General features: G+C 37.2%; 50 protein-coding genes (1 of these 50 running past the window's edge). 33 read left to right on the top strand and 17 right to left on the bottom strand.

Translation table 11 applies throughout. The features are described 5' to 3' along the window. The 5 genes from V6255_RS05640 to V6255_RS05620 form a co-directional block, all read left to right on the top strand. Positions 1-685 carry the end of an ethanolamine ammonia-lyase subunit EutB gene (locus tag V6255_RS05640; protein WP_341627265.1) on the top strand. The gene continues 716 nt to the left of window position 1, outside the view, so 685 of the gene's 1,401 nt are visible here — the last part of the coding sequence; the start codon falls outside the window, past its left edge; it ends in the stop codon at positions 683-685. Beyond that, complete coding sequence (gene eutC, locus V6255_RS05635) at positions 682-1,515, top strand: ethanolamine ammonia-lyase subunit EutC (protein ID WP_341627264.1); 834 nt, start codon at positions 682-684, stop codon at positions 1,513-1,515. The genes V6255_RS05640 and eutC overlap by 4 nt, the downstream gene beginning before the upstream one ends. A gap of 65 nt (positions 1,516-1,580) precedes the next feature. Next, on the top strand, positions 1,581-2,972 hold the full coding sequence (eat, locus tag V6255_RS05630; RefSeq protein ID WP_341627263.1) for an ethanolamine permease: 1,392 nt from the start codon (positions 1,581-1,583) through the stop codon (positions 2,970-2,972). Between the two features lie 525 nt (positions 2,973-3,497). Continuing rightward, the gene (locus V6255_RS05625; protein WP_341627262.1) at positions 3,498-4,964 is read left to right on the top strand and encodes a methyl-accepting chemotaxis protein; all 1,467 of its coding nucleotides are present in this window, start codon (positions 3,498-3,500) and stop codon (positions 4,962-4,964) included. After that, complete coding sequence (locus V6255_RS05620; RefSeq protein ID WP_341627261.1) at positions 4,948-5,481, top strand: DUF6436 domain-containing protein; 534 nt, start codon at positions 4,948-4,950, stop codon at positions 5,479-5,481. Before V6255_RS05625 ends, V6255_RS05620 begins: the two co-directional genes overlap by 17 nt. A 122-nt stretch (positions 5,482-5,603) precedes the next feature. Here the strand turns inward: V6255_RS05620 and ushA are convergent, their stop codons facing one another. Then, positions 5,604-7,334, bottom strand: coding sequence for a bifunctional UDP-sugar hydrolase/5'-nucleotidase UshA (gene ushA, locus V6255_RS05615; protein WP_341627260.1), 1,731 nt, complete (start codon positions 7,332-7,334; stop codon positions 5,604-5,606). A gap of 310 nt (positions 7,335-7,644) precedes the next feature. On the opposite strand from ushA, the gene V6255_RS05610 reads away from it, so the two are divergent. The 3 genes from V6255_RS05610 (at position 7,645) to V6255_RS05600 (ending at position 11,332) form a co-directional block, all read left to right on the top strand. Then, entirely contained in the window at positions 7,645-8,976 is a 1,332-nt protein-coding gene (locus V6255_RS05610; RefSeq protein ID WP_341627259.1) for a D-serine ammonia-lyase, read from the top strand. Between the two features lie 149 nt (positions 8,977-9,125). Beyond that, positions 9,126-10,460 (top strand): aspartate aminotransferase family protein, encoded by a 1,335-nt coding sequence (locus V6255_RS05605; RefSeq protein WP_341627258.1) that lies wholly within the window; start codon positions 9,126-9,128, stop codon positions 10,458-10,460. Next, positions 10,460-11,332, top strand: coding sequence for a 3-keto-5-aminohexanoate cleavage protein (locus V6255_RS05600; RefSeq protein WP_341627257.1), 873 nt, complete (start codon positions 10,460-10,462; stop codon positions 11,330-11,332). Before V6255_RS05605 ends, V6255_RS05600 begins: the two co-directional genes overlap by 1 nt. Before the next feature lie 61 nt (positions 11,333-11,393). Here V6255_RS05600 and V6255_RS05595 read toward each other — a convergent pair whose 3' ends face one another. Beyond that, the gene (locus tag V6255_RS05595; protein ID WP_341627256.1) at positions 11,394-12,299 is read right to left on the bottom strand and encodes a LysR substrate-binding domain-containing protein; all 906 of its coding nucleotides are present in this window, start codon (positions 12,297-12,299) and stop codon (positions 11,394-11,396) included. A 414-nt stretch (positions 12,300-12,713) separates the two neighbouring features. Here V6255_RS05595 and V6255_RS05590 point away from each other — a divergent pair, with 414 nt between their 5' ends. The 4 genes from V6255_RS05590 (at position 12,714) to V6255_RS05575 (ending at position 20,400) form a co-directional block, all read left to right on the top strand. Continuing rightward, positions 12,714-13,679, top strand: coding sequence for a TAXI family TRAP transporter solute-binding subunit (locus V6255_RS05590; protein WP_341627255.1), 966 nt, complete (start codon positions 12,714-12,716; stop codon positions 13,677-13,679). A gap of 235 nt (positions 13,680-13,914) precedes the next feature. Beyond that, entirely contained in the window at positions 13,915-16,758 is a 2,844-nt protein-coding gene (locus tag V6255_RS05585; protein WP_341627254.1) for a TRAP transporter permease, read from the top strand. Between the two features lie 644 nt (positions 16,759-17,402). Continuing rightward, complete coding sequence (locus V6255_RS05580) at positions 17,403-18,998, top strand: BCCT family transporter (protein ID WP_341627253.1); 1,596 nt, start codon at positions 17,403-17,405, stop codon at positions 18,996-18,998. An 808-nt stretch (positions 18,999-19,806) separates the two neighbouring features. Next, on the top strand, positions 19,807-20,400 hold the full coding sequence (locus V6255_RS05575) for a DUF6988 family protein (protein ID WP_341627252.1): 594 nt from the start codon (positions 19,807-19,809) through the stop codon (positions 20,398-20,400). A 328-nt stretch (positions 20,401-20,728) separates the two neighbouring features. On the opposite strand, the gene V6255_RS05570 is transcribed toward V6255_RS05575, so the two are convergent. Continuing rightward, positions 20,729-21,658, bottom strand: a complete 930-nt coding sequence (locus tag V6255_RS05570; protein ID WP_341627251.1) for a LysR family transcriptional regulator — start codon at positions 21,656-21,658, stop codon at positions 20,729-20,731. A 211-nt stretch (positions 21,659-21,869) separates the two neighbouring features. Between V6255_RS05570 and V6255_RS05565 the strand changes: the two genes are divergently transcribed. Both V6255_RS05565 and V6255_RS05560 read left to right on the top strand, forming a co-directional pair. Next, a complete protein-coding gene (locus V6255_RS05565; protein WP_341627250.1) occupies positions 21,870-22,496 on the top strand; it encodes a LysE family translocator in 627 nt (208 codons plus the stop codon). A 231-nt stretch (positions 22,497-22,727) separates the two neighbouring features. Beyond that, on the top strand, positions 22,728-23,360 hold the full coding sequence (locus tag V6255_RS05560; protein WP_341627249.1) for a LysE family translocator: 633 nt from the start codon (positions 22,728-22,730) through the stop codon (positions 23,358-23,360). A gap of 160 nt (positions 23,361-23,520) precedes the next feature. Here the strand turns inward: V6255_RS05560 and V6255_RS05555 are convergent, their stop codons facing one another. Then, complete coding sequence (locus tag V6255_RS05555; protein ID WP_341627248.1) at positions 23,521-24,849, bottom strand: ATP-binding protein; 1,329 nt, start codon at positions 24,847-24,849, stop codon at positions 23,521-23,523. 424 nt (positions 24,850-25,273) lie between these two features. Between V6255_RS05555 and dusA the strand changes: the two genes are divergently transcribed. Both dusA and V6255_RS05545 read left to right on the top strand, forming a co-directional pair. Then, positions 25,274-26,248 (top strand): tRNA dihydrouridine(20/20a) synthase DusA, encoded by a 975-nt coding sequence (dusA, locus tag V6255_RS05550; RefSeq protein ID WP_341627247.1) that lies wholly within the window; start codon positions 25,274-25,276, stop codon positions 26,246-26,248. 9 nt (positions 26,249-26,257) lie between these two features. Next, complete coding sequence (locus V6255_RS05545; protein ID WP_341627246.1) at positions 26,258-26,860, top strand: DUF4136 domain-containing protein; 603 nt, start codon at positions 26,258-26,260, stop codon at positions 26,858-26,860. Between the two features lie 84 nt (positions 26,861-26,944). On the opposite strand, the gene panM is transcribed toward V6255_RS05545, so the two are convergent. The 4 genes from panM to gpmM form a co-directional block, all read right to left on the bottom strand. Further along, a complete protein-coding gene (gene panM / locus V6255_RS05540) occupies positions 26,945-27,370 on the bottom strand; it encodes an aspartate 1-decarboxylase autocleavage activator PanM (protein WP_341627245.1) in 426 nt (141 codons plus the stop codon). Between the two features lie 18 nt (positions 27,371-27,388). Continuing rightward, a complete protein-coding gene (locus V6255_RS05535) occupies positions 27,389-28,177 on the bottom strand; it encodes a divergent polysaccharide deacetylase family protein (protein ID WP_341627244.1) in 789 nt (262 codons plus the stop codon). 51 nt (positions 28,178-28,228) lie between these two features. Then, entirely contained in the window at positions 28,229-29,479 is a 1,251-nt protein-coding gene (locus tag V6255_RS05530; RefSeq protein WP_341627243.1) for a murein hydrolase activator EnvC family protein, read from the bottom strand. A 282-nt stretch (positions 29,480-29,761) separates the two neighbouring features. Beyond that, on the bottom strand, positions 29,762-31,291 hold the full coding sequence (gpmM, locus tag V6255_RS05525; protein WP_341627242.1) for a 2,3-bisphosphoglycerate-independent phosphoglycerate mutase: 1,530 nt from the start codon (positions 31,289-31,291) through the stop codon (positions 29,762-29,764). Between the two features lie 212 nt (positions 31,292-31,503). On the opposite strand from gpmM, the gene V6255_RS05520 reads away from it, so the two are divergent. From V6255_RS05520 to gpsA, 4 genes are read left to right on the top strand one after another with little or no spacing between them, the layout of a single operon-like run. Further along, positions 31,504-31,932 carry a rhodanese-like domain-containing protein gene (locus tag V6255_RS05520; RefSeq protein ID WP_341627241.1) on the top strand — a complete coding sequence of 143 codons (429 nt, stop codon included), beginning with the start codon at positions 31,504-31,506 and terminating at the stop codon, positions 31,930-31,932. 7 nt (positions 31,933-31,939) lie between these two features. After that, a complete protein-coding gene (gene grxC, locus V6255_RS05515) occupies positions 31,940-32,188 on the top strand; it encodes a glutaredoxin 3 (protein WP_025563744.1) in 249 nt (82 codons plus the stop codon). 40 nt (positions 32,189-32,228) lie between these two features. Beyond that, positions 32,229-32,690: a protein-export chaperone SecB gene (gene secB / locus V6255_RS05510; protein WP_025563746.1), complete on the top strand. Its 462-nt coding sequence runs from the start codon at positions 32,229-32,231 to the stop codon at positions 32,688-32,690. 28 nt (positions 32,691-32,718) lie between these two features. Continuing rightward, positions 32,719-33,723, top strand: coding sequence for an NAD(P)H-dependent glycerol-3-phosphate dehydrogenase (gene gpsA, locus V6255_RS05505; protein WP_341627240.1), 1,005 nt, complete (start codon positions 32,719-32,721; stop codon positions 33,721-33,723). A gap of 102 nt (positions 33,724-33,825) precedes the next feature. Here the strand turns inward: gpsA and asd are convergent, their stop codons facing one another. Then, entirely contained in the window at positions 33,826-34,938 is a 1,113-nt protein-coding gene (asd, locus tag V6255_RS05500; RefSeq protein WP_025564995.1) for an aspartate-semialdehyde dehydrogenase, read from the bottom strand. Between the two features lie 245 nt (positions 34,939-35,183). After that, positions 35,184-36,014 (bottom strand): ammonia-dependent NAD(+) synthetase, encoded by an 831-nt coding sequence (nadE, locus tag V6255_RS05495; RefSeq protein ID WP_341627239.1) that lies wholly within the window; start codon positions 36,012-36,014, stop codon positions 35,184-35,186. A 437-nt stretch (positions 36,015-36,451) separates the two neighbouring features. Between nadE and V6255_RS05490 the strand changes: the two genes are divergently transcribed. The 4 genes from V6255_RS05490 to glmU all read left to right on the top strand — a co-directional run bounded on the left by V6255_RS05490 (position 36,452) and on the right by glmU (position 40,568). Beyond that, complete coding sequence (locus V6255_RS05490) at positions 36,452-37,249, top strand: transporter substrate-binding domain-containing protein (RefSeq protein ID WP_341627238.1); 798 nt, start codon at positions 36,452-36,454, stop codon at positions 37,247-37,249. 71 nt (positions 37,250-37,320) lie between these two features. After that, positions 37,321-38,268 (top strand): amino acid ABC transporter permease, encoded by a 948-nt coding sequence (locus tag V6255_RS05485; protein ID WP_341627237.1) that lies wholly within the window; start codon positions 37,321-37,323, stop codon positions 38,266-38,268. 25 nt (positions 38,269-38,293) lie between these two features. Further along, positions 38,294-39,022: an amino acid ABC transporter ATP-binding protein gene (locus tag V6255_RS05480; RefSeq protein ID WP_298942211.1), complete on the top strand. Its 729-nt coding sequence runs from the start codon at positions 38,294-38,296 to the stop codon at positions 39,020-39,022. A gap of 184 nt (positions 39,023-39,206) precedes the next feature. Then, positions 39,207-40,568 (top strand): bifunctional UDP-N-acetylglucosamine diphosphorylase/glucosamine-1-phosphate N-acetyltransferase GlmU, encoded by a 1,362-nt coding sequence (glmU, locus tag V6255_RS05475; protein WP_341627236.1) that lies wholly within the window; start codon positions 39,207-39,209, stop codon positions 40,566-40,568. A gap of 442 nt (positions 40,569-41,010) precedes the next feature. Here glmU and V6255_RS05470 read toward each other — a convergent pair whose 3' ends face one another. After that, on the bottom strand, positions 41,011-42,765 hold the full coding sequence (locus V6255_RS05470) for a DEAD/DEAH box helicase (protein WP_341627235.1): 1,755 nt from the start codon (positions 42,763-42,765) through the stop codon (positions 41,011-41,013). A 397-nt stretch (positions 42,766-43,162) separates the two neighbouring features. Between V6255_RS05470 and yjeH the strand changes: the two genes are divergently transcribed. Next, entirely contained in the window at positions 43,163-44,437 is a 1,275-nt protein-coding gene (gene yjeH, locus V6255_RS05465) for an L-methionine/branched-chain amino acid transporter (protein ID WP_341627234.1), read from the top strand. 4 nt (positions 44,438-44,441) lie between these two features. On the opposite strand, the gene nfuA is transcribed toward yjeH, so the two are convergent. Both nfuA and V6255_RS05455 read right to left on the bottom strand, forming a co-directional pair. Then, a complete protein-coding gene (gene nfuA / locus V6255_RS05460; protein ID WP_025565001.1) occupies positions 44,442-45,023 on the bottom strand; it encodes a Fe-S biogenesis protein NfuA in 582 nt (193 codons plus the stop codon). A gap of 172 nt (positions 45,024-45,195) precedes the next feature. Next, positions 45,196-45,867 (bottom strand): ComF family protein, encoded by a 672-nt coding sequence (locus tag V6255_RS05455; RefSeq protein ID WP_341627233.1) that lies wholly within the window; start codon positions 45,865-45,867, stop codon positions 45,196-45,198. Between the two features lie 115 nt (positions 45,868-45,982). Between V6255_RS05455 and bioH the strand changes: the two genes are divergently transcribed. The 3 genes from bioH to V6255_RS05440 all read left to right on the top strand — a co-directional run bounded on the left by bioH (position 45,983) and on the right by V6255_RS05440 (position 47,555). Then, entirely contained in the window at positions 45,983-46,780 is a 798-nt protein-coding gene (gene bioH / locus V6255_RS05450; protein WP_341627232.1) for a pimeloyl-ACP methyl ester esterase BioH, read from the top strand. A 74-nt stretch (positions 46,781-46,854) separates the two neighbouring features. After that, positions 46,855-47,130, top strand: coding sequence for a hypothetical protein (locus V6255_RS05445; protein WP_341627231.1), 276 nt, complete (start codon positions 46,855-46,857; stop codon positions 47,128-47,130). Positions 47,131-47,141: 11 nt separating this feature from the next. Next, a complete protein-coding gene (locus V6255_RS05440; protein WP_341627230.1) occupies positions 47,142-47,555 on the top strand; it encodes a hypothetical protein in 414 nt (137 codons plus the stop codon). Between the two features lie 174 nt (positions 47,556-47,729). On the opposite strand, the gene V6255_RS05435 is transcribed toward V6255_RS05440, so the two are convergent. After that, positions 47,730-48,218, bottom strand: coding sequence for an FKBP-type peptidyl-prolyl cis-trans isomerase (locus tag V6255_RS05435; RefSeq protein WP_025563584.1), 489 nt, complete (start codon positions 48,216-48,218; stop codon positions 47,730-47,732). Between the two features lie 12 nt (positions 48,219-48,230). Next, positions 48,231-48,455 carry a YheV family putative zinc ribbon protein gene (locus V6255_RS05430; RefSeq protein WP_341627229.1) on the bottom strand — a complete coding sequence of 75 codons (225 nt, stop codon included), beginning with the start codon at positions 48,453-48,455 and terminating at the stop codon, positions 48,231-48,233. Positions 48,456-48,590: 135 nt separating this feature from the next. On the opposite strand from V6255_RS05430, the gene V6255_RS05425 reads away from it, so the two are divergent. After that, positions 48,591-50,498: an ABC transporter ATP-binding protein gene (locus V6255_RS05425; protein ID WP_341627228.1), complete on the top strand. Its 1,908-nt coding sequence runs from the start codon at positions 48,591-48,593 to the stop codon at positions 50,496-50,498. Positions 50,499-50,661: 163 nt separating this feature from the next. Here V6255_RS05425 and norW read toward each other — a convergent pair whose 3' ends face one another. After that, positions 50,662-51,840: an NADH:flavorubredoxin reductase NorW gene (gene norW, locus V6255_RS05420; RefSeq protein WP_341627227.1), complete on the bottom strand. Its 1,179-nt coding sequence runs from the start codon at positions 51,838-51,840 to the stop codon at positions 50,662-50,664. Next, a complete protein-coding gene (gene norV / locus V6255_RS05415; RefSeq protein ID WP_341627226.1) occupies positions 51,840-53,306 on the bottom strand; it encodes an anaerobic nitric oxide reductase flavorubredoxin in 1,467 nt (488 codons plus the stop codon). Before norV ends, norW begins: the two co-directional genes overlap by 1 nt. 285 nt (positions 53,307-53,591) lie before the next feature. Between norV and norR the strand changes: the two genes are divergently transcribed. From norR to V6255_RS05395, 4 genes are all read left to right on the top strand, one after another. After that, positions 53,592-55,187: a nitric oxide reductase transcriptional regulator NorR gene (gene norR, locus V6255_RS05410; protein ID WP_341627225.1), complete on the top strand. Its 1,596-nt coding sequence runs from the start codon at positions 53,592-53,594 to the stop codon at positions 55,185-55,187. A 278-nt stretch (positions 55,188-55,465) separates the two neighbouring features. After that, positions 55,466-55,753 carry a pyrimidine/purine nucleoside phosphorylase gene (locus V6255_RS05405; protein ID WP_025563590.1) on the top strand — a complete coding sequence of 96 codons (288 nt, stop codon included), beginning with the start codon at positions 55,466-55,468 and terminating at the stop codon, positions 55,751-55,753. A gap of 508 nt (positions 55,754-56,261) precedes the next feature. Continuing rightward, positions 56,262-56,561, top strand: a complete 300-nt coding sequence (locus V6255_RS05400; protein WP_341627224.1) for a hypothetical protein — start codon at positions 56,262-56,264, stop codon at positions 56,559-56,561. Next, entirely contained in the window at positions 56,521-57,306 is a 786-nt protein-coding gene (locus tag V6255_RS05395) for a polysaccharide lyase family 7 protein (protein ID WP_341627223.1), read from the top strand. The genes V6255_RS05400 and V6255_RS05395 overlap by 41 nt, the downstream gene beginning before the upstream one ends. Positions 57,307-57,671 lie beyond the last annotated feature (365 nt).

Genomic DNA, 57,671 nt, shown 5'->3' with positions numbered 1-57,671 from the left:
TGCCCCCGTGGATCTTGTTTTTCAATCAATTGGTGGCACAGAAGCGACCAACCAAGGTTTTGGTGTAAATCTAAACATCTTAAATGAAGCTCATCAAGCCGCATTAGAATTAAAACGCGGAACGGTCGGCAATAACGTGATGTACTTTGAAACTGGCCAAGGTAGCGCACTTTCTGCTAACGGTCATCACGGTGTAGATCAACAAACATGTGAAACTCGTGCTTACGCGGTAGCTCGTAAATTTAAACCATTATTAGTTAATACAGTGGTTGGCTTTATTGGTCCTGAGTATCTCTTTGATGGCAAACAAATCATTCGTGCCGGTTTAGAAGACCATTTTTGTGGGAAGCTACTTGGTTTACCGATGGGCTGTGATATTTGTTATACCAACCATGCTTATGCCGATCAGAATGATATGGATAACTTACTGACACTGCTAGGTGTTGCGGAGTGTTCATTTATCATGGGAATTCCTGGTTCCGATGACATCATGCTTAATTACCAAACGACTTCATTTCATGATGCACTTTATGCTCGTCAGGTATTAGGACTTCGTCCTGCACCTGAATTTGATCAGTGGCTTAAAAAAATGCAAATCGCACCCGCTGATAACCTTACTCAATTAAGTAACACATTGCCTGATCGCTTTGCTCATCCATTAAACATGATCAAGGAGCTTTCATGAGTGATATTAAACCTAATGACTCAAAAATAGTACATAAAGACCCGTGGGAAAAGTTACGTCAGTTTACTGATGCTCGTATTGGATTAGGCCGTGTTGGCACGAGTCTTCCAACATCAGAACTACTACGTTTTCAGCTTTCTCATGCGCAAGCTATTGATGCAGTTCATGTACCACTCGATGTCGATAAATTATGTGAACAATTTGAACAGTCCGAAATATTAAAACCTTATTTACCAATACAAAAGCTTCATAGCAAAGCGCGCGACCGTATGGAATATCTACAACGTCCCGATTTAGGGCGCCAATTGGATGAACAATCTATTTCTTCTTTACAACCAGCAACAGGTGCCCGCTACGATTTAGTGTTTGTGCTTGCTGACGGTTTATCTTCTTACGCTATTAGCCACCATGCCAAAAATTTTATAGAACTATTTATTAGTCGTCTCAATGAAGAGCCCAACAAAAAATTAAATATCGCACCTATCTGTGTGGTTCAACAAGGCCGAGTTGCAGTGGGAGACGATGTTTGTGAAGCCTTGAATGCTAAACAAGTTGTACTCCTGATTGGTGAGCGACCAGGGTTAAGTTCGCCTGACAGTATGGGAATGTATCTAACATGGAATGCTAAACGCGGTATTGAAGATTCATTACGCAATTGCATTTCAAATATTCGCCCTGAAGGCTTGAAGTATCAAGCTGCGGTACATAAAGGACATTATTTATTAACTGAATCCCATCGTCTTGAGCTAACAGGGGTGAATTTAAAAGATCGTTCTGAAGATTCATTGATTGATACCGATGATACACAACAATTTTGCTTAACGGTTTAAGCCGTTATTGCTTCATATATAACAATTAATTTTAACTATCTAACCAAAATAAAAAAGGAAGTATTATGTCTAATAACGAAGAGTATCTTGCTCAAAGACAATTAAAGAAGGGAGCAGCAGGTTGGATCTTGCTTGCAGGCTTAGGGATCTCATATGTTATTTCTGGTGATTTCGCAGGATGGAACTTTGGTATTGCTCAAGCAGGTTGGGGTGGTTTTGTTATTGCTGCAGTACTGATGGGCATTATGTACTTAACATTGGTGTTATCACTTGCTGAAATGTCAGCTGCGATCCCTGCTGCTGGTGGTGGTTATAGTTTTGCGCGTCAAGCAATGGGGCCTGCGGGTGGTTATCTCACAGGTTTAGCGGTATTGATTGAATATACGCTTGCACCTGCTGCCATTGTTATTTTCATTGGTTCTTCTGTTAATGAACTACTAGGGCTTGATGGTCCGCTTGTTTATGCTGCTTTTTATCTTATCTTTGTCGGTATCCATATCTTTGGTGCGGGTGAAGCATTAAAAGTGATGATGGTGATCAGCGCGTTAGCGGTATTAGCAATCATAGCAACAGGTATTGTTTTATTACCTGAGTTCAATGTAGATAATCTATTTGATATCGTACCTTCAGCTGGTGGTACAGAGTTCTTGCCAATGGGGTATTACGGTGTTTGGGCTGCGTTACCTTTTGCAATGTGGTTATTTCTTGCTGTTGAAGGTGTACCGCTTGCTGCGGAAGAAGCAAAAGATCCAGCGAAAGATGTGCCTAAAGGTATTATTGCTGCGATGATCTTCTTATTATTCACTGCAATCCTTGTTGTTGTATTAGTGGCAGGTGCTGCTGGTGCACAAGTAACTGCAGGTAGTGCTGTACCGTTAGTTGATGCATTAAAAATGACAGGTAACCCAAATATTGCCACTATGGTTAATGTATTAGGTTTAGCTGGATTAGTAGCGTCATTTTTCTCTATTATCTATGGGTATAGCCGCTTAGTATTTGCATTATCTCGTGCAGGTTACTTGCCACAAAAATTATCTTTGACGAGCAAACGTAAAGTGCCAGTACGTGCATTGATCGTTCCTGGCGTATTAGGTTTCCTATTATCACTTACGGGTGAAGGAGATCTAATGTTATCAATGGCGGTTGTTGGTGCAACAGTGTCATACGCAATGATGTCTGGTAGCCATATATTATTACGTATTAAACAACCTAACCTTAACCGTCCATACAAAACTCCAGGCGGTGTGGTGACTTCTGGTATTTCATTCGTATTGTCTTTAATCGCACTAACGGGTGTTTATGCTTACGATGTAAGAGCTTTCTACTTTACATTGGTGCTATTTGTTATTGGCATGCTTTATTACGCTTTAATTGGTAGAAATAACCTAGTGGCTTCATCTGCTGAAGAAGAGTTTGCTATGTTATCTCGCGCTGAAGATGAGCTCGTTACTAATTAATATTTAACAGATAAATTATCATCTAGTAAAAACCTGCCTGAATAAGGTAGGTTTTAACTTTATACCGATTATATTAAATATGTTATCTACATTTTGAGCTGAAAAAACAGCTCAATTCAAGGCGTAATTGAGCCTTTCGAAGATTAACTTCGTTAATCGTCTATCGGAGAATTAACCAAAAGAGGTTAATTCTTTAATGACAGTCCCTTTTACGAAATTTACAACGAGGAAATGAGCTGTTTTCACAAGTAAAATAGATAAGCTGTTTATTGTGATTGGTATTATTAACAACGTTTTTTAACTCTCTGAATTTATTGCTAAATATCTACTCTTCGCTTTAATACCTACTTCTACTAATCAATACGTCATGTGTGAACTATGATCGAACTTTATATTTTTTAATCATTTTTAGGTAATATATGACGATTAAATGATCTATATTATGTTTTTTACCGTATTATCCGCTTCCTTTTTGAGCATATTAATTAAGTGTGCATTTTTGTATTGAATATTCAAAGGTGAATAATGAATAAAGTAAATAAAGCGTTTTCGAGTATCCTGGTATTATTATTTGTTGAGTCAATCGGACTCGCTTTTATTTATGGGACTTTTTCGGAAGCGATATTAATAGGTTTGCCTGCCATGTTAGTTCCGTTATGGCTGTTGCAAAGTGCACCTAATGCAACATTAACAAAACATGCTTCTGCATTAGCAGCGATGATCTTCGCTTGTTTACATATACACCAAATGAATGGATTGATAGAAGTCCATTTTGAAATATTTATATTAATGGCCATTCTAATTATTTTTAGCGACTGGAAAGTGTTTATTTCAGCGACTTTATTAATTGCAGTGCACCATCTCTCTTTTTACTTTTTACAAGTAAGTGGCTCTGGTGTTTATATATTTGATTTAGATCGATTATTTTTCTCGACCGTTATTATTCATGCTGTTTACGCTGTTGTAGAAGCTATTATTGCTGGATATATTGCAAAAATATTATACGACGATAGCCAAGTAGGAAAAGAATTAGCGCGAGTAACAAAAATATTAACTGAAAATGAAAACTTACTTGACTTAAAAGTACGAGCTAATGCTAATAACAATATTGTATTGAAAGGGTTCAATGAGCTTTTAACGGTACTTGATAATGTAGTTACGGGTGTTAAGAATCAAACGAATGATTTCATCGTTAATTCTAATAATCTCATTTCAGCTAAGACTGAGCTTGAAGTTTCAGCTAATCACAGACAAGCAGAAACTGAAAATATTGCCTCATCGGTGGAAGAAATGGCAGTGACTGTTGCTTCAATAGCAAGGGACACTAATGAGTTAAGTAATCAGATGAAAGATGCAACGTCCTCAACACAAAAAGCGAATGACTATATTGATGAAATAAATATTCAAAATGCCGAGCTTACAGGGATATTAAATAAAACCAGTGTTGAAATAACTGCTTTAGCTAATGCAAGTGATGTAATTACTAAGGTTTTATCTGAGATTACTAGTATTGCCGATCAAACTAATTTATTAGCACTTAATGCTGCCATTGAAGCTGCTAGAGCAGGTGAACAAGGGCGTGGATTTGCCGTAGTTGCAGATGAAGTTAGAGCGCTTGCAAACCGAACTAAAGATAGTACACAACGAGTTAATGAAACCTTAGTAGAACTTGCTAACCATTCACAATCATCTACTCAATCTATGGTTCAATGCATTGATGCTGTCGATGTTGTTATTTCTGTAGCAGGACAAGCTAATAAAGAAATCATTAATGCTTCTTCATTAGTTTCATTATCTAATGATATAGCTCATTCGGTTGCTGCGGCTGTTGAAGAACAATCTATAGCGACCAATGATATTGCACAAAGCACAGAGAAAGTGAGTTCACTAAGCAGAGATGATACTAAAAAAGTAGATATGTTAGCGCAAGAAGCCGATAACATATCTCATTCAGTTACATTATTAGAAGCAAGCATTGCAAGATTCAAATAGTAAAATCACGCATTTTCACTATATGGTTTTTATTGTATGGCTTGTTTTTACTGTCGTGACGGCTATTTATTTTATTAGTAGTCGTTTAGTCAGTTACGATCCAGAAGAAAAGCTAACAGGTCAAAATAGTGTTTTTGTGATGCAGGAGTTGAGAAAAATAGTGCAACTTAACAATGTCGATCTAAGTGATACGATCATTCATTTCACTAGTGACCATTGTTCTTGTACACAATATTCTGAAGCACATAAAAAAGATATTAATGAACAAGCGGGGTTAACGGGTTTTAAGATTATTAACGTTAACTTACCTGCAAAACTATCAACTATTATCCCTTCGACACCTTCCATAATGATTGTGAGTGATACACAAGATTTACTCTATTTGGGCCCTTATTCAATTGGTCTAGCTTGTACTGAGTCTAATGGTTACGTTGAAACAGTGATGAACAATTATGGCAAAGGTTATCGTTCGGATTTAATCTTAAGTGACGCATCGGGTTGTTATTGTAACTTGTGATGGTATTTGAAATGTTCTAGAAGCGAAGAAGTGAAAAAGCCTCAATTTTATTAAAATTGAGGCTTTTATTTATTATCGATTTAATTCAGTAATGACTTTACACGTTAAGCGCTTTAAATCACTTACTCTGCAACACAACCCTCAGAGCTTGTAGAGTTAGCGTAAACAATCTCACCAATCGGATCATAGTCAGTTGCTACAATGCTACCTTGTTCTACAAAGAATGCTTGTAAAGCATCTGCATCAACCGTACCGCCATCAATCACTTCTAGTTCAGGGTAACCGTCACCACCTGCAGCGTTAAAGCTTGGGATAGAGAAAGTGTATTCATCTGTTTCAGAGAAGTCTTTGTCACCAATACTAATGATATCTACTGAACCAGCAGTACAGTCGACTATCATGTTAACATCGGTGATTTGAGCATATGCACCTGCACCTTGTGTGAACGTTGCGACAGTACTTAAGTACTCTTTAACTTCTGTACCGGTCATGGTTGCTAATGTCACTGTATTACCAAAAGGTTGCACAGTTAATACGTCACGGTAAGTAATATCACCTTCTGCAATAGACGCACGTACACCACCTGAGTTCATCACACCAAAATCAGCATTGACGTTTTCACTTTGAGCAATCGCAATTAAACGACCCATGTTAGTTTGCTTGCTACGCACATCAGCACGCTCACCATTCAGGTCGCCAGTTAATGTTGCTAAGGTTTCATCTAAACTTGCTGAACCTTGATCTTGATAAAACTGTAATTCAGCTAATAATTCAGGATCTTTTGTAATTTCATCTTTAATAAATACTAGTTCAGTTATTGCTTCATCATTTTCATCAAGTTCAGGTTCACCATTTTCATCAACTACTATAACTTCTTCTTTTAAATTAACTGGAATCAATGCATAGCTATCTAATGTTAATTCTCCATTTTCGAATGTGAAGTCAGCACGACCTACGTATTTACCCCATTCATGTGCTTGCATGATGTAAGTGCCATTTTGTTGATCAGGTACACAATCATCACCAGGGGTAAAGTCAGCGTAAGCAGTATTATCACCAGGTTCCATACAGACAGGGTTTTGAGAATGACCACCGATAATCGCATCAAGTTGACCTTCAGTTAATGAACGCGCTAGTGCAACATCACCCGGTGCATTACTACCATTTGCAGCATCAGCATAGTGACCCATGTGTGTTACGGCCATTACGATATCAGCACCATCAGCTCTAAGTTCATTGATTAATGCCGGCGCTTCATCTTGAGGATCAGTAAAGGTTAGATCTCCAATAAATTCTGGGTTTGATAGTTTTGCTGTGTCATCTGTCGTGAAGCCAATTAATGCTAAGCTAACGCCATTGATATCAAAGGTTTTATAAGCATCAAAATAACGACTATTATCTGCATTATAAATATTCGCCGAAAGCATTGGGAAATTAGCTAAATCTCTTTGCATTTCTAATGTTTGAAGTGGATTATCAAATTCATGGTTACCGACAGCCATCGCATCGTATGCAATTCTATTCATACCAATAAAATCAGGTACAGCATCTTGTAAGTCAGATTCAGGTACACCTGTATTAACGTCGCCACCTGATAATACTAATGCAACACCGCCTTCCGCTTCTACTTCTGCGCGGATTGTGTCGATTAACGTTTTACGGGCTGCCATACCGTACTCACCGTCATCATTTTGCCAAAAACGACCGTGGTTATCATTAGTGTGTAATATCGTAAATGTTACTTTTTCTTGGACTTCTATGTCCGTACTGTCAGTGCTATCACTATTACATCCAGATAAAATGCCTGCTGCTAGTAAGGCACAAGTAATACCGTTTACTTTTTTGTTTAACATGATTTTCCCTTATATTTTCATATGCTTTTATTATTATTTATATTAATTTCGATAGTATTATCGATTACAGTAAATTTACGCATGCAAGATGACAGATTAATTAAAATCTAACATTACAAGTAAATTTAATAATATTAGTGGCATTCAAGCTGACCGAATAGTCAACTACTTGAAATAAACTACCTATAGTTATTTGAATATGCACCATTTATTTTAAATTTTTATTATTTTTTACCTTTTTATGAGTATTTTGATATGAACGTTGATCACTAAATACTTTCATTCGTCATCATTAACATCAGGAACGGACATGAATACATTTAATATAAAAATGCTGATTAGTAAGTACCCTTTGCTTATTGAGTTGATTGAACTGAAAGAAATAAGTTGGTTTAATCCAAACATTACCAGTTTAAAGGAGGGTTTGCCTTATGTTGGGCTGGATGCAGATGACATTAAAGAGGCAAGTGATCGGCTTAATCGGTTCGCTTCTTATTTATCTAGCGCATTTCCTGAAACAGCTGTGAACCATGGCATTATCGAATCTGATGTCGTTAGCATTCCTAAAATGAAAGTAAAATTAGAGCAAGAATATGGGGCCATTATTCAAGGTCAATTGATGTTGAAAAAAGACAGTCACTTGCCTATATCTGGTTCAATTAAAGCGCGTGGTGGCATTTATGAAGTACTGACTCATGCTGAAAAGTTAGCAATCAAAGCGGGATTATTAAAAGAGTCAGATGATTACAGTAAACTCTGTCAAAATGAGTTTAAAGAATTCTTCAGCCAATATCGCATTGCCGTAGGCTCGACGGGTAATTTAGGCATGTCTATTGGCATCATGAGTGCTCAATTAGGTTTTTCGGTGTCTGTCCATATGTCTGCTGATGCACGCCAATGGAAAAAAGATAAGCTTCGTGCTCATGGAGTGAATGTGGTGGAGTATCAACAAGATTACAGCATAGCGGTCGAACAAGGGCGTAAAGAAGCTGAAAGTGATGCTAATTGCTTCTTCATTGACGATGAAAATTCACAAACACTGTTCCTTGGTTACGCTGTCGCTGGCGAACGTTTAAAGCAACAGTTTGAGGATATGGAGGTTCTCGTTGATTCGCAGCATCCGTTATTTGTTTATTTACCTTGTGGTGTCGGTGGTGGACCTGGCGGAGTTGCTTTTGGTTTGAAAATGGCTTTTGGCGATAACGTGCATTGTATCTTTGCTGAACCGACACACTCACCTTGTATGTTATTAGGTGTACATACTGGATTACAAGATGCTATTTCAGTGCAAGATATTGGAATAGATAATATTACCGCTGCAGATGGGCTGGCGGTAGGGCGTGCTTCAGGGTTTGTTGGCAGAGCAATGCAGCGATTATTAGATGGTTATTACACTATTTCAGATCAGCGTATGTATCGTCACTTAGGTGATATGAACCAATTAGAAAATATTCAATTAGAGCCTTCAGCATTAGCTGGCGTGATTGGACCGATTATCGTCACACAAAATAAAGAATATAAACAGCGTCTTGGTTTTGATGACGTCAAAATGAGAAATGCCACCCATCTCGTCTGGGCTACTGGCGGTGGCATGGTGCCACAAAAAGAGATGGCATCGTATCTTGCAAAGTCTGCTTTATAGCTAAAGCCTTATCGCTTTTATGTTATGTTTAATATGAGTAAAGATATTCCTCTTGCTCATACCCCTCAATTTTAATTCCTTTGTAAAATGAATAAAAAAGGATGAATATCTCTTCTTATTTATTCGGCCATCACATAAGGTTTATTAAAATGACTCATCTATTCCATCGTCACTGCCATGCTGAACTTCCTACTGTCTCTTCAGGTGATGGCGTTTATTTATTTGATACTGAAGGTAAAAAATATTTGGATGGTTGTGGTGGGGCTGCGGTGTCTAATTTAGGTCACAGTCATGCAGCGGTTAAAAAAGCTATTATTGAGCAAGTTGAAGCTATTCCTTTCGCTCATACTGGATTTTTTACTAATCAGCCAAGTGAGGCCCTCGCAACGTTACTAACAGACTTAGCGCCTGATAATCTTGATCATGTTTATTTTGTGAGTGGTGGTTCTGAAGCGGTGGAATCTGCTTTGAAGATGGCCCGTCAGTATTTTGTTGAAATAGGTAAACCTAATAAAACACAATTCATTGCGAGACGTCAAAGCTATCACGGTAATACGTTAGGTGCGCTTGCAGTCGGTGGTAATGAATGGCGAAAAGAAAACTTTAGGCCTTTATTGGCAGAAGTTGAGCATATCTCTCCTTGTTATGCCTATCGCGACCAACGAGAAAGTGAAACTGAGCTAGCTTACTCCCATCGTGTTGCTGATGAACTAGAAAGTAAAATATTAGCAATGGGTGCTGAAAATGTGATGGCATTTGTTGCTGAACCAGTTGTTGGCGCAACGGCTGGCGCACTACCTGCTACGACTGGCTATTTTAAACGTATTCGTGAGATCTGTGATAAATATGATGTCTTGTTAATTCTTGATGAAGTGATGTGTGGCATTGGCCGTACAGGGACTTTTTACGCCTTTGAGCAAGATGATATTGTGCCTGACCTAGTAACGATTGCGAAAGGACTTGGCGCAGGTTACCAGCCAATTGGTGCCGTTGTGGTGAGCAATAAAATTTACGATGCAATGGCCAATGGCAGTGGTTTCTTTCAGCATGGGCATACTTTTATGGCGCATCCAGTTGCTTGTGCTTCTGCGTTAGCCACCATTAAAACGATTCTCTCAGAAAATCTATTAGAGAAAGTGGTTAGCCAAGGCGAGAAGCTACAACGTAAATTAAAAGAAGCTTTATTGCCTTTAGATTATGTCGGTGATGTAAGGGGGAGAGGGTTATTTATTGGTGTTGAATTAGTGGCTGATAAATTAACTAAAACACCTTTACCAGCGGCCACTGAAGCCAATAAAGTAGTTAAGCAGCTAGCCATGAAAAATGGATTAATGTGTTATCCAATGGCGGGCACCATTAATGGCCGAGAAGGGCATCATATATTACTTGCTCCGCCGTTTATTATTAACGATGAACAATTAGATGAGTTAGTGAGTAAATTAAAAATGTCTTTAATTGAAGCTGCAAATGGTTGGACAAAATAATGGCAGAACGACAAAAATCAGATGCAACACTAGATGTAGATCTGCATGAGAACAGTCAGAAATCTGCGATCATAGTCGCCCCCAATGGCGCAAGAAAAACACAATTAGATCACCCCTCTTTGCCTGTGACTATTGAAGAGATCGTTAATGATGTCATTGCTTGTAGAGATGCTGGTGCTGCAATGGTTCATCTACATGCAAGGGATAAAAATGGCTTACATTCTCTCGAAATTGATGACAATTTATCAACCTTTGAAGCGGTTAAAGCAGCCGTTGGTGACAGTATTATTGTTCAATTAACAACCGAAGCCGTAGGTCAATATCAACCGCCACATCAGATGCAATTAATTCGTGAAACAGTGCCTGAAGCCGCTTCTTTTGCACTTAAAGAATTGGTGCCTGACGATTCATATTTATCAGTCGCAGAAACGTTTTTTCATTGGGTAAATGACAGTGGCATTATTGCGCAATATATTCTTTATTCAGTGGAAGATGTTCAGCGTTACTTTTCATTGATTAAGCAAGGAATATTGCCTAATAAAAATCATCATATTTTATTAGTGCTAGGCCGTTATCATAAACAACTGAGATCCACGCCAGCTGATTTAGCGCCCTTTCTTAGTGAGCAATTGTTAACGGGAAATACACGTTGGGCGACCTGTGCTTTTGGCCCTGAAGAACAAAAGTGTTTGATCAGTGCGATGTTAATGGGAGGAGATGTTCGAGTAGGGTTTGAGAATAATCACTTTGATAGCCAAGGGCTGATGGCAAAAAGTAATGCTCAACAAGTCTTAGATATTAAAGCGGTAACAGGGTTATTGAATATCAACTTACATAATGCCAAAAGCTTCCGAGAGGCTTTGCTTAGTTAGTTAGTTAGTGTGAGCGCAGGTTTATAGCCTGCTCTCTTTTTTCTTATCATCAACAATGGGCTTATTGCGCACTGTCATCGCCTAAACTTTCTGTTACCCATTTCTTAAACTCATAAATTTTTCTTGAAGATAATCGATAACTAGGCACAAAAACATAATATGCATAATTTGTTTCCATCGACATGTTAAGAGGATTTACCAGCTCATTATTTTCTATTAATTTGTTAACCATGAAATCGGGCAATAGTGCTAAACCTAACCCACCCTTAGCGGCTTCTAGTGACATATAAAAATGTTCAAACCCTGTGCAACTGTAAATGCTGTTATAGACTAAACCTTGTTGTTTTTTAAACTGTTCCCAGAGTTGCGGACGAGTAATATGAAAAATAGAGGCATGATGCTGAATATCTTCAAGGGTTGTTATCGGACTTTTTTCAAGTAATTGAGGAGAGGCGACTAAAACGAGTTTTTCTTTTCTTAGCAATGTCGCGTTTTCATAATGTGTCGATGCAGCAAGACAACGGACTGCGATATCACTTTCTCCATTGGTTTTTTTTATAATGCCATCGCCGGTTTTTATTCTGACTCGAATGTTTTTATTTAACTCATAAAACTGTTCGATTTTAGGAATGAGCCATAAGCTTGCAAATGAAGGTGTCACATTTAGCGAAAGTACTTCTTCCACTTGATCTATCAATACTAAACTCTCAGTTGTGTATTGAATAATCTCAAGCGCTTCAATTATTTTGGGTAGATATTGTTTTCCTGCACTGGTTAACTCTATTCCATTTAAACGTCTGTTAAAAAGTGGTTGCCCTAATTGCTTCTCTAACGCTGAAATGTTTTTACTGACAGCGCCTTGGCTCACAAATAATTCCTGTGCAGCTTTAGAAAAACTCATATTATCTGCCACTGCAACAAAAGTTCGTAATGCTTTTATTGATGGTAAAGTAGTTTCATTGAGCACAGAAATTCTCCTAAGTATTGTATTTAATAAAGCACAGGTAAGTTTTTAAAAGTCGTTTAATCAATTTTGTATTATCAAAAAGATAATAGGTAATTTAATTGATTTAATAGAGAAAATGACAGTGTTTAATTAACGATAATATCAATCTATGGGCATGATGCTCAAAGATTAAAATTTTAAGCTCTCAAAAATGAAATTAATACTTAAAATATATTGCTCTATTTTGTTGCAAAAAAGTAAAAAACGCACCAAAAAAACACACTTTAAGTGGTTGATTAGCAATCACTATGTGTAATTTTAAATCAGTTAAGTAAGTAAGTGTTTGAGAGGCCACATATTTTAAGTGGTAGGCTTGATTCTTGCTTGCCTATATAGGAAAGTAGCACTGAAATAAAACCTAAAAGGAAGTTAAATATGTTTATTAAAAAATTAGCTATGGCGGCTGCTGTAGGCGCAACGTTAATGACAACATCTGCTTTTGCAGAAACTAAGCACGTTGTTATCGGTACTGGTGGTCAAACTGGTGTTTATTATCAGGTTGGTGGTGCTATTTGTCGTCTAGTTAACAGAGGTACAGCTGAGCATGAAATCAATTGTACACATAAAACAGGTGGTTCAGTTACTAACATCAATGGCCTTAAATCTGGTGATTTAGATATGGGTGTTGCTCAATCAGATTGGCAATTCCATGCTTACAACGGTACAGCGCCAGATCAATTCCCTGATGGCGCATTTAAAGAATTACGTGCTGTTTTCTCAGTACATGCAGAACCATTTACGGTAGTTGCTCGTAGTGATTCAGGCATTAAAACGTTTGATGATCTAAAAGGCAAAAAAGTAAACGTAGGTAACCCAGGTTCTGGTCAACGTGGCACAATGGAAGTATTGATGGCTAAGATGGGTTGGGAAATGAGTGACTTTGCAGTCGCTTCAGAACTTAAATCATCAGAACAAGCAGCCGCGTTATGTGACGGAAAAGTAGATGCTATTATTTTCACTGCTGGTCACCCTAACGGTTCAATTAAAGAAGCAACAACGTCTTGTGATGCTATCTTAATCCCTGTTGATAATGCAGTGGCTAAAAAACTAGCTGCTGATAACCCATATTACGCAATGACTAGTATTCCTGCTGGCATGTACAATGGCACAGATACAGATACGGCTACTTTTGGTGTTGCTGCAACGTTTGTTAGCTCAACTAAAACGGATGAAGAAACGGTTTACCAAATGGTTAAAGCAGTATTTGAAAACTTTAAGCGTTTCAAAAAAATGCACCCAGCGTTTGCATACCTAAAAGAGAGCGATATGATCACGAAAAATCTATCTGCACCTCTTCATGACGGTGCAGTTCGTTACTACAAAGAAAAAGGCTGGATGTAATTCCCCAGTAAATTAAATACAGCGGAAGTAGTGATACTTCCGCTGTATTGTTTTAAAAATACGGCGTTAAAAGAACATTTTAAAAGAAAATATACCCAAGCTACTTTAACTCGAAGTAGTATTCGAAGTAGTTTGGGTATAAATACAAGCAATCTAAAAGCATCAAACACGCATCATATAGAGTGGTTTAATTTTAAAAAATCGCAGAGACATGCGTATCAATAGGAAATTTCTGATGACTGAAAAAACGTTAATGAGCGATGAGGAACTGCAAGATCTTGTTGCTTCTACCGACACGGGTGGGCGAAACCCAAGCAGTAAATCAATAGTAAAACTGATAACTGGTGTTGCACTAGTTTGGTCATTATTTCAGATCTGGATAGCCTCTCCTTTACCTTTTACATTTGGTTGGGGTGTGTTTTCAAGTGGTGAAGCAAGATCAATTCATTTAGGCTTTGCTATCTTCTTAGCTTTTCTTTCTTACCCAGCATTTAAAGCCTCATCAAGAAATAAAATACCGATGGCCGATTGGGCGTTAGCAATTATTGCCTGTCTTTGTGCGCTTTATCCACTGATTGCTGACTCAATGATTGTTGATAGCTTATTTGGCATGCGTTTGAGTGATCGCCCAAGTGCACCCAAACCATTCGATATTGGTGTCGCCATTGTTGGTATGTTGACACTTTTAGAAGCAACAAGGCGTGCATTGGGTCTGCCCTTAATGATTGTTGCGATGATCTTCCTTGGTTATACCTTTTTAGGGCCTTATGCGCCTGAGCTGATTGCTTGGAAAGGGTCGTCATTTGGCGGCGTAATGGATCACCAGTGGTTATTTTCTGAAGGTGTATTTGGTATTGCATTAGGTGTTTCAACCGATCTAGTGTTCTTATTTGTATTATTTGGTGCATTATTAGACCGTGCTGGTGCGGGTAATTACTTTATTAAAGTTGCTTTCTCTTTGATGGGGCATCTTCGTGGTGGCCCAGCAAAAGCAGCCGTTGTTGCGTCGGGCATGACAGGGCTTATTTCTGGCTCTTCTATTGCCAATGTAGTGACAACAGGGACTTTTACTATTCCAATGATGAAACGTGTTGGATTCTCTGCCGAAAAAGCAGGAGCGGTTGAAGTTGCTTCATCAGTAAATGGCCAAATTATGCCGCCAGTAATGGGAGCAGCTGCTTTCTTAATGGTTGAATACGTTAATATTCCTTACTTTGATGTTGTAAAACATGCCTTCTTACCTGCGATTATTTCGTATATTGCATTAGTTTACATTGTTCATTTAGAAGCTGTGAAACTGAACATGCAAGGTCTGACTCGAGAAGATACCAGTAAAACAGCGAAAGACGTATTGATTTCATGGGCAATGACACTATTACCTATCATTGCACTGGCTGGTGGTGCTTTTTACCTTTCAGAGCTTTATGAAGCCTTAGCAACGCCTGCTGCAAGAGTAAGCAGTGTGTTAGCCGTGATAGCAATTCAGTATTTCATATTTAAAAAATTAAAAGCTAACACAAGCAAAGATAAGCTTGCTAAAACCATTTCTACTGGTGCAATTGTACTAGGTAATATGGTGATTGGCGCCTTCGGATTATTCTTTTTAATTAGCATTTTAAAATCTTTTATCGCGCCTGATTTTATGTTTTGGACGATAGCTGCACTGGTGCTTGTTACCTATGTTGTGCTAGCTAAAATTAGCTCTGCTTACCCTGATTTGGTGATGGATGATCCAAATTCTCCAGTGTTAAGTCTTCCTGAAGTCGGACCAACGGTTAAATCAGGATTACATTTCTTACTGCCTGTTGTTGTTTTGATCTGGTGTTTAATGATTGAACGTAAATCACCTGGGCTTTCTGCATTTTATGCAACAGCTTTGATGTTATTTATTCTGTTAACACAACGTCATCTGTTTGCATTTTTCCGCAAAAAATCAACATCAGGTATGGTTAAACAGGGCTTTAATGAGTTAGTCGATGGTTTAATTACTGGTGCTAAAAACATGATTGGTATTGCGATCGCAACAGCTGCGGCAGGTATTATCGTAGGTGCTGTATCGCAAACAGGTATTGGTCTAAAGCTAGCTGCTCTCGTTGAGTTTTTATCGATGGGGCACATTATGCTGATGCTATTATGGACTGGTATTCTTAGTCTAATTTTAGGCATGGGCTTACCAACCACCGCTAATTATATTGTTGTTTCTTCTTTACTCGCGCCTGTTATTGTTAGTTTAGCGCAGCAGAATGGCCTGATTGTACCGCTTATTGCAGTGCATATGTTTGTATTCTATTTTGGTATTATGGCTGATGTAACACCGCCGGTGGGTTTAGCTTCCTTTGCCGCCGCCGCGGTATCTGGAGGTGACCCTATTAAGACCGGCTTTATTGCCTTCTTCTATTCACTACGGACCGCATTACTGCCTTTCTTGTTTATCTTTAATACCGACTTATTGCTGATGAATGTCACCTTTATGGAGGGGATCGCAATATTTATTATCGCCACCATGGCAATGTTGATATTTACAGCCGGAACGCAAGGTTACTTTGTTGCTAAATCAAGACTATGGGAGTCTTTTGCATTATTAATTATTGCATTCACTCTATTTCGTCCTGGATTCTGGTTAGATTATGTTATTCCACCTTACGACGAACGACCTGGTACTGAGCTTGTGAACGTTATGTCAGAAGTAGAGCCAGGTACTGAACTTCGTATTTTAGTGAACGGTCAAAATGACGTTGGTGACCCAGTCACATTAACTATGTTGATGGAAGTAGGCGAAGGCGCAACAGGTGAAGAACGCGTCGAAAACTATGGCTTAGAGTTACTTCCTCAGAGCGATGGTTCAATCATGGTCGATGGTATTGGCTTTGATAGTACGGCTGAGAAAGTTGGCTTTGACTTCGACCAAATTATTGTAGATGTAGGTGTGCCTGTAGTACGACCTGCTAAACAATGGTTCTTTATACCTGCATTATTATTGCTTGCTCTGATTATTCGACTACAACGTCGACGTCGTGACAAGGATGATCCTGCATTAGGCAATACAAATAAAGGTACTAGCCAAACCGTTAGCGCATAAAGCATTAGGTTAATATAAGCACTCGTCATCAATTTTTCGATGACGGATGCTTATATTGATTATGCTATTGATATCCATTAGATTTTCTTCTTTCTGCCTAGAATTATTTCACCGCTTGCTGAATTTTGTACCTTGAATGGTAACGGGTATATACAATCACACTAACCAACATCTTTTGATTAACTCCCCGACAGACGATGACAAGTTAAACATTGTTTTTAAGCTCATTTTGCGTGTAAAGCTAACGTAACAAATATGAGCTTAAAACGTGATTAATTATCCCAATCTGGATAAATAAATGGTCTATTTAAGCATTCATTTTAACAAGCATAAATGACTAGATAATTACTTAGATTGGTATTATCCCTTCTATTTATATACTTCTTGTTATTTACCTTTTTAAATTTTTCTTCTTTTAATTTATCTATCTATTTTGCTATTTTACTCAGGAAGATAGTTAGCATCTGTTAATACAGACTTTTATGGTAGAGTGCGCCACTTGAGCTTAGCATGATGCCTAAACTCATTTTAATAGGCACAGTTTGACCATCGTTTTTTATGGTATGAACTAGTTAATAAAATATTAATTAAATATGGAGTAGGTTTTTCTATTCATTAATGCGAATAGATAAACACCGTCGTTTATGAAATTTAAATCGAACAAATATAGTATTGATTCCACTGACTACCAAGTTGGTCAGGATAACATCAATAAATGGGGCTTCGATGTCCATAATACCGTTTTTACGGTTTCCGTTGGCTTATCTATTCTTTTTATAGTCACATTATTAATGCTAGATCCTGCCGTTGCAAAAGCAGGCATTGATTCAATTAAAGGGGCTGTACTTTCTAATTTCGACTTCCTCTTTATGTGGGGAGCAAACGCGTTACTGCTGTTTGCCGTTGTCATTGCATTTTCACCTTTAGGTAAAATTAGACTGGGCGGAGATAACGCCAAGACTGATTATTCAACAATGTCATGGATTTCAATGTTGTTTGCTGCTGGCATGGGCATTGGATTAATTTTCTGGGGGGTGGCAGAGCCTACCGCATTCTTCACCAACTGGTATGGGACTCCATTAAACGTTGAAGCCTTTACGCCAGAAGCTCGTGAACTTGCATTAGGCGCTACGGCTTTCCATTGGGGGCTACACGCTTGGGCTATCTATGGCATGACCGCACTTTGTTTAGCTTATTTTGTATATAACAAAGGCTTACCACTCTCAATGCGTTCTGTTTTTTACCCTATTTTAGGTGACAGAGTGTGGGGAATCACGGGTGATATTATTGATATCATGACCGTATTAGTGACCTTATTTGGTTTAGCAACGTCACTTGGTTTAGGCGGCACGCAAGCAGCTAGCGGTATTAGCCATGTGTTTGGTGTTGAAAATAGTATTTATCTTCAGCAGTCTATTATTGTGTTGATTATGGGCTTAGCTATTCTGTCTGTCACACGTGGCATGAACGGAGGTGTTAAGTTATTAAGTAATCTCAATATGGTTATTGCCTTTATATTCCTTGGGTTAATTGCTGCATTGAATTTCACAACTGTACTGGATTCATTGGCTACAGCTGTGGTTGGTTATGTGAAAAATATAATACCTTTAAGCCAAGCATCGGGCCGTGACGATACAACATGGTTGCATGGATGGACTGTATTTTATTGGGCGTGGTGGGTTGCTTATGCACCTTTCTTCGGGATGTTTGTTGCACGTATTTCCAAAGGTCGTACGATCCGTGAGTTCCTTGTTTGCGTGTTGGTTATCCCTACTGTAGTGACAACACTTTGGATGTCAGTATTTGGTGGTGTTGCGATTGAGCAAATCATTGATAAGGTTGGTTTATTAGGTGCAGAACAAGGTATTACCGATGTATCACTAAGCCTCTTTTATATGTTAGACGCTTACCCGATTGGTGATATTTTATCAGTGATCGCAGTGGTACTGATTGTCGTTTTCTTTGTGACAACTTTAGACTCTGGCTCTATCGTTATCGATAGCATGACTGCAGGTGGTAAGTTAGAAGTGCCAATGAAACAAAAAATAGTCTGGGCTGTTATATCTGGTTTGATCGCCATGGTGATGTTGTGGATTGGTGGAACCCAGTCTATTCAAGCATTACAATCAATTACTATCATCGCAGCACTGCCTTTTACTATCATTTTACTGCTTGGTTGCGTTAGCTTGGTGAAAGGATTACTCACTGAAGTAGAAAAACCGAAAGCAGCGATTAAATAAAAAGAAAAGTAACTCTATAAGCAAGCCCAAAAGCAAGTGCTTAGCTGATATTGGGGCTTTATAATGAAACTCTCTTGTACTCTGTATAAGGGAGTTTTTTAATTTATGGCTGATTATATTTCAGAAGGAATGAAAATGCCTAGATGCCATTTTAGTAATAAGCTTGATAACGGTCTTTTTTATAGGCTGTTAATTTTTTAATTGATATTTTATAAAGCATTTACCTACACCTCATTTCTCTATCTCGCTTATGTAGGATTAAACTTATTTTGAGTCTATTGTTGTCATTCTGTTGTTTTTTGGGAGAGCTATAGGCGTACGATTATTTTTAGATTTTAGTCTAAATAATCTAAAGCTAAAAGGTGTACTAGGCGGATCGGGTTTTAGTTATCACTCAAATTGGCTGCATTAATCTCTAACTTCAAAGCTAATATCTAGATCTATCTTATGTTTCTTATTTGAGTATATTCACGACAATTTTTTAATTTTCTAGGTCGCTAAGAGGCACATTGTGAGGTAGAGGTAATGGTTCATTTATATTAAATTCATCGATAAAATAATTATTTCATGCCTATCGGCAGTATTTCCCTCTCAGGTTATTTAATTTTCTAAAGCGCTAGTCTTCTATTCTATATTTTTTATTGTTAATACAGAATCATTCTATCTGTCCACATGATTTTATTTTGATTACTTGCTTTAACACATTGTTTTTATGTTGTAGAAGCGTATATTTTAACAAATTAAACTATTTTGTCTTTCAGTTGTTAATACGGAATGATTCAGCTTAGTTACGCTATTATGGTGATATATGAATATTGAAGATTTTGAAAGTTGGTCTAAATATTATCAACTCCAACTTGATGGCGTTAGTTTTGAGCCTAATGGAAGACGACGAGTTGCAATGGGGCTGTTGCATTTGAGTTTAGAGCACCACCAATCAATTTTGAATTTAGCTAAATGTAATTTGTTTGGTTCGTCCTTTGCTCTTCTTCGCTGCCAGTTTGAAGCGTTGTTACGAGGGGTGTGGTTTCTTCGATGTGCTACTGACACTGATATAAAAAAATTTATCGATGGTAAGGACTTGGATCTAAAGGTTAATGTATTGATAAGAGATGTTGAGAACACGGAAGGCTATAAAAATGGTGCCTTGAAGCGTTACAAAACTGGGAAATGGAAAGCTATGAATGATTATACTCACGGTGGATTCTTCCAAGTTTCAGCTCGCACTCAAGGCGATGAAGTCACAGGGCGTAACCTTTTGGAGCATTCTTTATGGATATTGACAGAATCAAGTAAACTGTCATTACTATCTATCCTTGATTTTTGTTTTATTATAGAACAGCCAAAACTATCAGATACACTTTCTACGAAGTATTTTGAAATCATTGAAAAGTCACCATAACAAGTCAATAAATTAAGATTCGCCAAACATGCCATGCCATTTACGGAGCAAATCGTCCGCCACATTTGGCTCATTTATTATTGAGGCGTTAACTGTAATGAGGTAAGTATGACCCTCGAAGAGTTTTTTGAATAAATTGAATTTGAAGCTAAGCAGTTATTACCATCTGAGGATATTTGGTATAGAGGACACTCAGTTGTAGTTATCAATTAGCTCCTACTATTAATCGTGGACTTATTAAAAATGAAACCGCATTATTTTATGACTTGGATTCAGATCATAAGTGCATAACTTGAATTGGTAGTTTATGAAATTTAAGGTTACATACCTAACCTTTTTTAACCTTTGTAGTTAGTAGCTTTTGCTTGATAAAATCAATAAAAATCCGATTTTTATTGGGCATGTATTTACTTTGTACAAATTGGAGACAGATCTCTCCTTTATAATTACCTTGTAGTGACCAATCATTTAATAATGGTATCAACTTACCAGATTTAATTGATTGTATAGCCATATAATCAGGTAATGCTCCAATACCAAGACCTTGCTCAATAGCATCTCTACGCATTTCACTATGATTAACTAAATAGGGACCAGTTACTTGTACTGTTACCTGCTGATTTTTATTAATAAATCTCCATCTATTATCATTTGCATTTTCCCCTAAACAAAGACAACTATGTTTTTTTAAATCTTCTGGGAGCAAAAGTGCTGTGTGATTTCGTAAGTACTCTGGGCTGGCGCATAGGGTTTGCTCAACCCTACCTAGTTGAATATTTACTAGAGATTCAATAGGCTGCTCATTAATATGAATTAAGAAATCAATCGAATCGTGGATTGGATCTAACACCTGATCAGTAACTTTAAGGTGTAATTGGATATTAGGATATAGACTTAAAAACTCGACAAAGAGAGGTCGCAATACTTCATTAGAAAGTGATTTAGGCGCAGATATTCTTAATAATCCACTTACTGTTGAAGTTATTGAAGTACTTGCACTGATTGCTTGTTCAGCAGCATTTACCATCTCTTTACAGTTTATAAAAGTAACCTTTCCTGACTCTGTTAATGAAAGCTGGCGTGTAGTACGTTGCAATAATTTTATACCTAAAGCATCCTCTAAATGACTGATTTTTCTGCTAACTACTGAGGGTGTTACACCTAATTTTTTAGCTGCTTTACTAAAATTCCCTTGTTCGATGACGGTAACAAAAATTGCCATATCTGCTAATAATGGAAGCATTTTATTTGTGTTCATTCTGCATAAGTCCTTATACGAATCGTTATATTGTTTTAATTTCCTCATAAATTATCCTTTTGTACAGAATAAAAAGTCAGAGTTTTATAAATGGAGAGGAACAAAAGTTATGCATAGTGTTTCAGAAATCTCACTAGGTAATAAAGTAAAAGAATCTTTTAATTACATGTTAATTCTTACTTTAAAGAAGAAAAATAAATAAGGAAAAGTTATGTTCGCTGAATATATGCCAGTAATATCATTACTTATTAGTATTTCTGTAGTTATGGTTATTAGTCCTGGTCAAGACTTCGCTATAATAACAAGAAACTCATTATTGTATTCGAGAAAATCAGGAGTAATTGGTGCCTTTGGTATTTTTTGTGCTATTTGGTTGCATGTTGCTTATTCGTTAGCTGGTATCGCACTTATAATATCTCAAACAGCGATACTTTTTAACTTCATTAAATACGCAGGAGCTACCTATTTGATTTTCTTAGGGGTCAAGTGCCTAACTGCTAAAAATAATGGAGTAATACCTAACAGCATTTCAGATAAGCCATTAATATCAAATACCGCATCATTTAGAGCTGGGTTCATATCAAATGCTTTAAACCCTAAAACAACATTATTTTTCTTAAGTATATTTACTCAAGTTGTTACCCCTGAAACGCCTTATTTCATTCAATTTTTATTTGGTTCTATTATTGCGACAGCCCATCTTATTTGGTTTTGCATTGTAGCTTTTTTCTTCTCGTCTCAAAGGTTAGCTAATAAAATATATGGCTTAAAGGTCTGGATCGAAAGAGTTATGGGGGTATGTTTGTGTTTATTAGCAGCAAAATTAATTTACTTATAATTATTTAAACTGAACTTTTGAAGCAATGTTAGACGACGCGTTATCAGTGATGAAATTATTATTGAAAAGCTGTGAAATAGTTATCGATAAAAATTATGGAATGTAGAATGCTATTAATCATAAAGTATAATTTTAGTTTTAATAGCTGTATTACTATGGGAAGTAAATTTCTCAATAATAAGAGTAGGTCTTAAGGATCAAATTTAAATTAATATTGATAAGGGAATTAAAATGGAAATAATATTGCCTCTTATAAGTATCTTAGGTGTAATGAGCATAGGCATAATGAGTCCTGGGCCAAGTTTTATTTTAGTCGCTCGAACAGCAGTAGCAAATTCACGAGCTGATGGTTTAGCCACTGCTATTGGTATGGGGGGCGGAGCTATTTTCTTTGCTACTTTGGCTCTTTTGGGTTTACAAGCTGTTTTGTTAAGTGTTCCTACTTTATATATGGCATTAAAAATACTAGGTGGAGCCTATCTATTATATCTTGCTGTTGTAATGTTGCGAGGTTCAAAACAGACTATTGATATTAATGATGGTTTAAGTAAAAAACCAAGTAAAACTTACCAATCATTCAAAATAGGACTAATTACCCAACTAAGCAATCCCAAAACAGCTATCTTTTATGGAAGTGTTTTCGCAGCTTTACTTCCAGAAAATTTATCAGTTTCAATGATACTAATCTTGGTTTTAATGTTATTTATACTTGAAGCTGGCTGGTATTCTATTGTTGCTTTAGTATTGTCTTCCAATACTCCTAGAAAAATATATTTAAATTCAAAGGCGACTTTAGATCGTCTGGCAAGTTTGGTTATTGGTGGCTTAGGTTTAAAATTAATTATTGACGCCAGCTCAGAGTAAAGCGCTAACAAGTGGCTATAGTGTCAATTTTTAAGTCGCAATGGTTGCGAAAGCTACTTAGTGATTAGAGATATAAAACCTTACCCAATGAAAAAAATAATCTCGATTGCGTAGCTGAACTTTAAACTCTTAATATGCATATCAAGCATATCCAAATAGCTTATTGGGTCGACTTTAAATGCTGAGTAACAACATGCTGCGCATAATAAAGTGGTAAAACGAGTTGCTCTTTTTCTAATGCAGAAGAACCTTGCGTACCCGTTAGTTTGATTGTTTTATGGGGTTGGCATTTGTTGATATAGGATTGTAAAGACTTAGCTCGTGTGCGTTTGCCACTTTTAACTTCGATCGGGATAATGCGTCCCTGTTGATCGGTTGCTATAAATTCTATCTCCGCTCGTGCATCGCCCCATGAAAATGTAGGATCTAATTCTTGAGCGGCAAACTCTTGTTGTACAAAGTTTTCTGCAATATAACCTTTATACTCAAAGCCTTGTTGCTTAACTTCCTTATAGCTTATTCCTAACATGTTGTTCAATAGCCCTACATCAAATAAGAACAGTTTTATTTTATTGTCTTTTTGATAGGCTGCTAAAGGGCTGCGAGGTGTGCCTTCTGTTGGGTAATTCTTTAAAATTAAGCGACATTTATCTAGCCAAGTGATGGCACTTTCAAAGTCGCCATAACGAGACTTTCGTTCATGTACTTCTTTAAATTTGAAGCGTTTTACGGACTCATCTATCACTGCGGCGAGTTGTGAAGGGACGTTGTTAAAGACGGATTCAATGAGTCCAGCATCGACTTTACCTGAGTACTTACCAAAGTCTCGGGTATAGCCTGTAATAAGGTTTTTATGGATATTTTCTACTGCTTGGACGCGGTCCAAAATACTTTGGTCTTTTAATGCAAACCAAGTATCAACTGCTTCTGGCATGCCGCCAGTGAAGTAATAGTCTGTTAATTTGTCGAATAACTTATTATGTACAGGTAATGAGTTTGTGGCTTTTTCAAATGCTTTAATTAACGGCGTTTCTCCCGAAGCGAGTAAAAACTCGTAAAATGTTAAAGGGCGTAAGTTGTATTGTTCAACTTTTCCTACTGGGAATGAGTTTAATAGCCCGATGTTAGAACCACTGGCAGCGACATACATAGTCGGTGCTTTTTCTGCAAAGTACTTCAGCGAGGTAACGGCTCTTTGGCATTCGCCAATTTCATCTAGTATCAATAAGTCAGTGCTAGGGTTAAATACTTTATTGGTAAGCAGTTCAATATTGGAAATAATATCTTCAGGTGTTAATGAGTCTGCAAAAGCATCTGCCATTTCCGGTGACTCAAGAAAGTCGATGCGCAGTACATTATCAAAGTATTTACCGAATAAACGTTGTAGAAGATAAGTTTTACCTGTTTGACGAGCGCCATCGATTAATAAAGGTTTACGTGTTTTCTTTTCTTTCCACTCAATTAATCTGTTTATACGTGATCTTCTCATATCGACACCTTTACATCTTACCCCATGTTATTTGTATGATTACACTTTAATGCGCATAAAAAAGCAAGTTAATACATTTTTATGCGCATAAAAGTGTGTTTTTTAATGTTTTTAGCGCATTAAAGTGTATTTTTTATCTTTGGAAGGCTGTGTTTTCAACTGTTTTTAATCATTTAGTTTATTTATTATGTGCGCAGTAATTATTGAAAGAAGGGCTTCTTACTCCTTATTTATTGATAATTGTATGGGGCATTTTTTATGGCTTTAAACAGTTATTAAATGGCATTTTTAAGTAATGATTTTCTGTTATAATTCTTCTTTTGAAATGCCAGTTGAAGGTTAGTCGTTATCCCATTTTTAATGTGGACGGGTTAGCACTCTGATTTGGCTTATTGGTCGTCTTTCATTTTAATCTTGGTGTTTTATGCAAAATTTCCCTACAAACCGTTTCTCTATTGCTCCGATGTTGGATTGGACTGATCAATACTGCCGTTACTTTCATCGTTTGATGAGTAAAAATACCTTGTTGTACAGCGAGATGGTGACGACGGGTGCTATTTTGTATGGGAAAGGCGATTATTTACAGATGGATAATGCTGAACATCCGGTTTGTTTACAATTAGGGGGCTCTGCTCCGTTAGATTTAGCACAGGCTGCAAAAGCAGCTGCTGTTCGTGGTTTTGACGAGATTAACTTGAACGTAGGTTGCCCTTCAGATCGTGTTCAAAATGGACGTTTTGGTGCCTGTTTAATGGCGGAAGGGGCGTTAGTTGGTGATGCGGTTAAAGCGATGAAAGACGCTAGTGGTTTACCTGTTACAGTGAAAACCCGTATTGGTATTGATGATTTAGATTCTTATGAATTTTTATGTGACTTTGTTGAAAAAGTAAAATCGCAAGGTTGTGATACGTTTATTGTACATGCACGTAAAGCGTGGTTAAGTGGTTTAAGCCCTAAACAAAATCGTGATGTTCCACCTTTAGATTACGAACGTGTTTATCAATTAAAGCGAGACTTCCCTGAGTTAACGATTGCGATTAATGGTGGCATTAAAACACTTTCTGAATGCGAAACTCATTTACAGCATGTTGATGGAGTGATGTTAGGAAGAGAGATTTACGCGAACCCATACTTATTAAGTGGTGTTGACCAACAGCTATTTGGTTGTGATAAAATACCATTAACACGCTTTGAAGTATTAGAAAAAATGTACCCTTATATTGAGTCACAGTTAACTGATGGTGTACATTTGAATCGTGTTGCTCGACATATGTTAGGGTTATTTCAAGGGTTACCTGGTGCGCGTGCATGGCGACGTCATTTAAGTGAAAATGGTCATATACCAGGTTCAGGTATTGAAGTGATGCAAAAAGCAGCGTCATTTGTTAACGAAGAATAAGGTCATAAGATGAAAAAATGGTGTTTTTTATTCGTATTAGTCGGTATGCAACTTACCCTTGTTGGTTGTAGTACACAAACAACACCTGTAAAAGAAGTACAAGAACAGACTGAAACGAAGCGTTTAATGATTGTCAGTAGCGGTAATCCTTCTAAGGTATTACCTGCTTTTACTACTTACAGTTGGAGTGAAGAATACAATCAAGTTTTATCGAGTGTTGCAGGACAAAACCAACAAGAGTTGAAAAGCTATATACGCGATCAAATAAAAGCTTATTTAAGTACTAAAGGCTATGAATTTAAAGCAGATCCTAAACAAGCGAATGTAGTTTTTGGCTTTTTATTTGCGTTAGAAGATGCCATTGCTGATCGAACTATTCAAGAGCGTTTTGGTTTATTGCCCGGTTTAAGACGTGCTAAAGCGAGTGACCCTCGTTATGAAAAAGGCTCTTTATTATTAACGGTATTAGATAATCAACAAAAGACTATTTACTGGCGTTCAGCGGTACAAGGTTTTGTTGATTTAGAAAAAGATAAGGTAGAGTCTGATTCAACTCGGATGCAGGGGATTTTAAATATGATGCTGAAAGATTTTCCTGAAGCGGGTAAATAAGTAATAACTCATTTTTTCATGGTGTTTGTTAATAAAAACCACACAGTTGTGTGGTTTTTTTATGGGCCGTGTTTAGCATTTTTATTACAGTTTTTTAGTTGCGATATGGTTATTCAGTTGATATCCGCTATCTGATAAAAATGCTTGGGTTGCTAACAATTCAGCTTCTGCTACTTCTTCCAAGTTGTATTCAATATCAGTAATGCCTTCCGCCGTTAAAGACTTTTCTAGCTGTTTTAACAGGTTTTTACCGACACCACGACGACGAGTTAGATCTCTAATGGTTAATTGCGACAAGATTGCTTGAGTTGCGTTTATTTGCACTTTAACTGCACCAATATGACGTTCGTTAAACATCGTCATATAAAGTCGAGAGGTTTTTTGTGTTACAAGCTCAGCAAGTGCTTGCTCTGTTAATGATGCTTCAGGGAGGTAATTTGCGTAGATCTTTTGTAAATCTATAACCAGTTGTGTTGATAAGGTGTTGGCAATGAAAACGGATAATCGCATACAGTACTCACTATAATATTATTGAATTTTTGAGGTGGTTGTTAATGGATAAAGCAGGTTGTATTGTTTCTCTTGTTGATATTGTACTTTTTTATTTTCTAACATGACACGTTGTTTTTCTGGGATCAATTGACTTAATTTAACCAATTGAAAATCTTTGTTTGGTGCACCTAAGCGTTGCGATAAGTACTGCAATGTTTCAGGATAAGGGTGGCCAATAAGAATGGTATAGGGTGCTTTTAGACTATGCTCAATCGCTTGTTGAAACTGTTTGTCCATTGCTGCGGAAGTACGAATATTATCTAAAAATATATGTCTTCTTAATGACGGTAATCCAGCTGATACCGCGCTACTTTCTGCGACACTGTGCGCAGTGGTTAGACTATCAACAAAGAATAAACCACGTTTAGACAACAACTCCATTGTCCATTGCATAGGAATGATCTCTTCAGTCAGTTTACTGCCCATGTGATTATTAACACCAATCGCATAAGGAATATCGGCTAAACCATGGCTTAATACATGTTGAAAATATTGCTTCGTCATTTGTTCCATTAATGCGCCTTTCCCTAATAAATGATTGTGGGATTGAGCTTGCATTGGTATGTGCAGTATGACTTCTCTGTTTTGCTGGTGAGCGGCGTTAGCTATTTTTTGAGAGTAGGGTGTGAATGGCAAAATAGCAAAAGTAATAGGGTTAGGTAGTTTGGAAAATGATTGGTTATGGCGGTTATAGCCCATATCGTCAATGATAATGGCAATTTTTCCAATGGGTGTTGCTACTACTGTATTGACAGAACAACTCAATAGGCAAAAGCAGAGAAACGCTTTATTGAATAGATTAAAAAATTTTAGCACTTATTTTTTTCTCGTTAACCAACGTAATGGATCTTCTGCTTTGCCTTTATGGCTTAACTCGAAATATAAGCTTGTTCTTTCTTGACCACCACTGTGCCCAGCCAAGGCAATAGCATCACCTTGTAATACCACATCACCGGCTTTTTGTAACAACGTTTGATTGTAACCATATAAAGTGATGTAGTTATCACTGTGATCAAGTGCAATCACCATACCGTAACCTTTAAAGTAACCTGCAAATAAAACACGCCCTGTCGCAACGGCCCTTACTTTTTCACCTTCATTAGCAGCTATAGCAATTCCTTTCCATTTTACTTCGCTGCTGCGACTACGTGAGCTACCAAAACGATGTAAAACACTGCCACGTATCGGCCATTGTAATTTACCTTTTTGGCTGGCTAATTTAGAAAATGTATTCTCTTTCTTTTTTGCTTTTGATAAAAACTTTGTTTTTGCTTTCTTTTTATCTTCAAGCTCTTTAGCTGCTTGTGCTTTGGCTGCCGCTAATTCTTTTATCTTACGTTCTTTTGCTGCTTTTATCAGACGTTCACGTAGGGCCTTTTCTGAATTGCCGAGCTCTGCTAATTTTTGATTTTGATAATTGATATCTTTTCTTAATGAGCTTAATGCTTTGTTGCGTTTTATCTTTTGAGCGTTAACAGTATCTTGTCTTTGTTTTTGGTCTTTATACATTTTTTCTAATGCAGCGAGTGTTGCTGTTTGCTCTTTCTCATTACTGATCAGTTTTTGTTGTGTGGAATGTAAAGACTCTATACTTTCTAATCGTGCTTCATTGAGGTATTGATAATAGCTTTTCGCGCGGACGATTTTGCTTAGGTCTTCTTGATTTAGCATTAGTTTAATAAGGTCGTTTTGACCTGTCATATAAGCACTGACTAACTGTTGCTGCAATAATGATTGTTGTTTTAATTTATCTTCTTCGAGCTGTTCAGTGCTCTTCTTTAACGATACTAGCGCAGCACGCTTATTTTCGATGGTTTCTTTGGTTTCGTTGACTTGTTGAGACACTTTAGCAATGGCTTGTTCACTATCAGATAACTCTTCTTCAAGTAATCTTTGTTGTTTTTGTTTTTGCGCTTTAGTTTGCTTGCTCTCTTTTATTTGCTGTTGCAAATTATTCAGGTTAGCTGCTGAAACTTGAGTATTAAAAAGAGTCGCTATCAGAAAAGAAATACAGATTAATTGGCTTACACGCCCTAGCTTATTGAAAGAAAGTAGATTAAATGTCACTGTAATTTTCGACCTTATAAACGGAAACAATATTTTGAATTAAACCATCTATTAACTTAGCTATAGTAAGTTAATTATTAAGTTATCAATTAAGCAATGTTAAATATGACTTACAAACGTTAGAAAAGTTAGATAAAAATAATTGAGATTAAAGGACTATTGTATTAGATGAAAGAAAAAATTGTTGTGATTAAGTGAAAAGTCAGCCGAAAATAGTTCATCTTCATTTGAAAGGGAAATTTAGGTGCTCTATGTATGTATAGAGCACCTAAGATAAGTTAATTATTTAATAGTAATTAATGGCTTACCTGTCATCTGTTCTGGGATTTTCATGTCCATTAGCGATAACATGGTTGGTGCGATATCACACAAGCGACCACCTTCAGCCATTGTTGCTTCTCGGCCAACATAGATAAATGGTACTGGTAAGTTAGTATGCGCCGTATGGATGCCACCTGTTTCAGGATCAATCATTTGCTCTGCATTACCGTGATCAGCAGTGATTAAACATTCGCCGCCCACTTCTTTTAATGCACCTACAATTTCACCAATACACGCATCAACTGCTTCACATGCTTTAACTGCTGCTTCATAAACACCAGTATGGCCAACCATATCGCCATTCGGGTAGTTACAAATGATCACATCGTATTCGCTGCTCTTGATTGCACTGACTAGTTTCTCTGTTAATTCAACAGAACTCATTTCAGGTTGTAGGTCGTAAGTCGCTACTGCTGGAGAGCTGATTAGCGTACGGTGCTCACCAGAAAATTCATCTTCAACGCCACCGTTAAAGAAGAAAGTCACATGCGCGTATTTTTCAGTTTCAGAGATACGTAGCTGTGTTTTGTTTTCTTTCGATAACCATTCACCTAACGTATTCGTTAATTCTTCACTTGGGTAAGCTGCAGGCGCTGTAATATTCGCTGCATATTCAGTTAGTGTTACAAAATTTAGCTTAGGTGTTACTGCACGTTCAAAACCACTGAATTTTTCGTCAGTAAATGTGTAAGTGATTTCACGCGCTCGGTCAGCACGGAAGTTTAAGAACAAGACCGCATCACCATCTGACATTGGTGCTGCTTCGCCAATGACTGTCGCTTTTACAAATTCATCATTTTCGTCACGAGCGTAAGCGTTTTCAAGGCCGTCTAATGCACTTTCTGCTGTGTATTCTGATTTTGCTTCTGTTAATAGGCTGTAAGCTTGCTCAACACGATCCCAACGATTGTCACGATCCATTGCAAAGTAACGACCGATTAATGAAACCGTACGACCGACACCCATTTCTTTATATTTTTCTTCGAATTTAGCCAGTGTACCCGCTGCACTACGAGGTGGTGTATCACGGCCATCTAGGAAGGCATGTACGAATATTTTTTTCGCGCCGCGTTTTGCTGCTAGTTCTATTGCCGCTAAAATATGGTCATCGTGAGAATGAACGCCACCTGGTGAAGCTAGACCCATGATGTGAACTGCTTTATCAGCTGCAACGGCTTTATCTACCGCACCAACAAAGTTAGCATTTTCGAAAAAATCACCATCAGCAATAGATTTAGTCACTTTAGTTAGGTTTTGGTAAACAGTACGACCCGCACCAATATTAGTATGGCCTACTTCTGAGTTACCCATTTGACCGTCTGGTAAACCTACATCCATGCCCGAAGCTGAAATAAGACTGTTTGCATAATCTTTACATAGTTGGTCTAGAACAGGTGTTTTAGCATTTGATACTGCGTTATCTGGCATATCAGGACGGTAGCCCCATCCATCTAGAATTAATAGTACTAATGGTTTCTTAGGAGTTGTCATATTAAACCTCTTTATTGTTCAAATTATCTGCTGTTGATTTTACAACATTTGTGCGGCTTGTCACTGAAAAAGCCTAGTGTTAGATCAAAGCAAGTTGAAATAGACAAAAAAAAGACATTTTCATTTATTATTCTAAATCTCAAGGCTGATATTCTGTTTTCCACAGGGTATACTCAGACTCGAATTTATCCTTACAGAAGAAGAAAAAAGTTATGCAAGAGTATATTGATTTTGTTACTAACAACCCAATGCTTGCGATTGCTTGGGTAGTGATTGCTGCAATGTTAATTCATAGTGTAGTAAAAGCTAAATTAAGTAAAACAAACAACATTAACCCTCAGGAAGCGACGTTATTAATCAACAAACAAGATGCAGTTGTTGTTGACGTTCGTTCTGCTGACGAGTTTAAAAAAGGGCATATTGTTAATGCTAAAAATATAACTGTGTCACAAATCGACGAAGGAAAGTTTGCTGCTATTGAAAATGACAAACAGACCCCCATTATAGTTGTATGTGCAACAGGTACTCGTTCAGGTGGAGCAGGCGATAAATTAGCTAAAGCTGGATTTGAGCAAGTAAACAATCTTTTTTCAGGTATGAGTGGCTGGACGGCTGCGAACTTACCAACAACTAAGAAGTAATTATATTATGGCTACTATTACTATTTACACGACACCGTATTGCCCATATTGCATGCGTGCAAAGCAATTATTAGACAGCAAAGAAGTTGAATATCAAGAAATTGATGTGTCAGATCGTTCTCTTCGCCCTAATATGACAAAAATCACTGGCGGTACAACGGTTCCGCAAATTATCATTAATGATAAGCCGATAGGCGGTTGTGACGAGTTATACGCTTTAGAACGCGCTAATGAACTTGATAAACTATTAAGCTAATTTACTACGATTAAATATTTTTAACGATTAAGGGAAGATCATGCCAGAACAACAAGAAAAACAAGTAGAATTCAATATCCAACGTGTTTATGTTAAAGATATCTCTTTTGAATGCCCAAATTCACCAGAAATCTTCAAAAAAGAATGGGCTCCAGAAGTGAAAATGGACATCGATACACAATCTAAGAAATTAGAAGAAGGTGTATACGAAGTGACATTGTCATTAACAGCAACAGCTAGCGTTGAAGGCGAAGTTGCGTTCTTATGTGAAGTACAACAAGCAGGTATTTTCTCTGTTTCAGACCTTGAAGGTCCACAACTTGCTCATTGCTTAAATGCATTTTGTCCAAACATCTTATTCCCATACGCTCGTGAAGCCGTTTCTAGCTTAGTAACACGTGGTACTTTCCCACAGTTAAACTTAGCGCCTGTAAACTTTGATGCTTTATTCCAACAAGCAATGGCGAGTAAGCAAGCTGAAGTAGAAACACTAAACTCTTAATTAAGTCTTTTCTTAAATAGGTAATCTAATGGCTGAAAAAACTGCCATTACAGTATTAGGAGCAGGGTCATACGGCTCTGCTCTTGCTGTATCATTGGCTCGTAACGGACATAACACGTTAATTTGGGGTCACTCAGATGACCACATTAAACGCCTACAAACCGATCGTGAAAACAAAGCATTTCTACCAGGAGTCACATTTCCTGAACGCCTCCAACCTGAAAGTGATTTAGCAAAATGTATTGCCGCAACAGATACTATTTTGTTGGTGGTACCTAGCCATGTGTTTGGCTTGGTATTATCTCAAGTTAAGCCTTTATTGCGTCCAGAGCATCGTATTGCTTGGGCAACAAAAGGGTTAGAAGCTGAAACAGGCCGTTTATTACAAGAAGTAGCGAAAGATATCGTGGGTGACCATTATCCTCTTGCTGTTTTATCAGGCCCTACTTTCGCGATGGAAGTCGCTAAAGGCTTGCCTACAGCCGTTGCTGTGGCGGGTACTGATACTCACTTTACCCAACATATTGCTGACCTTTTCCATAATAATAGTAATTTTAGAACCTATATTTCGGAAGACTTCACTGCCGTACAATTAGGTGGTGCTGTTAAAAACGTGATTGCAATTGGCGCAGGTTTGGCTGATGGATTAGGGTTTGGTGCGAATGCTCGGACTGCTTTAATCACACGTGGTTTAGCGGAGTTAACACGATTAGGTGTCGCTTTAGGTGCTACGGAAGCTTCATTTATGGGGATGGCAGGTTTAGGTGATTTGGTCTTAACTTGTACAGATAATCAATCTCGTAACCGTCGTTTTGGTTTAGCATTAGGCTCTGGTAAGGGGATTGATGAAGCACAGGTTGAAATTGGCCAAGTGGTTGAAGGTTACCGTAATACTGAAGAAGTTTATAATCTTGCTAAACGCGTTAATATTGAAATGCCGATTTGTGAGCAAATATATTACGTGCTTTATCAAGGTAAAGCGGTAAAAGAAGCAGCGATGGACTTGTTATCACGCAGTAAGAAAGGCGAATAACATCTCGATTATTTAAGCGTTTAACTTTGGTTTTTAAAAGCTAGATACAAAAAAGGCCTCATTCGAGGCCTTTTTTAATTTAAACGATAAAGCTAATGCAAATTAAGCGTCTTGTAAGATGTTCAACATACGACGTAATGGCTCAGCTGCACCCCATAATAATTGGTCACCAACAGTGAACGCACTGATATATTCAGGTCCCATTGCTAGTTTACGGATACGACCAACAGGAATACTTAATGTACCGGTTACTTTTGCAGGAGAAAGCTCAGAAACCGTTGCTTCACGTTCATTTGGAATCACTTTAACCCACTCATTGTGAGAAGCTAAGATTTTCTCAATTTCAGCCACTGATACATCTTTTTTCAGTTTCATTGTGATTGCTTGGCTATGACAACGCATTGCACCAATTCGTACACATAGACCGTCAATTGGCGTTTGGTTATCAGACGTGCCTAAGATTTTGTTCGCTTCAACTTGTGCTTTCCACTCTTCTTTAGATTGACCAGAAGGCATTGGTACATCAATCCATGGGATCAAACTACCTGCTAATGGCGCACCAAATTGCTCAGTTGGTAATGCATCACTGCGAATGAATTCAGCGACTTTTTTATCTATTTCTAAAATAGCAGATGCAGGGTCTGCTAACTCGTCCGCTACTGATGATTCAATTGCACCCATTTGGCTAATTAGTTCACGCATATTACGTGCACCAGCACCTGATGCTGCTTGGTAAGTGTGTGGAGAAACCCACTCAATTAAGTCTGCTTCGAATAAACCACCTAATGCTAATAACATCAGTGAAACAGTACAGTTACCGCCAACGTAAGTTTTTACGCCGTCAGCTAAGCCTTGTTGAATCACATCTTTGTTGACAGGGTCTAATACGATAATGCTGTCGTCTTTCATGCGTAATGAAGAGGCTGCATCAATCCAGTAACCATTCCAACCGCTTGCACGTAGTGCAGGGTAAACAGAGTTAGTGTAATCGCCACCTTGACAGGTAATGATGATATCCATTTTTGCTAGATCTTCAATTGAAGAGGCATCTTTTAAGGTTTCGGTTTTTTTACCAATATCTGGAGAAGCTAGACCAACTTGTGAGGTGGTGAAAAATACAGGCTCAATCGTTGCAAAATCATTCTCTTCACGCATTCTTTGCATAAGAACAGATCCAACCATACCGCGCCAACCAACTAAACCCACTTTTTTCATGGTCTATATTTCCTTAAATTTGATAGTTTAAATAAAACGGTTAATCATTAACCGAACAGAGAATCTATCATTAGAGGCGTTATTAAGGCTAGTTATTTGATGGTTTGTAGGGGAAAAAGTGTAGAAACTTACCTTGATTGCTTAATTTTTATCAAATCATCAAGGTAAGTTATGATTGGTGTGCTGATAATGGCTAATATCAGCGACTAAATATGATGAACTATTTAGCGTTAAAGTCGTTTTTATTAGTCGTAAATTGTCGGAATAGGTTGGCGTTTATGCTGAGTACGTAGATAAATAGCAATGAGTTTATCTTCAATCTCTTTTGCAACTTCTTTACCTTCTAAGAAATCATCAATCTGATCGTAAGTCATGCCTAATGCAATTTCGTCTTCAAGCTGTGGCTGATCTTCTTCTAAATCTGCTGTCGGTGCTTTTTCGACTAATAGGCTAGGTGCGCCTAAGTGTTTTGCAAGTGATCTTACTTGGCGTTTATTTAAGCCAAATAAAGGCGCTAAATCACAGGCACCATCACCATGTTTAGTGTAGAAACCGGTAATGTTTTCTGCACTGTGATCGGTTCCAACAACCAAACCACCAGTTAATCCAGCAATTTCATATTGTGCAATCATACGCATTCGCGCTTTCACATTACCTTTTACAAAATCAAAGTTAGCATTCTCAGCCAATTTTACTTCGCTGTTTTGCAAAGCAGCGACGGTTGTTTCATGGATACCATCTGCGCCAGTTTGTACATTAACGGTGATGCAATTTGTTGGTTTAATAAAACTAACGGCTAGTTGTGCTTCATCTTCATCTTTCTGTACTGCGTAAGGTAAGCGTACCGCGACAAATTGATAGTCGTTAGTGCTTTCTTCTTGATTTAATTGGTCTATCGATAGCTGACATAGTCGCCCAGCTGTACTTGAGTCAACACCACCGCTAATACCTAATACTAATGTTTTGCAATAGGCTTTTTTTAGTGTGTTTTTAATAAAACTAATACGACGTTCAATTTCATTTTCTATATTGATGTCTGCTAAAACACACATCTCTTGTAGTATTTTTTGTTTCATGATGTTGTCCGTTAGTTTGAAGGTGAATGCATTGCTATTAATTATTATGCAAAAAAATAGCCATGTTTTATAGGAAAAACTCGTTTTAATTAACGAACCTTATCAACATCATCGATTTTTTTTAATCTACATTACCTTACAATAACTGCACTTAATTGGTGCGCGCGATCTTTTTGAGTGCTAAAGTAAAATATTAATAATTTTTATGTATTAGAATGATATGAAATTATGTTCATATTTTAGTTGATTTCATTGTTCGAGCCTTGTGCCGTTTGATATTTCAATTGTTTATTTATAACAATGACTTCTATGGCGACTCCTTTATTCTTGGCGTACTTATTGCTGCTATTATTCTATTAATAAAAAAGTGAATAAAAAGCACTATTGCTTAACAACATTATTCATTTCAATTTAAAAACAAAAAAAGGATTTTTTAAATGAAAAACAAATTCGGAAAACTCGTTACCGCCACTTCTTTCCTTGCCTTATCCGCAGGCTTTGCAAATGCAGGTACATTAGATGATATAAGTAAATCCGGTGAGTTAAGAGCCTGTTTTGATGCGGGTTATATGCCGTTTGAAATGAAAGCTAAAAATGGTAAGTTCATTGGTTTTGATATCGATTTAGGTAAATTGATGGCGAAGAAAATGGGGGTTAAGTATGTACCAGTAAATACCGCATGGGATGGTATTATTCCTGCATTATTAACGGGTAAATGTGACATTATAATGGCTGGTATGACTGTGAATGCAAAACGCAATATGCGTGTTAACTTTGCTGACCCTTATATCGTCGTTGGTCAATCTATCTTATTGAATCCAAAGCATAAAGATAAAGTGCTTAGCTATAAAGATTTAAACAGCCCTGAGTATACTATTGCTGCTAAATTAGGCACGTCAGGCGAGCAAGCTATTAAAAGAATGCTGTCAAAAGCCTCTTACAATGCCTTTGAAACACAAACAGATGCAGCACTTGAAGTGGTTAACGGTAAAGCTGATGCAATGATTTACGATATGCCATATATCTCAATTTATGCAGCGCAGTCAGAAGGGAAAACAACGGCAATCCTTGAACCATTTACTTATGAGCCATTAGGTTGGGCTGTTAAGCAAGGCGATCCAGATATCTTAAATTTTCTTAATAACTTCTTAAGACAAACTAAAGGCGATGGTGACTACCAACGTATTTATGATAAATGGTTTAAAAGCGATACTTGGTTAAGCCAAGTTCAGTAATTTCTTTTAAGTAAACCCTTTAAAGCCAGAGCCTATCTCTGGTTTTTGTTTTTCTGTTACCGGTGAATTTAATGAACGAAAAATCTAATAAATTCAAATGGCATCTGCTATTTATTTTTACGATTGGTCTACTTGCTGCAGGTATTTATTCTGCATCGCAAAGTATTAATTATAAATGGCAATGGCATCTTGTATGGCCGTATATTGTTGATACAGCGCCTATTGATATTATTGCCCAAAGTGATGCAAGTGCAGCGATTAATGCTGAGGGAGAGATCACCTTAATTTATGATAATGGGGACCCTGACACTATCATTACTAACGCAAGTGAAGTGCTTGTTTATGATGGTGATTTAATTTTTGAAGGTGATCTTGTTGCGCGTTCTGAAAGTATAAAAAGTGGCCTTTTAATTGACGGCTTATATATGACGTTGAAGATTTCAGTGATCTCACTGTTTTTCTCCATTGTGATTGGCTTGATGACAGCTTTAATGCGTATTTCAGATAATCCATTTAGTAAAAACCTCTCCATTTTATACATAGAAGTTATTCGAGGGACGCCTTTATTGGTGCAAATATTCATCGTTTACTTTTTCTTAGGCACTATTTTTGATTTAGAGCGATTTACGGCAGGTGTTGTTGCTTTATCTGTCTTTACAGGGGCTTATGTGGCTGAGATTTTACGTTCTGGTATTCAGTCTATTTCTGCTGGGCAGATGGAAGCCGCTCGATCTTTAGGGATGACTTACCCTAAAGCGATGATGTATGTGATTTTACCGCAAGCATTCAAACGCACACTGCCACCAATGGCTGGACAATTAATTAATTTAATTAAAGACTCCTCATTAGTGTCGGTTATTTCAATTACAGATCTAACCAAAGCCGGGCGAGAAGTAGTGAGTGGTAGCTTTGCTACTTTTGAGGTTTGGTTTACGGTTGCTGCGTTATATTTATTATTAACATCAACTTTATCTTGGGCTATTCAGCGTATTGAAAAGAGGTTAGCGACTAATGACTAATAAGAAAAAGTATGAAGGTAACGATATGATTGTGACCGTCGATGTTGATAAAATTTATCCTAATGGTTGTCATGCATTAAAAAAAGTAACGACCAATATTCAACGTGGTGAAGTGGTTGTGATTATTGGTCCTTCGGGTTCAGGTAAATCCACCTACTTACGTACTTTAAATCAATTAGAAACTATCACGAGCGGTGAAATTATAGTTGATGGTGTGAAAATGTACGGCGGAGAAACAAATATTAATAAGTTAAGAGAAAATATCGGTATGGTATTTCAATCGTTTAACTTATTTCCGCATCTCTCAGTGAAAGAAAATGTCATGTTGGCACCATTGAAAGTAACGGGTCGAAGTAAAGCAGAGGTGATTTTAGAAGCTGAAGCATTATTAACACGTGTTGGACTTGCTGAGAAAATGGATATTTACCCAAGTCACCTTTCTGGTGGGCAACAGCAAAGGGTAGCGATTGCCAGAGCCTTAGCAATGAAACCAGATATGATGTTATTTGATGAGCCGACGTCAGCGCTTGATCCTGAAATGGTAGGTGAAGTCTTGGATGTAATGAAGTCATTGGCAGCTGAAGGTATGACGATGGTGGTGGTGACGCATGAAATGGGCTTTGCAAATGAGGTCGCAGACCGTGTTATCTTTATGGAAGATGGCGCATTATTGGTTGATGACATTCCAGAGAATATTTTTGGTAAAGTTGCAAATCACCCAAGGCTACAAAAATTCCTCTCTAATATTTTATAACTCATTTTATTCAATTATTTTTAAAGGGGAATGGCTTGAGTTCAGGAATACGTTTCTGTGGTCATGACCCCTTTTAACTTCTATATTCTTTATTCAAACCTGTTAATTTTATTTTCTTATACGTTCTTAGTTGAAATTCAGCTAAAATAGATGTTTTATTATTCCGTTTATTAAGGTTTCAATTATGTCTTTAAGTGTTGTTATTCTTGCCGCTGGTAAAGGTACCCGTATGCGCTCTCTTTTACCTAAGGTACTACATAAAATTGCAGACAAGCCGATGGTGCAACATGTTATCGATACTGTGAAAAGGATTGGCGCTGACAACATCCACTTAATTTATGGGCATGGTGGCGACATCATGAAGCAAAATATTGCTGATAGTCGTTTAAATTGGATTGAGCAAACTGAACAATTGGGTACTGGACATGCAATGCAAATTGCACAACCTCACTTTAAAGCAGATGAAAAAATCTTAATGGTTTACGGTGATGTCCCTTTATTATCAGCGACTACGTTAGAGAAGTTAATTGCAGTACAACCAGAAGGCGGTATTGGATTGTTAACCATTACGTTAGACGATCCTACAGGTTATGGTCGTATAGAACGTCTTGACGGTAAAGTCGTAGGCATAGTTGAACAAAAAGATTCAAACCCAGCGCAGTTAGCGATTAAAGAAGTGAATACGGGCATTCTTGTGGCAAATGCTAACGATTTAAACCGTTGGTTACCTGCGTTATCTAATGATAATGCGGCTGGTGAATACTATATTACTGACATTATTAAAATGGCACATGAAGCGGGTTGTTCTATTGAAACGGTTCAGCCTGAAAATGCGTTTGAAGTTGAAGGTGTGAATAACCGTTTACAACTTGCTAATTTAGAACGCGCTTTTCAGTTACAAAATGCTAATAATTTATTATTAGATGGCGTGATGTTACGTGACCCAACTCGTTTTGATTTACGTGGTGAATTAACGTGTGGTCAAGATGTTGATATCGATATCAACGTTATCATCGAAGGTAAAGTGACGTTAGGTTATGGAGTTAAAATTGGTGCGGGTTGTATTCTAAAGAACTGTGACATTGCTGATAATACTGAAATTAAAGCAAACTCTATTATTGAAGGTGCCAGTATTGGTGAAAACGCTTCGATAGGTCCTTTCGCACGGCTTCGCCCTGATACTATTATTGCTAACGAAGTGCATATTGGTAACTTTGTTGAAGTGAAAAAATCAACGTTAGGCGTTGGCACTAAATGCGGACACTTAAGTTATATTGGCGATAGCCAAGTGGGTAGTGGCGTTAATATTGGTGCTGGTGTGATCACATGTAATTACGATGGTGTTAACAAGCATCAAACCATTATTGGTAATGATGTATTTTTGGGGAGTGATTGCCAAATTATCGCACCTGTGACGATTGGTAATGGTGCAACAACAGGTGCAGGAACAACAATTGTAACGGATGTACCCGATAATACATTATGTGTGTCACGTACTAAGCAACGTAATGTTGAAGGTTGGACTCGTCCAGTTAAGAAAAAATAAAGCTAAATTTTTTAGTAAGATATTTATAAGGTCGGTAACTTAGGTTATCGGCCTTTTTTATTGCTGACTAATACTCCTGTGTGCTTTTGATTACTTAGTCATTGAAACAATTAATGACGATTATTAATACTTTTTCTGTTGATGTGTTTATACAGTCGTAGTCATATCAATCACAGTAAATATCTCAGCTATTTTGATAGTTACCCGTTCACTTCATTGTTGTAAGTTATTTTATAAAATAATCGGTTACATTGTTTTTAGTCTTGATTTTCTTCTGTTTAAAGTTCAGAGAATGGAGCTATATGAAATAAGTATCCATTGTTTTTAATCGTGTTTTGAAGTGCAGGTGTTGTAGAGCGTGGCATCGAGAAATTAGCAAGGCTTAAATAATAGATATAAAAAAAGGAGGCGAGGCCTCCTTGATATAAAGTCTTATTTAAATTTAGACTTTTTTAAGGTTTAATGGACGTTTACATACTTGCACACTGCGAAGATGCGCTAATGTGTTTTCCGGCATACCTTTTGGTAATTCAATGGTTGAGTGATCGTCATTTAGACGGATATCACCAATGAAGCGGCTATTGATATTTGCTTCATTTGCAATGGCACCTACGATGTTTTTAACTTGAACACCGTGCTCACGACCAACATCTAAACGGAACATTTCAAGTTCAACGTCAGTAGGACGTCCGCGACCACGTGGTTTATCACCATCGCGTTCGTTACGATCATTGTTACGAGAGCGATCTGGACGATCTCCACGTGAACGGTCATTACGATCGTTGCGGTCACGACGAGGGCGATCACTACGTTCGTTGCGATCATTACTGCGTGGCTCAACAAATTTTTCTTCAACAGGTTGTAATGGTTTTTCTTTTTGAGCCATTAATAACAATGCTGCACCGATATCTGATTCATCGATTTCAGAATTATTTTTAATTTGTTCAAATAAAGTGCGGAAGAAAGTTAAATCTTCACTTTCACAAGTTGAAAATAATGTTTTTTGGAAGTTATCAATACGTGTTTGTGTTACTTCATCACGTGTTGGTAAGTCCATAATTGTAATTGGTTGGCGAGTAGCACGTTCAATTGCTTGTAATAAACGACGCTCACGTGGTGCTGCAAATAAGATTGCTTTACCAGTACGGCCAGCACGACCAGTACGACCGATACGGTGAACATAAGATTCAGTATCTGTTGGGATGTCGTAGTTAACTACTAAGCTAATACGTTCAACGTCTAGACCACGTGCAGCAACATCTGTTGCTACTAGGATATCTAAGCCACCTGATTTAAGGCGTGCGATAGTACGCTCACGTGTTTGTTGATTCATATCACCGTTTAGTGCTGCACTGCGGTAACCACGTGCTTCTAAACGTTCTGCTAATTCAACGGTTGCTGTTTTAGTACGAGCAAAGATGATTACGCCGTCAAACTCTTCAGTTTCTAACATACGTGTTAATGCATCTAGCTTGTTAACACCACGTACGATCCAACATTTTTGTTCAATGTTTGAAACAGTAGATGTTTTAGCTTTTATTTTAACTTCTGTTGGGTTGTTCATGTAACGTTTAGTAATACGTTTAATTTGATCTGGCATTGTTGCAGAGAAAAGCGCAGTTTGGTGCTTTTCAGGCATTTCTTTCATGATCGTTTCAACGTCGTCAATGAAACCCATACGTAACATTTCATCAGCTTCATCAAGTACTAATGTTTTTAGATTTGATAAATCTAATGTTTTACGTTTCAAGTGGTCCATGATGCGACCAGGCGTACCAACAACAACGTGTGGACCACGTGTCAATTGTTTGAATTGGATGTTGTAGCTTTGACCACCGTAAATAGGCATAACGTGGAAACCACGCATGTGACGAGAATACGATTGAAATGCTTCTGCTACTTGAATCGCTAATTCACGTGTTGGTGCTAATACCAATACTTGTGGGTGGTTTTTGCTAAGATCGATATTTGCTAATAAAGGAAGTGCAAATGCACCTGTTTTACCCGTACCAGTTTGTGCAAGACCTAAAACATCTTCGCCTCTTAATAGGTGAGGAATTGTTTGTGCTTGTATCGGAGATGGTGTTTCGTAACCCATTTCTGATACAACTTGAACTAATGCTTCTGGTAAGTTTAAATCTTTAAAAGTTGGTCCTGCGACTTGTTCTACTACTTGTGTGTTTTGTGACTCTGACATAGTGGCCTCATGAGTTTATAAAATGCTGCACATTACTCGAATGTGCGTTAAATTCAGCCTATACCTACATCAGTTTAACAAGTTAAATGCCGTTAAACATGTCCATTAATTTATTGCGAAATCAATCGCGTAGTAGGTTTACTCTGAATATTATGCTTCGCTTTAGATGGATCCGTGTGCGAGGGAGGCGCATTTTACTGTATTTGTGTATAAAATGCTCGCTTTATTTTGACAAACCGCACGTTTTTTATGAATTAACTGCTGTATAGGAGTATTAAATACAATAATTTTATTGTGGTTTTTATATTTAGAGGTGCGCTTGATTTTTCTTTTATTTAATTTGCCATCAAAGTAGGTTATAAAGACAACGTTTTAAATCATACGGATAGGTGGAAAAGTGAGATTAGCATCACATAAGTTATCGATAGCACAAGGTGTTGCTATGCTGGTTTCTGCATTATTAGGCTCAGGTGTCTTTATTATTCCTGCCATTGCTGCACAAATTGCAGGAAGTTGGTCCTTGTTAGCATGGGCAATCATGGGCGTTCTCATTGTACCGATTGTTTTTACCTTCGCACAATTAGGTAAATTTTATCCCAATGCAGGTGGTACCGCTTATTTTGTGCAACAAGCATTTGGTGAGCGTAGTGCAAGGTTAGTCAGTTGGTTATTTATTTGGGTAGTGGCCTTAGGCACGCCTGTGATCACCATGACCGCATCTAACTTTTTGCAGAATGCATTAATAGAAGTAGGGCTTATCTCGAGTGAAACTGATTTTAGATTAATTATTGCGGTTGTCATTTTGTCTCTAGTATTAATGATTAATCTGTTGGGGCTAAAAACGGCGGCGATTATTCAATCTGTACTCAGCGTCGTTATTGTCAGCACCTTGTTGTTTTCTTCAATTGAGACTCAATTCACTCATTCATTACTGTTACCAGACACTCTATTTAATATAAGTGATATTGCATTAGCTGCGACTTTTATCCTTTGGTGCTTTTTAGGTATTGAAGCCATTACACATATTGCAGATGACTTTGAACACCCTGAGCGAGATTTTCCATTAACTATTTTTATCGGTATTACTATTACCTTAGTTGTTTATGGGTTGATCAGTCTTAGCTTATTGCAAATGGGCTTTTATGGCGATCAAGAGAAAAATCTTAATTCTGTTGTACATTTAGTTGAAGCGAGCTTGGGTAATAAAGGATATATCCTAGTGAATTTAGTGGGCTTCTGTACTTGTTTTATTTCTATTAGCTTATACTTTGTTGGTTTCTCTCGTTTATTACAAAGCATGGCCAAACAGCAGCAAATTCATTCTAATCTTAGTCGTGTAAATAAACATAATGTTGCTTATTGGGGGTTAGGTTTTTCAGTGACGCTTTGTTGTATTGTGTTGTTGGTTAGCCAATCTATCCATGTCCCATTAGAAAACTTAATTGCTTATGCTAACGGTTTGTTTATTTTAATTTATCTAGCCGCGGGTATTGCGGGTGTGGTGTTATTAAAAGGAAGAGGGAAGTGGATGGCGGTAATTGCTAGTGTGACTTGCTTCGTGCTATTTATAGCGTTAGGTAAAGAGATGATATTTGCACTGATATTAGTCTCAGCATTAGCAATATATTATGCGGCTATTTATAAATCAAACAACCGCATCAAAGCAAGCTAAGGGATTACTTATAGAAAGAGTGATCGCCTTGAGCATGTTCAGTTACGTCACGTACTGCATTTAGCTCACCTGAAAACTCTTCAAGTAGCTCTTTCTCAATGCCTTCTTTTAACGTTAAATCAACTTGTGAACAACCATTACAGCCACCACCAAATTCAATTACGGCTACATTGTCTTCAGTAATCTCAATGAGCTTAATAAAACCACCGTGGCTTGCTAACTGCGGGTTGATTTGTATTTGAATAACGTATTCAACACGTTCTAATAATGGCGCGTCTGATTTTACTTTGCGCATTTTTGCATTAGGTGCTTTTAATGTTAGTTGTGTACCTGTGTCTTCTTCTACTAGGTCAACAAATGCATCATCTAAGAATGGCAAACTAACTTCATCAATTAATGCATCAAAACTTTCAAAGCTCAAACGTGTATCACTACTTTCAACTGCTTCTGGTGGGCAGTAAGATACACCACATTCTGCTTTTGGTGTGCCCGGATTGATAACAAACACACGAATGTTAGTGCCTTCTTTTTGTGGCTCTAGTAATTTTGCGAAGTGTGCCTGTGCAACTGGAGTAATTTCGATCATGTTAAACCTTTATGCTTGAGTAATTTACTAGGTCATTATAACGAGAATTGAATACAATAAGAAAGCAAAGAGTGAAAATGCAACAAATAATAAAATAAATAATGGTTTTAAGGCTGATTTAGAATGTGTTTCTATAGTCAATATTCCTTATTAATACAATGTATTAGTGTTATTAACCTAGCTCTGTTCGACAAATGCACCACACATCAATTCTGCTAACTTCGGCTGCTAATAAACACTGACATAAGCTATTAATAGTAGCGCCTGTTGTCACTACGTCGTCAATTAATACAACATATTTCCCCTTTAGTGACATTGAAGATTGTTCATGTAGCGAAAAAGCATGCTTTAAATTAGAGGTACGCTGCTTTCGATTCAAGCCTTCTTGGGCATGAGTAAACTTATTACGAATAAGAGGGGAGTCAATCATCGTAGGTAAAGGTAGGTGTTTGATTAAGGCATCACTAATTAGCTGTGCTTGATTGAAACCACGCTTTCTATGTTTTGTAATATGTAAAGGAACAGGAATTAGAAAATCAATATCCTGAAGTTGTTGAGCGGTATAGCGTTGTTTGATGCTATTGGCGAGTAGTAAATCCAATAAATCCGCATATAATAATTGGTTGTTATATTTTAATTGTTTTATCAATTCTGGAAAAGGAGATTGATAACTTGCGATAGCATGTAGTTGTTGAAAATAAAAAGGATGTCTTAAACACTCCCCACAAAAATCTTGTGAATTGGTTAACCCACAACCGCAATGTAAACAGCAAGGTCTCTCTGTTAATATAGCGTTATAACAAAACTGACAAATAAGCGATTGGTGACTCGATAAATGGCACAACAGACACCGGCTTGGCAAACAAGCTTCAAATAGATTTTGACTCTGTTGATAGACATGTCGTAGAAAATATCGCAAATCAGCCCTTTAAATAAAATGATAGTTGGATGAGGTTATAGTGAGTATAGAACACAAAAATAATGTTCAGGTGAATCAGCAAGTAAGCTATAAGGTAATCGGTTCAGGAAAAAACCTCGTCTTAATACATGGATGGGGCGTTAATAGTGCGGTCTGGTTGCCTATTATTGAACAACTGAGCGAACATTACTGCGTGTATTTAGTTGATTTACCTGGCTTTGGTGAACAACCTGAATTGACTGATTATTCCTTAGCTTCTATTACTGAAACCTTATTAGGTAAGTTACCTCAAAATGCCGTTTGGTGTGGTTGGTCTTTAGGCGGGTTAATAGCAACTTATGTTGCTTTGCATTTTCCTGAACGTGTTGAAAAATTAATTCAAGTTTGTGCATCATTAAAGTTTGTAGAGCAAGGGCAATGGTCAGGTGTAAAAAAAGAAGTCTTTGAAGCATTTAAGGTAGGAGTAACTAAACAACCTAAAAAAACGCTTAATCGATTTTTGTCTTTGCAATCGATGGGCAGTGATTCCGTTAAAACTGATATTGCTACGATCAAAAGCCTATTAGTGGATCAGACTGAGCCGAAACAATCTGCATTAATTGCAGGTTTAGATCTATTAAATGAAGTGGATTTACGAACGGAGTTTAGTGAATTAGCAGTGCCATGTTTAAGTATTTTTGGTGAAAAAGATAGTTTAGTGCCAATGGGTAACGTGACTACTTTACTTGAGTTAAATCCATCTAATCAACAGGTTATTTTTGAAAGGTCTTCTCACATGCCATTTATCAGCGAATCTAATCTGTTTAAAGCGACTTTAATTGATTTTATTGAGCGATAGGTTTTACGGTTAAGCTTTATTTTTGTTCAAAAAATAGCCATAATGTAATAGCTATTATTTATTAGGAGTCCTTTATGGAAATAAATTCAGCATTCTCATCGGGTGTTAATGGTTTGAATAATGCGTCTCAAAAAATGACTGAGTCTAGTCAACGTATTGCTAATCAGACAACCCAAAATACAGAACAAAATGTAACGCCTGAAGCGCCAACTGCACACAGTTATGTTTCTGGGCCTGTCACTGCGGAAGTCATTAATATGAAATTAGCAGAAATACAAGCTCAAGCTTCTGTGAAAGTAATTACGACGGCTGATGAAATGGTTGGTTCACTTATCGATGTGTCCGTTTAACTGAAGCCATTATGGTTAACGTAAATGTTCAGCTTCCTCCGATTGCAGCAGCCCCTTTTCCACAAGCTACGGAGGGATTACGTCAAGAAAATCAATTACAACCAGCCATTCCGAAAACAGAAGAAACGCATGCTTATGCCAAGATGCGTGACCAACAAGAGCGAGAACAAGTCGCTCATCAATCTATACAAATAATTCAAGATAACCATAAAGGTTCTCAACAACAAGATCAGTCAACGAACTCCAACCAAAGACGTAATTTTTTCTTTGCTAGTAAATTAAAACTTTCATCTCATGAGTTGGATACGTTATCTGTTGAGTTGAGTGGAATATCTGATTATAAACAAGTGATGTCAGTGATTCAGGCTAAATATGCTAATGCCGTTTTACCAATACCTGAGCCGGTAGTGAGTTACAGTATTTAATCGTGACGTATGAATCGTGTAATATTGAGTCGTTTAAGTCGTAATCGACTATCTTGCAGTGTATAAAAAAGCCGCCAATCTAGATAGATTGGCGGCTTTTACATGTTACTTTAAAGTGATTTAATAAAGGCTATCTAATAAGACGCTTATTAATCATCTAAAGTGACATTAAATTTAGTGAGAATGCCCACAGCCTTCAGCTGAATGGATGTGACCATGTGACATTTCTTCATCAGTCGCTGCTCGAACAGAAACAACTTCACCAACAAATTGTAATGCCATACCTGCTAGAGGATGGTTTGCATCGATACTTACATTTTCTTCAGTGACGCCAGTGACTTCTACAGTACGAGGACCTTGCTCAGTTTCTGCTTGAAATGACATACCGACTTCAATTTCATCAACGCCTTCAAATAAAGTACGAGGTACTTCTTGAACTAATTCTTCTTGGAAAGGGCCGTAAGCTTCTTCTGCTTCTAATTTAACATCAAATTTGTAACCGGCTTCTTTGCCTTCTAATTCTTTCTCTAAACCAGGTACTAAATATTGTGCACCTTGAATAAACTCAAGAGGGCTACCGTTTTCTGTACTATCAAGGGCATTACCGTCAACTTCTGCAACACCAAAGTGGATTGCGACTACTGAATTTTTTTCAATTTTCATTGTTATTTCTCTCTATTCTTTATCGGGTTCTGAGGGATCAAAAACACCAATTATTTGTTCAAATTGACGTGTTGCTGATTTAGCCTGATTAGGTGTTTGTGTTTGTGTGTAATCACAATACACGCAGGTTAAAGTCTCAACTGCATTTTCCAGTGTCAAAGCAATACTGTCAATAGTCTTACATTGTGGGCATTCTGCTCCAGCGATGAAGCGTTTTTTATTCTTAGATACAGGCATATACAAATCACAAATGACAAAAAGTACGTAATGATAAACAAATTAGCACTCATTTTCAGTAGTTATGGCTCAAGTTTGTAAAGTTCGTTATTATCTTGCTTTAATTTACCTGATTTACATTGAGACTCTGAATTTATGATCGTTGCAACTAATATCGAATTTATCCGAGGTGGAAAAGCCTTACTTGAAAATGCCAGTGCAACCATCAATCCAAAACAAAAAGTAGGTTTAGTCGGTGCCAATGGTTGTGGTAAATCGAGCTTCTTTACTTTATTAAAACAAGAGTCTCAAGTGGATGCTGGTGACCTAACAATTCCACATCATTGGCGATTAGCGAGTGTTGCCCAAGAAACGCCTGCTTTAGATACCAATGCGTTGCAATATGTTATTGATGGCGATATTGAATTTCGTACATTACAAGCAAAACTAAAACAGGCTGAAATAGAAGATAACGGTACTAAAATCGCTGAAATGCATATTTTATTGGATAATGCTGGTGGTTATACAATTGAATCTCGCGCTGCCGAGTTATTAGCTGGTTTAGGTTTTAGTGAACAAGCGCAAGGACGAGCGGTTAGTGATTTCTCTGGTGGTTGGCGTATGCGTTTAAACTTAGCGCAAGCGCTGCTTTGCCCATCTGATCTACTATTACTCGATGAACCTACCAATCACCTCGACTTAGATGCGGTTATTTGGCTTGAAAAGTGGTTACACCAATATCAAGGTACATTAATACTGATCTCTCATGACCGTGATTTTATTGATAGCATTGTCGATAAAATTATTCATATCGAGCAAAATAAATTATTTGAATATACTGGTAACTACACTAGCTTTGAGCGTCAACGCGCTGAAAAATTAATGCAGCAGCAATCTTCTTACGAGAAACAACAAGCGCAAATGGATCACATGCAAAGCTATATTGATCGCTTTCGTTATAAAGCCAATAAAGCCAAGCAAGCGCAAAGCCGTATTAAAGCACTTGAAAAAATGGAAGCGCTTTTACCTGCGCATCTCGATAATCAATTTAGTTTTTCATTCCGAGAACCTGAAGCACTGCCAATGCCATTATTAACATTGGAAAAAGTGAGTGCAGGGTACGACGATCTATTAATTCTTGATGAAATAAAATTAAACTTAGTCCCTGGTAGTCGTATCGGTTTATTAGGGCGTAATGGCGCAGGTAAATCAACCTTAGTTAAATTACTGTCAAATCAGCTTCAGCCTAAATCAGGCAAGATTGAAATAAACACAAATGCAAAAATTGGTTACTTTGCACAGCATCAATTAGAGTTTTTACATTTAGACGAAAGCCCAATGCAGCATTTAATGCGTTTAGCACCCGATGAGAAAGAACTGCCTCTGCGTAATTTCTTAGGTAGTTTTGGTTTTCAAGGTGACAAAGCTTTTGATATTGTCGCGCCGTTTTCCGGTGGAGAGAAAGCACGTTTGGTTTTAGCATTATTAGTTTGGCAAAAGCCTAACTTATTATTACTTGATGAACCAACCAATCACCTTGATTTAGAAATGCGTCATGCTTTGACTGTTGCTTTACAAGCATTTGAAGGCGCAATGGTAGTGGTATCGCATGATCGCCATTTACTTCGTACTACTATCGATGATTTGTATTTAGTACACGATAAAAAAGTAGAACCCTTTGCTGGTGATTTAGATGATTATCATCAATGGTTGTCTGATCAACAACGTATTGAGAAGCAAGCGGCTCAAAGTGAAGATAAAGTGGTGTCGGTGAGCGCAAATCGTAAAGATCAAAAAAGATTAGAAGCAGAATTTCGTAAAAAGTTAACGCCTTTTAAAAAGCAGTTAACCAGCGCAGAAAAGCAAATGGATACTTATTCTGCTCGTGTGGCTGAGATTGAAGAACAGTTAAGTGACAGTTCGCTTTATGAGCAAGAAAATAAAAAGAAATTAACGGATCTATTAAAAGAGCAAGGTGAAGTAAAAGAGCAGTTAGAAGAAGCTGAAATGTTATGGATGGATGCTCAAGAACAAATTGAATTATTACAAGCCGAAAGCGAATAATTTATATTGAACCTTTTATCAGTAAATCTTCAAATTATAAGTGAAACGCCAAAATTTATAAATGAAGTTGAAAATAGATGCGCTGCTGGTAAAGAAAACTGAACAACTTTTCTTTACCAGCAGCGCATCGTTATTTAATAACTTGTCGTGTCTGTATCGTAAGCTAAGCCTGCGATAACTCTCTTAGCAAAGGAAATGCTTGTGCTGTTTTCTCTGCGGTCACCACAAAACCAATTAGCTTTTGTTGTTCATTGTAAGCTTTAGCAATTATCCCTTCTGTTTGCACATCAAATACCCAACGGTTAATTTCATTTGAACAAGTCACTCCGCCAATTTGAATAGGGTAAGTCGGTGTTTTTACCTTAATCATAATATGAGGTAAATTGACTGCTGAAGGTGCATCTAATAAAGTTTTGGCTAATACATTTGCACTAATCAATATTGGTTGTAGATAAGCGCGAACCAACCCTTCAAATTGCGCACAATCACCTAATGAATAAATATCTTTAATAGAAGTTTGTAAATTTGCATCGACACAAATACCATGCTCAGTTTTAATATTGGATTGAGCTGCAAGCTGCGTATTGGGTTTTAACCCTGCACAAACAATAACTTGATCAACTTGTAAATGATCATTATTACTTAATAGTACTAACATTTTACCATGCTTAGTGGTTGTGTCGTTGATGTCTAATGCTGCCTCCAACTCAATAGTACTCACCGTACAAGCTGTTTTAATCTCAATATTATGTTGTACAAGGTTCTTTTGAAGTTCAAGCGCCACATATTCAGGCAATTGTCTGGACATTAATTGTGGTGAAGGTTCAACTAAGGTGACTTGTTTACCCGCATTAGCAAGATCTAGTGCTATCTCGACACCAATTAAGCCGCCTCCAATGACTAGCACAGACTCAGCAGAGGTAATTTTTTCTTGGCAGGCAGCGAATTCTTGTAAGCTATTTAACGTCAATAACCTCTGTGCAGCATTACCTTTAATGGCTGGGATAAAAGGAGTCGCACCAGTTGCGAGTACTAGTTTCGAATAACTTATTTTGTGTTCACCAGCAATAATAAACTTATTAAACCCATCAATTTCATTCACGCGAGTTTTCGTGATTAAGCGGATCTTATATTGCTCTGCAAATTCAGCTGCAGTTGTATTGATAACATCAGCAACAGATTGCTTCTTGGAAAATACATGGCTTAAATCTGGCTTATTATAATCATCCCCAGAATCTGCAGTTATGATACAAATATCAATTTCATTATTTTGGCGGCGTAAAGCTTTCACTAATTGATAGGCAGCAAAACCGCTGCCTATAATCACAATGGGTAGTGTCATTATGCAACCTCTTCGGCAGAGTGGGGAATGAAAACGTCTTTACCTAAGTTACAATCAGGGCAAAGGAAGTATTCAGGTACATCATCCCAAATCGTGCCTGCTGCAACATCTTGACTTGGTTCGCCTATTTTAGGATCGTAGATCCAGTTACATACGGTGCAAATCATGCATTGGCAATCTGGCCCATGTTCTTGATGTTGCTCAGCTGTGGTTGCTTTTACTGGTTGGCTTTCTGTTGCATTCGTTATCATTGGTTGTATATTGCTTTGGTCTAATGCCCATTCTTTTGCAATACGTTGACCGTGTTCACGACATAAGCGCATTGCTTTGCCATCTGGTCGCCATTTTGTATGTAGGCTATCTGCCATTTCAAAACCTGCTTCGATTAAGCGTTTATTAATACGGTCAATGGCACCACCATTCCAACCTGAGCTACCAAAAGCACCGGCTTTTTTCTGTTTAAATTTAAGCCCCGTTATCTCTTCTAACATACCTGCCACTTTAGGCATCATGACATTATTCATTGTTGAAGAACCGACCAGCACACCTTTAGAGCGAAATAGGCTCGACAGAATGTCGTTTTTATCTTGGCGTGCAATATTAAATACCTTAACGGCTACTTTAGGGTCGATATCGTGAATCCCTTGTGCAATTGCATCAGCCATCATTCGGGTATTGTTAGACATGGTGTCATAGAAAATAGTAATACGATCTTCTTGGTAATCGCCCGCCCATTCTAAGTACTTTTCAATGATTTGAATTGGGTTATCACGCCATACAATACCGTGTGCTGTTGCAATCATATCGACGGGTAAATTGAAGCTTAATACTTCTTTAATTTTGGCAATAACCAACGCACTAAATGGCGTTAAAATATTGGCATAATAACGTAGGCATTGCTCCATTAACTCCGTTTGATCAACTTCATCGTTAAATAAACGTTCATCGCAGTAATGTTGTCCAAAAGCATCATTACTAAACAAGACAGCATCACCTGTAATATAAGTCATCATGCTATCTGGCCAATGCAACATTGGCGCTTCAACAAAAATAAGTTGTTTGCCATTACCGATATCAAGGCTATCGCCTGTTTTAATTGTATTAAAATTCCATTCTGGATGATGGTGATGCCCAACAATCGAATCAATGGCTGCTTCTGTACAATAAATAGGGGTGTTTGGAATACGTTCCATTAATGCTGACAAAGCGCCTGCATGATCTTCTTCTGCATGGTTAATAACAATATAGTCGATGCTCTCGAGGTCAATTTCCATTTCTAAGTTTTGAATAAATTGATGACTAAAGCGATGGTCGACAGTATCTATCAATACAGTTTTTTCTTCTCGAATTAAGTAGCTGTTATAACTTGTTCCTTTCGTCATTTTATATTCAGTACCGTGAAAGTTCTCGATTTCCCAATCACGTTGTCCGACCCAGTGAATATTATTCTTTACATGAATTGTCATATTGGTTTCTCTCTGAAATAAGTAAGTTATATAAAGTTATCAAGTACATTGCAGACAGCGTGCCAGTTTATGGTTTATTTTAAGTTGTTGTTATTTGGTGTTTTTTTAATTCAGTAATATTTTTATTTATCTTTCTGATAATTTATTGTTTGTCATCAAGATAATGATTTATCTGAATGATAATGTTTGTGCAGCCCTACGAAGCATGACGATAGTGAATTGACTGACACATCAGGTTTTATGTGGTCATGATATTTTCAATGAAATAAAGCGAGTTAAAAGAAAATGACAAAAAGAAATAATGAATGGTTGCAAGTTGCAGTGGATATTACCTCGAGTATTTCTGAGCAGGATCGTTTTGAACGTTTATTAATAACGCTGCGTAATATATTAAAATGTGATGCTTCAGCGCTTCTTCTATATAAAAATCAGCATTTTATTCCCTTGGCCATTAATGGGCTTAGTGTCGATGTGTTAGGGCGTCGTTTTGTTATTGATCAGCACCCTCGATTCGAAGCGATCGCACGTGCCGGTGACATAGTGCGTTTTCCGAGCGATAGTGACTTACCCGATCCCTATGATGGATTAATTCCAAATCATCAAGGATATTTAGAAGTACACGCTTGTATTGGCCTACCTTTATTGTACGAAGGTCGTTTAATTGGGGCTTTGACTATCGATGCATTTAATCCTACGCAATTTGAACAATTTGATAACGATTATTTACGCTTGGTTAGCGCATTAGCTTCTAACAGTTTAAACACTGCATTATTAATGGAAAAACTTGAGCGTAACTCGAGTTTACCTTCGAATACATCAAGATCATCGTCATTAAACTTAAGCAAGCAAGATATGATTGGCCAATCTCAAAGTATTTTAACTTTGAAATCTCATATTGACGCAGTAGCTTCGACTGATTTATCTGTTTTAATTATGGGAGAAACAGGTGTGGGTAAAGAGCTGGTGGCTCACTCTATTTTTAGGCAATCGCAAAGAAGTAAACAGCCATTTGTTTATTTAAATTGTGCTGCGTTACCAGAGTCAGTCGCTGAAAGTGAATTATTTGGGCATATTAAAGGCGCTTTTACCGGTGCAATCAGCAATCGAAAAGGTAAATTTGAGTTAGCTAATAAAGGTACGCTTTTTTTAGATGAAATTGGTGAGCTCTCTTTAACTTTACAAGCAAAGCTATTACGAGCATTACAGTATGGTGATATTCAACGTGTTGGTGAAGATAGTAATATTAAAGTCGATGTTCGGATCATTGCGGCAACCAATAGAGTAATGCATGAGGAAGTAAAAAAAGGCAATATGCGATCTGATTTATATCATCGCTTGAGTGTCTTTCCTGTTTTTGTTCCACCTTTAAGAGAGCGTGGTGGTGATGTTATTTTATTAGCTGGTTTTTTTGCAGAGCGTTGCTCTCATAAGCTTAACGTCGCCAGTATTCAAATTGATAATAGCGTCTTGCCGTTACTTCATGCGCATGCGTGGGAAGGAAATGTAAGAGAATTAGAACATGCCATATATCGTGCAGCTGTTATTGCAAAATCAGAGTCGAATGAAACACATATTAGTATCCGCCCTAATCACTTCCACCTTCAAAAAGAGTCACATCAAAGCGAAGTTCCATTAGTTTCAATGTCAACACTATCCCCGACGAAGCAGGAGCAAGTTATTACTGAGTTACAACATAATGGGTTAGATAATTTTGGGAAGGGTGATGGCACATTAAAAGAAATGATGGATCAATTTCAATATAAAGTCGTAGAGCAGGTCTATCTAGAGAATAATAAGAAACTATCTACTACTGCAAAACAATTGGGTATGTATCCAGCTAATTTACACCGTTTATTAAAACGTCTTAACTTAAATACATAAATGATAGTTATTGTAAGTTGCGCTAGATCTAAACTGCTCTTTAGTTTTAGCTAATATATCTACTAACATTATCATCAACGTTGATAGGCATCATAGCGAATATTTATCCTGTTACTTTGATTACAATAGGATAAAAAATACAAGTTGATTTGTCCTGAATAAGTACTGAATCATAGGAATAAAAGTAAGAGATAAAAGGCTTTACTTGAGTTTTAATTTGAGCTTCGCCATAATCACCGCACAATGTTATATCTGTTTATACATAAAAAGGGATTAAAATGAGTTTTCAAGCAAATGAATATTTCGACGGTAATGTAAAATCGATCGCATTCCAAACTGCAACATTACCTGCAACAGTTGGCGTAATGGAAGTCGGTGAATACACATTCGGGACTGAAGCATACGAATACATGACTGTTGTTAGCGGTAGCTTAACGGTTAAACTTGTTGATACAACAGAATGGAAAACATATAACGCAGGTGAAACATTTGAAGTTGAAGCAAATTCAAGCTTTGATGTAAAAGTAGTAGTACAAACTGCATACCTATGTCTTTATAAAAAATAAAGAGTTAGGATTAAAGTGACTCTATAAGGTCATTATAAGGAGCTAAGGCTCCTTTTTTAGTTTTTAAAGATAATCAATTTCAATTTTATTTACTGTTTTGGGAAAATTCTCTTTCATTGAATAAGCTTTAATTCAGTGTTACTCAATTCAAATCAATATGAAGCAGTAATCAAAAGACGGCTTAATCCTTACCGCTAATCAATATACTTAAACCCTATTTACCTCAACCCTATCTATCTCAACATTATTTACTTCAATTCTATCTACCTCAGCATTATCAATTCTTGTGCCTGAATTTAAAAGCAATTGGGAAAGAATAGAGTCTTATTGTATAAAGCGAATACTATAATAGGTTGTCTAATGTTATCTAGTTAACAAAACTTAATGATGTTCTTCGAGTTAGTTGTAGATTATTGATATTTTCTAAGATGGTCACAAATAATCATACAATAGTATTATAAATTGCCTGTTGAATTGTTTTCTTAATATAGACGAAGCAGGTAATAGAATGAAAAAATTATATTTAGGTGTTGTCGTGGCAAGTCTTCTGATTGGTTGTGTAAGTAATGACAATCTCAAAAGTGAAGCCGTTGTGTCAAAAGCAATGCCGCCAACGACTAATACTCTCGCATTAATAGCAAAACTTGATCCTACTAAAGCACCCCCTCAAAACTTTGATTTAACGAAATGGAAAATCAATATACCAATGGAAGACGATAAACCAGGTCGTGCAGGCAAAGTCATGGAGATTTCTGCTCAAGAACTAGGTGATCAAGTTAATCCATATTCACTGGTTCTATACAGATGAAAAGACTGGAGCAATGGTCTTTGCAACACCTAATAAAGCGATGACAACACCGAATAGTAAAAATGCTCGTAGTGAATTACGTGCAATGTTGGCAGATTCTTATAAAGATCCAAAAAATAACTTCGCATTAGCTGCTAATCCAAAAGCGGAAACTTACGGTTCAATTGGTGGTGAGTTATCTGCCACTTTATCGGTTGATTGGGTAAGTACCAGCGGTAATGATAAAAAGAACGGTGCTTTCTCAACTGTTATCGGTCAAATACATGCATCAAAGAATGAACCACTTAAGATTGTCTACCGTAAACTACCTGGACATGAATATGGTTCGCTATATTGGAGATATGAAATAAATGCGACAGGTGATAATTACTCAAAGCGTAAAGATATCTACCATAATGTACTAGGCGCTTATGATCTACGCACAGGATCGGATGATCCAGTTGAAGGTATCAAATTAGGAGAGGTATTCTCATACGATGTAAATGTCGAAGACAGCATTATGCATTTAACCTTCAAAAAGAATATTGGCGAGACAAATGAAGTTGTTAAAACATTTGCAGTAGATTTATCAAAAGCACATTACCAAGAAAATGAGTACGACGAAGGTTATGCTAATGATTGGATGTACTTTAAGGCAGGTAACTACAACCAATGTAATGTCGGATCTTCAGAATGTTCAAATAATGGTATTGCAGCAGGGGATTACGCAAAAGTCAGTTTTTATCAATTAACCTTAGATCAATAAATAACAGGTCTACAAATAATAGAGCAACAAATAATAGAGTAATAAATAATTATGTAGCCTTTCAAAAAATGAAAGGCTACAAATTATGAAAGATCAATAAACGATTTTTATAAATAATCAGTAGTAATTTAAGATCTACGACCTCTAAATTCACGAATTTATGTTTAATGAATGATTAAGGATCGTTGATATTGATATTAACTACATACTAGATCTCATTTTAAACGATTAAAACCTCCCATTATTGATTGAAAACCCTTCGTATTGTTGCTTAATTAATCACTTGGTACTTTTGTTGTAATTAATCGTCATAAAACGCTTGCGAATAGTTTCGCGATCCCTATAATACGCCGCACAGACAAGGA

Source organism: Psychromonas arctica (genome assembly GCF_038155225.1).
Lineage (GTDB): Bacteria > Pseudomonadota > Gammaproteobacteria > Enterobacterales > Psychromonadaceae > Psychromonas > Psychromonas arctica_B.
The sequence above is the reverse complement of the archived record's forward strand: the minus strand, read 5'-3'. Positions and strand labels throughout refer to the sequence as shown.

Excerpts from the sequence above, each read along its gene's own strand:
- eutC (WP_341627264.1), top strand. The coding sequence starts at position 682 with ATGAGTGATATTAAACCTAATGACTCAAAAATAGTACATAAAGACCCG.
- eat (WP_341627263.1), top strand. The coding sequence starts at position 1,581 with ATGTCTAATAACGAAGAGTATCTTGCTCAAAGACAATTAAAGAAGGGA.
- V6255_RS05625 (WP_341627262.1), top strand. The coding sequence starts at position 3,498 with ATGAATAAAGTAAATAAAGCGTTTTCGAGTATCCTGGTATTATTATTT.
- ushA (WP_341627260.1), bottom strand. The coding sequence starts at position 7,334 with ATGTTAAACAAAAAAGTAAACGGTATTACTTGTGCCTTACTAGCAGCA.
- V6255_RS05610 (WP_341627259.1), top strand. The coding sequence starts at position 7,645 with ATGAATACATTTAATATAAAAATGCTGATTAGTAAGTACCCTTTGCTT.
- V6255_RS05605 (WP_341627258.1), top strand. The coding sequence starts at position 9,126 with ATGACTCATCTATTCCATCGTCACTGCCATGCTGAACTTCCTACTGTC.
- V6255_RS05600 (WP_341627257.1), top strand. The coding sequence starts at position 10,460 with ATGGCAGAACGACAAAAATCAGATGCAACACTAGATGTAGATCTGCAT.
- V6255_RS05590 (WP_341627255.1), top strand. The coding sequence starts at position 12,714 with ATGTTTATTAAAAAATTAGCTATGGCGGCTGCTGTAGGCGCAACGTTA.
- V6255_RS05585 (WP_341627254.1), top strand. The coding sequence starts at position 13,915 with ATGACTGAAAAAACGTTAATGAGCGATGAGGAACTGCAAGATCTTGTT.
- V6255_RS05580 (WP_341627253.1), top strand. The coding sequence starts at position 17,403 with ATGAAATTTAAATCGAACAAATATAGTATTGATTCCACTGACTACCAA.
- V6255_RS05575 (WP_341627252.1), top strand. The coding sequence starts at position 19,807 with ATGAATATTGAAGATTTTGAAAGTTGGTCTAAATATTATCAACTCCAA.
- V6255_RS05570 (WP_341627251.1), bottom strand. The coding sequence starts at position 21,658 with ATGAACACAAATAAAATGCTTCCATTATTAGCAGATATGGCAATTTTT.
- V6255_RS05565 (WP_341627250.1), top strand. The coding sequence starts at position 21,870 with ATGTTCGCTGAATATATGCCAGTAATATCATTACTTATTAGTATTTCT.
- V6255_RS05560 (WP_341627249.1), top strand. The coding sequence starts at position 22,728 with ATGGAAATAATATTGCCTCTTATAAGTATCTTAGGTGTAATGAGCATA.
- V6255_RS05555 (WP_341627248.1), bottom strand. The coding sequence starts at position 24,849 with ATGAGAAGATCACGTATAAACAGATTAATTGAGTGGAAAGAAAAGAAA.
- dusA (WP_341627247.1), top strand. The coding sequence starts at position 25,274 with ATGCAAAATTTCCCTACAAACCGTTTCTCTATTGCTCCGATGTTGGAT.
- V6255_RS05545 (WP_341627246.1), top strand. The coding sequence starts at position 26,258 with ATGAAAAAATGGTGTTTTTTATTCGTATTAGTCGGTATGCAACTTACC.
- panM (WP_341627245.1), bottom strand. The coding sequence starts at position 27,370 with ATGCGATTATCCGTTTTCATTGCCAACACCTTATCAACACAACTGGTT.
- gpmM (WP_341627242.1), bottom strand. The coding sequence starts at position 31,291 with ATGACAACTCCTAAGAAACCATTAGTACTATTAATTCTAGATGGATGG.
- V6255_RS05520 (WP_341627241.1), top strand. The coding sequence starts at position 31,504 with ATGCAAGAGTATATTGATTTTGTTACTAACAACCCAATGCTTGCGATT.
- grxC (WP_025563744.1), top strand. The coding sequence starts at position 31,940 with ATGGCTACTATTACTATTTACACGACACCGTATTGCCCATATTGCATG.
- secB (WP_025563746.1), top strand. The coding sequence starts at position 32,229 with ATGCCAGAACAACAAGAAAAACAAGTAGAATTCAATATCCAACGTGTT.
- gpsA (WP_341627240.1), top strand. The coding sequence starts at position 32,719 with ATGGCTGAAAAAACTGCCATTACAGTATTAGGAGCAGGGTCATACGGC.
- asd (WP_025564995.1), bottom strand. The coding sequence starts at position 34,938 with ATGAAAAAAGTGGGTTTAGTTGGTTGGCGCGGTATGGTTGGATCTGTT.
- nadE (WP_341627239.1), bottom strand. The coding sequence starts at position 36,014 with ATGAAACAAAAAATACTACAAGAGATGTGTGTTTTAGCAGACATCAAT.
- V6255_RS05490 (WP_341627238.1), top strand. The coding sequence starts at position 36,452 with ATGAAAAACAAATTCGGAAAACTCGTTACCGCCACTTCTTTCCTTGCC.
- V6255_RS05485 (WP_341627237.1), top strand. The coding sequence starts at position 37,321 with ATGAACGAAAAATCTAATAAATTCAAATGGCATCTGCTATTTATTTTT.
- V6255_RS05480 (WP_298942211.1), top strand. The coding sequence starts at position 38,294 with ATGATTGTGACCGTCGATGTTGATAAAATTTATCCTAATGGTTGTCAT.
- glmU (WP_341627236.1), top strand. The coding sequence starts at position 39,207 with ATGTCTTTAAGTGTTGTTATTCTTGCCGCTGGTAAAGGTACCCGTATG.
- V6255_RS05470 (WP_341627235.1), bottom strand. The coding sequence starts at position 42,765 with ATGTCAGAGTCACAAAACACACAAGTAGTAGAACAAGTCGCAGGACCA.
- nfuA (WP_025565001.1), bottom strand. The coding sequence starts at position 45,023 with ATGATCGAAATTACTCCAGTTGCACAGGCACACTTCGCAAAATTACTA.
- V6255_RS05445 (WP_341627231.1), top strand. The coding sequence starts at position 46,855 with ATGGAAATAAATTCAGCATTCTCATCGGGTGTTAATGGTTTGAATAAT.
- V6255_RS05440 (WP_341627230.1), top strand. The coding sequence starts at position 47,142 with ATGGTTAACGTAAATGTTCAGCTTCCTCCGATTGCAGCAGCCCCTTTT.
- V6255_RS05435 (WP_025563584.1), bottom strand. The coding sequence starts at position 48,218 with ATGAAAATTGAAAAAAATTCAGTAGTCGCAATCCACTTTGGTGTTGCA.
- V6255_RS05430 (WP_341627229.1), bottom strand. The coding sequence starts at position 48,455 with ATGCCTGTATCTAAGAATAAAAAACGCTTCATCGCTGGAGCAGAATGC.
- V6255_RS05425 (WP_341627228.1), top strand. The coding sequence starts at position 48,591 with ATGATCGTTGCAACTAATATCGAATTTATCCGAGGTGGAAAAGCCTTA.
- norW (WP_341627227.1), bottom strand. The coding sequence starts at position 51,840 with ATGACACTACCCATTGTGATTATAGGCAGCGGTTTTGCTGCCTATCAA.
- norV (WP_341627226.1), bottom strand. The coding sequence starts at position 53,306 with ATGACAATTCATGTAAAGAATAATATTCACTGGGTCGGACAACGTGAT.
- norR (WP_341627225.1), top strand. The coding sequence starts at position 53,592 with ATGACAAAAAGAAATAATGAATGGTTGCAAGTTGCAGTGGATATTACC.
- V6255_RS05405 (WP_025563590.1), top strand. The coding sequence starts at position 55,466 with ATGAGTTTTCAAGCAAATGAATATTTCGACGGTAATGTAAAATCGATC.
- V6255_RS05400 (WP_341627224.1), top strand. The coding sequence starts at position 56,262 with ATGAAAAAATTATATTTAGGTGTTGTCGTGGCAAGTCTTCTGATTGGT.